Origin of the sequence: Citrobacter sp. CK180 (genome assembly GCF_030333655.1) — a bacterium.
Taxonomy (GTDB): domain Bacteria; phylum Pseudomonadota; class Gammaproteobacteria; order Enterobacterales; family Enterobacteriaceae; genus Citrobacter_B; species Citrobacter_B koseri.
On record NZ_JAOWFM010000032.1, the window covers coordinates 57,222 to 114,313 of the forward strand.

Annotated in this window: 55 protein-coding genes and 2 pseudogenes (2 of these 57 cut by a window edge); 20 read left to right on the plus strand and 37 right to left on the minus strand. The window is 54.4% G+C overall.

The genetic code is table 11. The annotated features are described in order from the left end of the window. A protein-coding gene (cfa, locus tag OGV50_RS03660; protein WP_012132548.1) for a cyclopropane fatty acyl phospholipid synthase crosses the window boundary here: on the minus strand, window positions 1–572 show its start. It extends 577 nt beyond the left edge of the window; the window shows 572 of its 1,149 coding nt (coding positions 1–572); the start codon lies at window positions 570–572; its stop codon lies off the left edge, out of view. Between the two features lie 290 nt (window positions 573–862). After that, window positions 863–2,068: a purine nucleoside transporter PunC gene (gene punC, locus OGV50_RS03665; protein ID WP_112002407.1), complete on the minus strand. Its 1,206-nt coding sequence runs from the start codon at window positions 2,066–2,068 to the stop codon at window positions 863–865. Between the two features lie 112 nt (window positions 2,069–2,180). Here punC and punR point away from each other — a divergent pair, with 112 nt between their 5' ends. Next, window positions 2,181–3,113: a DNA-binding transcriptional activator PunR gene (gene punR, locus OGV50_RS03670; RefSeq protein ID WP_012132545.1), complete on the plus strand. Its 933-nt coding sequence runs from the start codon at window positions 2,181–2,183 to the stop codon at window positions 3,111–3,113. Here punR and purR read toward each other — a convergent pair. Beyond that, window positions 3,110–4,135, minus strand: coding sequence for an HTH-type transcriptional repressor PurR (purR, locus tag OGV50_RS03675; RefSeq protein ID WP_012132544.1), 1,026 nt, complete (start codon window positions 4,133–4,135; stop codon window positions 3,110–3,112). The genes punR and purR overlap by 4 nt on opposite strands. Window positions 4,136–4,432: 297 nt before the next feature. Between purR and cydH the strand changes: the two genes are divergently transcribed. Both cydH and OGV50_RS03685 read left to right on the plus strand, forming a co-directional pair. Beyond that, complete coding sequence (gene cydH / locus OGV50_RS03680) at window positions 4,433–4,522, plus strand: cytochrome bd-I accessory subunit CydH (protein ID WP_096753851.1); 90 nt, start codon at window positions 4,433–4,435, stop codon at window positions 4,520–4,522. A gap of 174 nt (window positions 4,523–4,696) precedes the next feature. Continuing rightward, window positions 4,697–5,863, plus strand: coding sequence for an MFS transporter (locus tag OGV50_RS03685; protein WP_012132541.1), 1,167 nt, complete (start codon window positions 4,697–4,699; stop codon window positions 5,861–5,863). A 46-nt stretch (window positions 5,864–5,909) separates the two neighbouring features. Here the strand turns inward: OGV50_RS03685 and sodB are convergent, their stop codons facing one another. Then, on the minus strand, window positions 5,910–6,491 hold the full coding sequence (gene sodB, locus OGV50_RS03690) for a superoxide dismutase [Fe] (protein WP_047457276.1): 582 nt from the start codon (window positions 6,489–6,491) through the stop codon (window positions 5,910–5,912). 125 nt (window positions 6,492–6,616) lie between these two features. Continuing rightward, the gene (locus OGV50_RS03695; protein ID WP_049008644.1) at window positions 6,617–7,429 is read right to left on the minus strand and encodes a C40 family peptidase; all 813 of its coding nucleotides are present in this window, start codon (window positions 7,427–7,429) and stop codon (window positions 6,617–6,619) included. A 337-nt stretch (window positions 7,430–7,766) separates the two neighbouring features. Between OGV50_RS03695 and grxD the strand changes: the two genes are divergently transcribed. Beyond that, a complete protein-coding gene (gene grxD / locus OGV50_RS03700) occupies window positions 7,767–8,114 on the plus strand; it encodes a monothiol glutaredoxin 4 (protein WP_003832760.1) in 348 nt (115 codons plus the stop codon). A 109-nt stretch (window positions 8,115–8,223) separates the two neighbouring features. On the opposite strand, the gene rnt is transcribed toward grxD, so the two are convergent. The 4 genes from rnt to OGV50_RS03720 all read right to left on the minus strand — a co-directional run bounded on the left by rnt (window position 8,224) and on the right by OGV50_RS03720 (window position 11,224). After that, on the minus strand, window positions 8,224–8,871 hold the full coding sequence (gene rnt / locus OGV50_RS03705) for a ribonuclease T (RefSeq protein ID WP_012132536.1): 648 nt from the start codon (window positions 8,869–8,871) through the stop codon (window positions 8,224–8,226). A gap of 101 nt (window positions 8,872–8,972) precedes the next feature. Further along, window positions 8,973–9,380 carry a lactoylglutathione lyase gene (gloA, locus tag OGV50_RS03710; RefSeq protein WP_024130371.1) on the minus strand — a complete coding sequence of 136 codons (408 nt, stop codon included), beginning with the start codon at window positions 9,378–9,380 and terminating at the stop codon, window positions 8,973–8,975. 88 nt (window positions 9,381–9,468) lie between these two features. Then, the gene (locus tag OGV50_RS03715; protein WP_049008642.1) at window positions 9,469–10,566 is read right to left on the minus strand and encodes an alkene reductase; all 1,098 of its coding nucleotides are present in this window, start codon (window positions 10,564–10,566) and stop codon (window positions 9,469–9,471) included. Between the two features lie 58 nt (window positions 10,567–10,624). Beyond that, on the minus strand, window positions 10,625–11,224 hold the full coding sequence (locus OGV50_RS03720; protein WP_047457263.1) for a TetR/AcrR family transcriptional regulator: 600 nt from the start codon (window positions 11,222–11,224) through the stop codon (window positions 10,625–10,627). Window positions 11,225–11,325: 101 nt separating this feature from the next. Here OGV50_RS03720 and OGV50_RS03725 point away from each other — a divergent pair, with 101 nt between their 5' ends. From OGV50_RS03725 to sodC, 3 genes are all read left to right on the plus strand, one after another. Beyond that, a complete protein-coding gene (locus OGV50_RS03725; RefSeq protein ID WP_047457260.1) occupies window positions 11,326–11,565 on the plus strand; it encodes a DUF1289 domain-containing protein in 240 nt (79 codons plus the stop codon). A 49-nt stretch (window positions 11,566–11,614) separates the two neighbouring features. Further along, a complete protein-coding gene (locus tag OGV50_RS03730; RefSeq protein WP_012132531.1) occupies window positions 11,615–12,511 on the plus strand; it encodes an aldo/keto reductase in 897 nt (298 codons plus the stop codon). Window positions 12,512–12,590: 79 nt separating this feature from the next. Continuing rightward, complete coding sequence (gene sodC, locus OGV50_RS03735; RefSeq protein ID WP_012132530.1) at window positions 12,591–13,112, plus strand: superoxide dismutase [Cu-Zn] SodC; 522 nt, start codon at window positions 12,591–12,593, stop codon at window positions 13,110–13,112. Here the strand turns inward: sodC and OGV50_RS03740 are convergent. The 3 genes and pseudogenes from OGV50_RS03740 to OGV50_RS03750 all read right to left on the minus strand — a co-directional run bounded on the left by OGV50_RS03740 (window position 13,088) and on the right by OGV50_RS03750 (window position 16,227). Beyond that, a pseudogene (locus OGV50_RS03740) lies at window positions 13,088–15,128 on the minus strand (FUSC family protein). The gene sodC and the pseudogene OGV50_RS03740 sit on opposite strands and share 25 nt — an antisense overlap. Continuing rightward, window positions 15,128–15,988, minus strand: coding sequence for an efflux RND transporter periplasmic adaptor subunit (locus tag OGV50_RS03745; RefSeq protein ID WP_115609337.1), 861 nt, complete (start codon window positions 15,986–15,988; stop codon window positions 15,128–15,130). The pseudogene OGV50_RS03740 and the gene OGV50_RS03745 overlap by 1 nt, the downstream one beginning before the upstream one ends. 2 nt (window positions 15,989–15,990) lie before the next feature. Further along, on the minus strand, window positions 15,991–16,227 hold the full coding sequence (locus tag OGV50_RS03750; RefSeq protein WP_012132527.1) for a DUF1656 domain-containing protein: 237 nt from the start codon (window positions 16,225–16,227) through the stop codon (window positions 15,991–15,993). 194 nt (window positions 16,228–16,421) lie between these two features. On the opposite strand from OGV50_RS03750, the gene slyA reads away from it, so the two are divergent. After that, the gene (slyA, locus tag OGV50_RS03755) at window positions 16,422–16,862 is read left to right on the plus strand and encodes a transcriptional regulator SlyA (protein ID WP_012132526.1); all 441 of its coding nucleotides are present in this window, start codon (window positions 16,422–16,424) and stop codon (window positions 16,860–16,862) included. A gap of 48 nt (window positions 16,863–16,910) precedes the next feature. Here the strand turns inward: slyA and slyB are convergent, their stop codons facing one another. Further along, window positions 16,911–17,378 carry an outer membrane lipoprotein SlyB gene (gene slyB, locus OGV50_RS03760; protein ID WP_012132525.1) on the minus strand — a complete coding sequence of 156 codons (468 nt, stop codon included), beginning with the start codon at window positions 17,376–17,378 and terminating at the stop codon, window positions 16,911–16,913. Between the two features lie 283 nt (window positions 17,379–17,661). Between slyB and anmK the strand changes: the two genes are divergently transcribed. The 5 genes from anmK to pdxY all read left to right on the plus strand — a co-directional run bounded on the left by anmK (window position 17,662) and on the right by pdxY (window position 22,237). Then, on the plus strand, window positions 17,662–18,783 hold the full coding sequence (anmK, locus tag OGV50_RS03765) for an anhydro-N-acetylmuramic acid kinase (RefSeq protein WP_058669075.1): 1,122 nt from the start codon (window positions 17,662–17,664) through the stop codon (window positions 18,781–18,783). Between the two features lie 86 nt (window positions 18,784–18,869). Next, window positions 18,870–19,199 carry a C-type lysozyme inhibitor gene (mliC, locus tag OGV50_RS03770; RefSeq protein ID WP_012132523.1) on the plus strand — a complete coding sequence of 110 codons (330 nt, stop codon included), beginning with the start codon at window positions 18,870–18,872 and terminating at the stop codon, window positions 19,197–19,199. 58 nt (window positions 19,200–19,257) lie between these two features. Further along, entirely contained in the window at window positions 19,258–19,914 is a 657-nt protein-coding gene (gene pdxH, locus OGV50_RS03775; RefSeq protein WP_012132522.1) for a pyridoxamine 5'-phosphate oxidase, read from the plus strand. A 126-nt stretch (window positions 19,915–20,040) separates the two neighbouring features. Next, window positions 20,041–21,315 (plus strand): tyrosine--tRNA ligase, encoded by a 1,275-nt coding sequence (tyrS, locus tag OGV50_RS03780; RefSeq protein WP_047457251.1) that lies wholly within the window; start codon window positions 20,041–20,043, stop codon window positions 21,313–21,315. Window positions 21,316–21,376: 61 nt separating this feature from the next. Then, window positions 21,377–22,237 carry a pyridoxal kinase PdxY gene (gene pdxY, locus OGV50_RS03785; RefSeq protein WP_200092618.1) on the plus strand — a complete coding sequence of 287 codons (861 nt, stop codon included), beginning with the start codon at window positions 21,377–21,379 and terminating at the stop codon, window positions 22,235–22,237. Between the two features lie 330 nt (window positions 22,238–22,567). On the opposite strand, the gene gstA is transcribed toward pdxY, so the two are convergent. The 12 genes from gstA to blr all read right to left on the minus strand — a co-directional run bounded on the left by gstA (window position 22,568) and on the right by blr (window position 32,839). Next, on the minus strand, window positions 22,568–23,173 hold the full coding sequence (gstA, locus tag OGV50_RS03790) for a glutathione transferase GstA (protein WP_104868707.1): 606 nt from the start codon (window positions 23,171–23,173) through the stop codon (window positions 22,568–22,570). Window positions 23,174–23,277: 104 nt separating this feature from the next. Continuing rightward, on the minus strand, window positions 23,278–24,783 hold the full coding sequence (gene dtpA / locus OGV50_RS03795; RefSeq protein ID WP_024130362.1) for a dipeptide/tripeptide permease DtpA: 1,506 nt from the start codon (window positions 24,781–24,783) through the stop codon (window positions 23,278–23,280). 611 nt (window positions 24,784–25,394) lie between these two features. After that, window positions 25,395–26,030 carry an endonuclease III gene (gene nth / locus OGV50_RS03800; protein WP_049008478.1) on the minus strand — a complete coding sequence of 212 codons (636 nt, stop codon included), beginning with the start codon at window positions 26,028–26,030 and terminating at the stop codon, window positions 25,395–25,397. After that, window positions 26,030–26,722 carry an electron transport complex subunit E gene (locus OGV50_RS03805; protein WP_012132516.1) on the minus strand — a complete coding sequence of 231 codons (693 nt, stop codon included), beginning with the start codon at window positions 26,720–26,722 and terminating at the stop codon, window positions 26,030–26,032. Before OGV50_RS03805 ends, nth begins: the two co-directional genes overlap by 1 nt. 3 nt (window positions 26,723–26,725) lie before the next feature. Then, window positions 26,726–27,346: an electron transport complex subunit RsxG gene (gene rsxG / locus OGV50_RS03810; RefSeq protein ID WP_200092622.1), complete on the minus strand. Its 621-nt coding sequence runs from the start codon at window positions 27,344–27,346 to the stop codon at window positions 26,726–26,728. 9 nt (window positions 27,347–27,355) lie between these two features. Next, window positions 27,356–28,408 (minus strand): electron transport complex subunit RsxD, encoded by a 1,053-nt coding sequence (rsxD, locus tag OGV50_RS03815; RefSeq protein WP_012132514.1) that lies wholly within the window; start codon window positions 28,406–28,408, stop codon window positions 27,356–27,358. Then, entirely contained in the window at window positions 28,409–30,433 is a 2,025-nt protein-coding gene (gene rsxC / locus OGV50_RS03820) for an electron transport complex subunit RsxC (protein WP_286488319.1), read from the minus strand. After that, window positions 30,426–31,004, minus strand: coding sequence for an electron transport complex subunit RsxB (rsxB, locus tag OGV50_RS03825; RefSeq protein ID WP_012132512.1), 579 nt, complete (start codon window positions 31,002–31,004; stop codon window positions 30,426–30,428). Before rsxB ends, rsxC begins: the two co-directional genes overlap by 8 nt. Beyond that, window positions 31,004–31,585 (minus strand): electron transport complex subunit RsxA, encoded by a 582-nt coding sequence (rsxA, locus tag OGV50_RS03830; protein ID WP_005121199.1) that lies wholly within the window; start codon window positions 31,583–31,585, stop codon window positions 31,004–31,006. Before rsxA ends, rsxB begins: the two co-directional genes overlap by 1 nt. Before the next feature lie 76 nt (window positions 31,586–31,661). Beyond that, window positions 31,662–32,102 carry a DUF2569 domain-containing protein gene (locus tag OGV50_RS03835; RefSeq protein ID WP_200092627.1) on the minus strand — a complete coding sequence of 147 codons (441 nt, stop codon included), beginning with the start codon at window positions 32,100–32,102 and terminating at the stop codon, window positions 31,662–31,664. Window positions 32,103–32,191: 89 nt separating this feature from the next. Further along, on the minus strand, window positions 32,192–32,407 hold the full coding sequence (ydgT, locus tag OGV50_RS03840) for a transcription modulator YdgT (RefSeq protein WP_024130361.1): 216 nt from the start codon (window positions 32,405–32,407) through the stop codon (window positions 32,192–32,194). Between the two features lie 306 nt (window positions 32,408–32,713). Beyond that, window positions 32,714–32,839, minus strand: coding sequence for a division septum protein Blr (gene blr, locus OGV50_RS03845; protein WP_048902389.1), 126 nt, complete (start codon window positions 32,837–32,839; stop codon window positions 32,714–32,716). Between the two features lie 245 nt (window positions 32,840–33,084). Between blr and OGV50_RS03850 the strand changes: the two genes are divergently transcribed. Then, window positions 33,085–34,125 (plus strand): oxidoreductase, encoded by a 1,041-nt coding sequence (locus tag OGV50_RS03850; RefSeq protein ID WP_024130359.1) that lies wholly within the window; start codon window positions 33,085–33,087, stop codon window positions 34,123–34,125. Between the two features lie 116 nt (window positions 34,126–34,241). Here OGV50_RS03850 and add read toward each other — a convergent pair whose 3' ends face one another. The 3 genes and pseudogenes from add to malX form a co-directional block, all read right to left on the minus strand. Beyond that, window positions 34,242–35,243: an adenosine deaminase gene (add, locus tag OGV50_RS03855; RefSeq protein ID WP_115614819.1), complete on the minus strand. Its 1,002-nt coding sequence runs from the start codon at window positions 35,241–35,243 to the stop codon at window positions 34,242–34,244. Window positions 35,244–35,343: 100 nt separating this feature from the next. After that, a complete protein-coding gene (locus tag OGV50_RS03860; RefSeq protein ID WP_200092629.1) occupies window positions 35,344–36,516 on the minus strand; it encodes a MalY/PatB family protein in 1,173 nt (390 codons plus the stop codon). A gap of 10 nt (window positions 36,517–36,526) precedes the next feature. Next, window positions 36,527–38,118 (minus strand): annotated as a pseudogene (gene malX, locus OGV50_RS03865) (maltose/glucose-specific PTS transporter subunit IIBC). Between the two features lie 176 nt (window positions 38,119–38,294). Here malX and OGV50_RS03870 point away from each other — a divergent pair. Next, window positions 38,295–39,323: a Mal regulon transcriptional regulator MalI gene (locus tag OGV50_RS03870; RefSeq protein WP_200092631.1), complete on the plus strand. Its 1,029-nt coding sequence runs from the start codon at window positions 38,295–38,297 to the stop codon at window positions 39,321–39,323. 70 nt (window positions 39,324–39,393) lie between these two features. Here the strand turns inward: OGV50_RS03870 and OGV50_RS03875 are convergent, their stop codons facing one another. Both OGV50_RS03875 and manA read right to left on the minus strand, forming a co-directional pair. Then, a complete protein-coding gene (locus tag OGV50_RS03875) occupies window positions 39,394–40,902 on the minus strand; it encodes a YdgA family protein (protein ID WP_200092633.1) in 1,509 nt (502 codons plus the stop codon). A gap of 102 nt (window positions 40,903–41,004) precedes the next feature. Further along, window positions 41,005–42,180, minus strand: a complete 1,176-nt coding sequence (gene manA, locus OGV50_RS03880; RefSeq protein ID WP_200092635.1) for a mannose-6-phosphate isomerase — start codon at window positions 42,178–42,180, stop codon at window positions 41,005–41,007. 261 nt (window positions 42,181–42,441) lie between these two features. On the opposite strand from manA, the gene fumB reads away from it, so the two are divergent. Both fumB and fumC read left to right on the plus strand, forming a co-directional pair. Further along, complete coding sequence (gene fumB / locus OGV50_RS03885) at window positions 42,442–44,088, plus strand: class I fumarate hydratase (RefSeq protein WP_047457220.1); 1,647 nt, start codon at window positions 42,442–42,444, stop codon at window positions 44,086–44,088. A 159-nt stretch (window positions 44,089–44,247) separates the two neighbouring features. Then, on the plus strand, window positions 44,248–45,651 hold the full coding sequence (gene fumC / locus OGV50_RS03890; RefSeq protein WP_286488320.1) for a class II fumarate hydratase: 1,404 nt from the start codon (window positions 44,248–44,250) through the stop codon (window positions 45,649–45,651). Here fumC and tus read toward each other — a convergent pair. The 3 genes from tus to rstA all read right to left on the minus strand — a co-directional run bounded on the left by tus (window position 45,648) and on the right by rstA (window position 48,723). Then, complete coding sequence (gene tus / locus OGV50_RS03895) at window positions 45,648–46,577, minus strand: DNA replication terminus site-binding protein (protein WP_012132493.1); 930 nt, start codon at window positions 46,575–46,577, stop codon at window positions 45,648–45,650. The two genes, fumC and tus, sit on opposite strands and share 4 nt — an antisense overlap. Before the next feature lie 97 nt (window positions 46,578–46,674). Beyond that, window positions 46,675–47,976: a two-component system sensor histidine kinase RstB gene (gene rstB / locus OGV50_RS03900; RefSeq protein ID WP_200092640.1), complete on the minus strand. Its 1,302-nt coding sequence runs from the start codon at window positions 47,974–47,976 to the stop codon at window positions 46,675–46,677. A gap of 12 nt (window positions 47,977–47,988) precedes the next feature. After that, a complete protein-coding gene (rstA, locus tag OGV50_RS03905) occupies window positions 47,989–48,723 on the minus strand; it encodes a two-component system response regulator RstA (protein ID WP_200092643.1) in 735 nt (244 codons plus the stop codon). Between the two features lie 127 nt (window positions 48,724–48,850). On the opposite strand from rstA, the gene OGV50_RS03910 reads away from it, so the two are divergent. After that, window positions 48,851–49,186 carry a GlpM family protein gene (locus OGV50_RS03910; protein ID WP_012132490.1) on the plus strand — a complete coding sequence of 112 codons (336 nt, stop codon included), beginning with the start codon at window positions 48,851–48,853 and terminating at the stop codon, window positions 49,184–49,186. On the opposite strand, the gene folM is transcribed toward OGV50_RS03910, so the two are convergent. From folM to ydgH, 3 genes are all read right to left on the minus strand, one after another. Next, a complete protein-coding gene (folM, locus tag OGV50_RS03915; protein WP_199977068.1) occupies window positions 49,183–49,905 on the minus strand; it encodes a dihydromonapterin reductase in 723 nt (240 codons plus the stop codon). The two genes, OGV50_RS03910 and folM, sit on opposite strands and share 4 nt — an antisense overlap. A 36-nt stretch (window positions 49,906–49,941) precedes the next feature. Continuing rightward, entirely contained in the window at window positions 49,942–51,324 is a 1,383-nt protein-coding gene (locus OGV50_RS03920) for an amino acid permease (protein ID WP_012132487.1), read from the minus strand. 289 nt (window positions 51,325–51,613) lie between these two features. Next, the gene (ydgH, locus tag OGV50_RS03925; protein WP_200092648.1) at window positions 51,614–52,558 is read right to left on the minus strand and encodes a DUF1471 family protein YdgH; all 945 of its coding nucleotides are present in this window, start codon (window positions 52,556–52,558) and stop codon (window positions 51,614–51,616) included. 525 nt (window positions 52,559–53,083) lie between these two features. Between ydgH and pntA the strand changes: the two genes are divergently transcribed. Both pntA and pntB read left to right on the plus strand, forming a co-directional pair. Next, window positions 53,084–54,613, plus strand: coding sequence for a Re/Si-specific NAD(P)(+) transhydrogenase subunit alpha (pntA, locus tag OGV50_RS03930; RefSeq protein WP_200092651.1), 1,530 nt, complete (start codon window positions 53,084–53,086; stop codon window positions 54,611–54,613). A 10-nt stretch (window positions 54,614–54,623) separates the two neighbouring features. Then, on the plus strand, window positions 54,624–56,012 hold the full coding sequence (pntB, locus tag OGV50_RS03935) for a Re/Si-specific NAD(P)(+) transhydrogenase subunit beta (RefSeq protein WP_012132483.1): 1,389 nt from the start codon (window positions 54,624–54,626) through the stop codon (window positions 56,010–56,012). Between the two features lie 59 nt (window positions 56,013–56,071). Here the strand turns inward: pntB and OGV50_RS03940 are convergent, their stop codons facing one another. Continuing rightward, window positions 56,072–57,092, minus strand: partial view of an AI-2E family transporter gene (locus OGV50_RS03940; RefSeq protein WP_047457210.1) — the 3' portion only. It continues 14 nt past the right edge of the window; only the last 1,021 of its 1,035 coding nucleotides appear in the window; its start codon lies off the right edge, out of view; it ends in the stop codon at window positions 56,072–56,074.

The window sequence follows — 57,092 nt, forward strand, 5'->3', positions numbered from 1 at the left end:
ACGTCATAATTGGACGCCATAAACTGGGACAAGCCGCCCCAGCCGCATCCGATATCCAGCACGCGCATACCCGGCTGCAACTGTAATTTTTCACAAATGAGCTTCAGCTTCGCTTGCTGGGCGGATTCCAGTGTGTCGGCATCTTTCCAGTAAGCGCAGGAATATTGCATATACGGGTCGAGCATGCGGGAGAAAAGATCGTTGCCGAGATCGTAATGTTCTTTCCCGACTATCCAGGCGCGTTTTTTACTTTGTAAGTTGAACAGGCGTGCGCCCGCGATACGCAGCGTATCTTTGAAATGGTGGGGGAGTTGGTTTTCGAGCCCGGCTCGTAACACTTTACTAAAAAACATGTCCAGTCGGTCGCATTCCCACCAGCCATCCATATAACTTTCACCTAACCCCAGCGATCCTTCCTGTAATACACGTTTGAAAAAATCGGGGTTTTTAACACGAATATCCGCCGGGGCAGTGCCATTGATGGCGATACCCGCACGGCCCAGCAATTCGTTGGTGATACGATACCAGTCATCATCTGGTACGCTGACTTCTTCTATACACGATGAACTCATAGCTTCTCCATCACTTGGTCGGTGATCAGAACCTTAAAACAGCGTAGACGCTTTTTGGGCTTTGTGAGAAATCTCACGGAATAATTCCGCGAGTCTATTATCCGACGTAGAACAGAGGAAGGGAGGAACCCTTACCGAAAAGGCCATCCGTGGTGAAACGGGAACGCTCCGGTTCCCGTTAACGCATAATAATTATCGTAATATTAACAACCGAAATTTAGTATAGGCCTCAAAATTCGATGATACAACCGAAAATTGTTAGCGAGCTAATTACCTGTTGTTGAACATTTTTAGTGAGATTCGCTGTGCGCAACTTCGGTGTTTGCTGCGCGCGCGGCCGGTTCCTGCGCCTGAAGTTGCAGCCAGTATCCCAGCGCCGCCAGAGCCACCGTCGACAGCATTACGCTGGTGGTGGTAAGCAGCGGCGTGCTGATCAGCCACGAAACGACCAGGCTTGCCAGGAAACACAGACCCAGTTGCAGCGTGTTCTGTAAGGCTGCTGCGCGTCCGGTCGCTTGCGGGAAGGGGCGCAGCGCCTGGGCGACCACGATAGGGTAGATCGCGCCGTTCGCGATAGCCATCACACAGAATGGAATCAGGATCTCCGTCAGCGAAACATGGCTGATGAAGCTGGCGCCCCAGGTGGCGACCACGCTCAGCGCATAGAGAACCAGTAACCAGGGCAACAGCTGTTGGCCCTGCCATTTTTGCAGCGCCGCGCGGCAACCGTAACCGCCCACCAGGAACGCGATGGTCTGCGGTACATAGCTCAGGCCAATCACCGCCGGGCTATAGCCCATTTCGCTGAGGATAAACGGGGAACCCGTCAGCCAGGCAAAAAAGCTGGCGGAGCAGGCGGCGTAAATCAGGACGTTGCCGCGATAAGTTTGTGAACGTAGCAGGTTGGCGAAGGTCAGTTTTTCCTGGCTGTGGTCATGTGCTTTTGTTGTTGGCTTTAAGCGTAAGGCGGGCAGCATCAATATCAGCGTAATGATGAACAGCGTGGCAAAAATGGCCTGCCAGGAAAAATGCGTCAGGATCCAACTGCCGAGTAAAGGCGCAAGGGCGGGCGATAAACCGACCAGCGGCATAATGGTGGCGAAGATGCGATTAATTTTTTGCGTTGGATAATAATCCGTCACCAGCGCCTGCCAGATCACCGTAGCGGCACAAACTCCCACCGCCTGAATAAAACGCAGTACCAGTAGTCCGGTAGCGCTTTCGACCCACATCATCCCCAGACTGCCCAGCGCAAAGATGGAGAGACCCAGCAGCAAAATGGGTTTACGCCCGTAACGATCTGACAGCGGCCCCCACAGCAGTTGCGCGACGGCGAAACCGGCCAGGAACAGACTGAGGCTGGCGCTGACAGCCGCCGCCGGTGTTTGCAGGTCGGCCTGAATTGCCGCGAACGCAGGCAGATACATATCTGTTGCCAGAAAGCCCAGCACGCTGAGACCCGCCAGCCAGACTAAAAAACCTTTTCCGGGTTGCATAATTGTTTCTCTTTTCCAGAAGTAAGACATTGCCGCTGAGTGTAGGGAGTGAAATTCTGCTTGTGAAACGCTAATATTTGGCTACTGGATTCAAAATTTTTGCAGGCAGAATATGTGGTCAGAATATTCACTCGAAGTGGTTGATGCCGTTGCCCGTAATGGCAGCTTTAGTTCTGCGGCGCAGGAGTTGCACCGCGTGCCTTCTGCGGTGAGCTACACCGTCCGTCAACTGGAAGAGTGGCTGGCGGTGCCGCTTTTCGAACGACGCCATCGGGACGTTGAACTGACCCCCGCCGGGGCATGGTTTTTAAAGGAAGGGCGCTCTGTTATCAAAAAAATGCAGATCACCCGGCAGCAGTGCCAGCAGATAGCCAACGGCTGGCGGGGGCAACTGGCGATTGCGGTCGACAATATTGTTAAACCGGAGCGCACCCGGCAGATGATTGTTGATTTTTATCGTCATTTTGATGATGTGGAATTGCTGGTCTTTCAGGAAGTATTTAACGGCGTCTGGGATGCGCTGTCGGACGGTCGCGTGGAGCTGGCTATCGGCGCGACGCAGGCCATTCCGGTTGGAGGACGCTACACCTTTCGCGATATGGGGATGCTGAGCTGGAGCTGCGTGGTCGCCCGCCATCATCCGCTGGCGTCAATGGCTGGCCCGCTCAGTGACGACACGTTGCGCAACTGGCCGTCGCTGGTCCGGGAGGATACCTCGCGTACGCTTCCGAAGCGCATCACCTGGCTGCTGGATAACCAAAAACGCGTGGTGGTGCCGGACTGGGAATCTTCAGCGACCTGCCTTTCCGCGGGACTGTGTGTGGGAATGGTGCCGACCCACTTTGCTAAGCCGTGGATCGACAGCGGGAAATGGGTGGCGCTACAGCTTGAGAATCCGTTTCCTGATGCGGCGTGCTGTCTGACGTGGCAGCAGAACGACACGTCGCCCGCGCTGGCCTGGCTACTGGACTATCTGGGCGACAGCGAAACGCTGAATAAAGAGTGGTTACGGGAGCCGGAAGAGGCTCCCGCAGAAGGGGATTAACGGCGATAGTCGCGGAACGGGCCATCGGCGACAGAGCGCCGCTCAATCAGACGCGGATGCACCTCAATGGACTGCGACTCTTCGCGTTTATTGACGATACGGTCAAGCAGCATATTGAAGGCCGTTTCACCCAGAGAATCTTTCGGCTGGTGAATCGTCGTCAGCGCAGGCGTAAAGTAACGCGCGTTGCGCACGTTGTCGTAGCCGATGACCGAGATATCCTGCGGTACGCGCAGCCCCATCTCGTCAGCGGCGCACAACGCGCCCATCGCCATAATGTCGCCACCGCAGAATACGGCCGTCGGGCGGTGAGACTGGGAGATCATTTGCTGCATCGCGCGGTAGCCTGATTCCGGCTCGAAATCACCCTGAACGATCCAGTTTTCCGGCACGTTTATCAACGCTTCTTCCATCGCTTTCATAAAGCCAGCCAGACGACCTGCGCCGGTGTTGCGTTCCATCGGGCCGGGAATCACGCCAATTTCACGGTGGCCGCGTTCAACCAGATAACGACCGGCCATATAGCCGCCTGCAAAGGCGTTATCAATGACCGTGTCGGTAAAGTCCGCTTTGGCTTCGCCCCAGTCCATCACCACCATCGGGATATGGCGATACTCTTCAAGCATAGAGAGCAGGGACTCAGGGTATTCGGAACACATGACCAGCAGGCCATCCACGCGCTTTTGCGCCATCATAGAGAGGTACGCGCGCTGTTTTTCCAGGTTGTTCCAGGCGTTGCCCAGAATCAGCGTATATCCTTTCTGGAAGCAGTTCTTTTCAACGGCTTCGATAATTTCAGCAAAATAGGCGGCTTCGCTGCTGGTCGCCAGCAAACCAATCGATTTGGTGTGGTTAACCTTCAGGCTGCGGGCAACCGCGCTGGGAGAGTAGTGCAACTCTTTAATGGCTGCCCATACCGCGTTGCGCGTCTCTTCCGCAACGAAGCGCGTTTTGTTAATTACGTGTGATACGGTTGTAGTGGAAACGTTTGCTCGCTTCGCCACATCTTTAATTGTTGCCATTACATCTCACTCCAGACCATATCCTGAACTCCTGAAAATACTGTAAGTAAACGTTTGCCTTTACACACCTTGATCGCAACGTCAGGGTTGCGGCACGCCGGGAAAACGACACGGAACATCAGGAAGGGGGCAATGGCCGGTACGCTAATCAAGTAAGCGTGGAATTTTGTCTGATCTTGACGAAAAGGGGAAGAGTTAAAAGCGCTTATCAATATAAATCATGGGAGATTTTTGCATTCAAGTGTGTAAAAATGCGCAATATCACTTTTTGTGTGGGAATAAAAAGGAGAAAACTTGATGAGCACCGATCTGAAATTTTCGTTAGTGACCACCATTATTGTGCTGGGCCTGATTGTCGCAGGCGGTCTGACTGCCGCACTGAACTGATTTACCTCTGAGGGAGAGCATTCTCCCTCTGTCTTTCCTCTCTCTTCTTCCTCATTTTTAACCAAATCGTAAAAGTCTTTTGCTATTTTGCTTACTTTATTAGTTTTGTGATTGATGTCATGCTTTTGACTCTTTTGCGTGCCCCGTGACGGCACGAAGCTGCGGAGTCGATGTATGAAAATAAATTATCCCTTACTGGCGCTGGCAATTGGCGCATTTGGTATTGGAACCACCGAGTTCTCTCCTATGGGCTTGTTGCCCGTTATCGCTCGCGGCGTGGATGTCTCGATTCCTGCGGCCGGAATGCTAATCAGCGCGTATGCCGTTGGTGTGATGGTCGGCGCGCCGTTGATGACGCTGCTGCTTTCCCATCGCGCACGTCGTAATGCGCTTATTTTTTTGATGGCGATTTTTACTCTCGGAAATGTGCTGTCGGCCATCTCGCCGGATTACACTACGTTGATGCTGTCGCGGATTCTGACCAGCCTGAATCACGGCGCTTTCTTCGGTCTGGGGTCGGTGGTGGCGGCCAGCGTCGTCCCCAAACATAAACAGGCCAGCGCGGTCGCCACCATGTTTATGGGGCTGACGATCGCTAATATTGGCGGTGTTCCTGCGGCGACCTGGCTGGGGGAAACCATTGGCTGGCGTATGTCCTTCATGGCGACGGCAGGGCTGGGCGTAATTTCAATGATTAGCCTCTTTTTCTCGTTGCCGAAAGGCGGTGCGGGAGAGCGCCCTGAGGTGCGCAAAGAGTTGGCGGTGCTGTTGCGACCACAGGTGTTATCGGCATTACTGACCACCGTTCTGGGCGCAGGCGCGATGTTTACGCTCTATACCTATATCGCCCCGGTGCTGCACAGCATTACGCATGCAACGCCTGCTTTCGTTACCGGTATGCTGGTACTGATTGGCGTTGGCTTTTCTATCGGCAACTACCTGGGGGGAAAACTGGCGGATCGTTCGGTTAACGGCACCCTGAAAGGATTTTTGCTGCTGCTGATGGTGATTATGCTGGCGATCCCGTTCCTGGCGCGCAATGAAGTGGGCGCCGCTATCAGCATGGTGGTATGGGGGGCGGCGACATTCGCGGTGGTTCCGCCTTTACAAATGCGCGTTATGCGGGTTGCCAGCGAAGCGCCAGGCCTCTCTTCATCGGTCAATATCGGTGCCTTTAATCTCGGTAATGCGCTTGGCGCAGCGGCGGGGGGCGCAGTGATTTCCGGTGGTTTGGGCTACAGCTTCGTACCGGTGATGGGGGCGATTGTGGCAGGGCTTGCGCTGTTGCTGGTCTTTGTCTCTGCGCGCAGACAGCCTGAAGACGTTTGCGTGGCGAACTAAGCGCAGCATTAAAACGCAGAAGGGACTCCCTTCTGCGTTATTCTCTTTATGCCGCGAAGTTTTTCGCCACAAACTCCCAGTTTACCAGCGCCCAGAAGTGCTCCAGGTAGCCAGGACGGGCATTGCGGTAGTCGATATAGTAGGCATGTTCCCACACATCCACGGTCATCAACGGCGTGGCGTCGGTGGTCAGCGGCGTACCGGCATTCGACGTAGAGACGATAGCCAGTTTCCCATCCGTCCCTTTCACCAGCCAGGTCCAGCCGGAACCGAAGTTCTTAATTGCGGCGTCGGTGAACTGCGCTTTGAAATCGGCAACGCTGCCGAAGGACGCGACAATGGCGTCAGCCAGTTTACCCGTTGGTTCGCCGCCAGCATCAGGCGCCAGGCAGTTCCAGTAGAAGGTGTGGTTCCAGACCTGGGCCGCGTTATTGAAGACGCCGCCTTCAGCGCTGCGAACGATCTCTTCCAGTGATTTCCCCTCAAACGGCGTGCCTTTGATCAGGTTGTTAAGGTTGGTCACATAGGTCTGATGATGTTTGCCGTAATGATATTCCAGCGTCTCAGCAGAAATGTGCGGTGCAAGAGCATCTTTGGCATACGGTAATGCAGGTAATTCAAACGACATTGCTTCTCTCCTTATATTTATATTAGGTGCGCACAATAACCTTATTGTACGTAAGGATAGGGTAGCAAATTGAAAGGTGATACAAAAGAAGAACTTACCCTGTAGTCATACTACAGGGTAACGTTTTATCGAATGGTTTTCGGCGTCATGACCCGGCGTGCGCCCACGTAATGGCGCTGCCAGTAATCTTCGCTAAGAGAGGTAATCTGTATTTCCTGACCGCTGCGCGGAGACTGAATAAATTTGCCGTTGCCAACGTAAACGCCAACGTGATCGGCGGTACCGCGACCCTGAGTACGGAAGAACACGAGATCGCCATTTTTCAGTTCGCCACGTTCAATCGGCGCGGCATCGCGCAAATGGTACATTTCATTTGCAGTACGCGGGATGCGGAATTTCACCAGATCCTTATACGCGTAATAAACCAGACCGCTGCAATCAAAACCGGTTCGTGGAGACGTTCCGCCCCAACGATATGGTTTGCCAATCTGATTCATTAATTTATTCATCGCCGTGTTGGTGGCTTTCTGCATTTTCGCTTTATGCGCATCGGCAATGGCAAGCGGGGCGCCTTTTACTTTGACACAATGCGGCTTACGACCCTTGCGCGGCGTACATTTTTCCGTCCAGGTTACGGCGGCGGTTTGTGTGGTGGCGGGTTTGCTACGACGGCTTGCGGTTTTGGTGGTTTTCGCAGGGGAGGCAATGCGTTTTTTCGATGTGGAGGCCGTTTTACTTTGGGTTTTACTCACGGCTTTTTTTGCAGTCTTCGTTTTTTTCTTGCTGGTCGCGGTGTTCTTCTGCTTATCTGCCGTTTTCGTGACATGCGCGGCAGGCGTCGCCCTGGCTTGCCGGGAGGCATGCGCCATTGACGTAAAAGGGAGCGTGGTAAAAAGCAAAGCACAGAGCGTGATCGAGATCCGGTTTATCCGCGCCACTGAGCAATCCTCTGGTTAAGGGCAGGTCGAATTCATGCCTGCGTATGATTTACAAAACGCATCGATTCTAATCTATAAAATCCCCGGAAGTTAATAGCTTTTGTCATCTAAAATCGCGTTTCGTTATTGAGTGCAAAAAAAAGCAGCAACAAAAGCGGAAACGGGTCAACAGATAAACAATTCCATACTGTTTAAGTGGATAAGAGATATTTAGAATGCAACTTCAGGCTTCAGACGATAAAATAGTAAAGCGTGATGAAAATGTTATTTTCCGTTGCCAGCCTGACCCGCTACAATGTCAGACTACTGCCGTAAAGAAGTTTAAGGAAGCAAGACAATGAGCACCACTATCGAAAAAATCCAGCGCCAGATCGCTGAAAACCCGATTCTCCTGTACATGAAAGGCTCTCCAAAACTGCCAAGCTGTGGTTTTTCCGCGCAGGCTGTTCAGGCGCTTTCTGCCTGTGGTGAACGTTTTGCCTATGTCGATATTCTGCAAAACCCGGACATCCGCGCCGAGCTGCCGAAATATGCAAACTGGCCGACCTTCCCGCAACTGTGGGTGGACGGTGAGCTGGTTGGCGGCTGCGATATCTTAATTGAAATGTACCAGCGCGGTGAGTTGCAGCAGTTGATCAAAGAGACTGCGGCAAAATACAAAACCGAAGAGCCTGACGCTGAGTAATTCAGCTGAAATAAAAAAGCGACCATCTGGTCGCTTTTTTTTGCTGAAAACGCGGTTGCCTGATGGCGCGTCGCTTATCAGGACGCGCGGGCACCGCCACCCGACACGATTATGCCTCTTCTGGTACCGGCAACGGCCAGCCGCCAAGACGCTTCCAGCGGTTAACGATTTCGCAAAACAGAACGGCCGTTCGTTCGGTGTCGTATAGCGCAGAGTGCGCCTGCGTTCCATCAAACTCCATTCCCGCCGCCAGACACGCTTTTGACAGTACGGTCTGTCCCAGCGCCAGGCCGCTCAGGGCCGCAGTGTCAAAGGTCACGAAGGGGTGGAAGGGGTTACGTTTCAGCGAAGCGCGCTCAGCGGCGGCCATCATAAAACTGTGATCGAACGTGGCGTTATGGGCCACCATGATCGCACGATTGCAACCGCTGTCTTTAATTCCCTTGCGCACCATTTTGAAAATAGCATGCAGCGCATCGTACTCGCTGACCGCGCCGCGCAGCGGGTTAGAAGGATCGATTCCGTTAAAGGCAAGCGCTTCAGGCTGTAAGTTTGCGCCTTCGAACGGCTCAACATGGAAATGCAGCGTCGTGTCCGGCATCAGCCAGCCTTGTTCATCCATTTTCAGCGTGATGGCGGCAACCTCAAGCAGCGCATCGGTTTTGGCATTGAATCCCGCCGTTTCGACATCAATGACGACAGGATAAAAACCACGAAAACGGTCGCACAGACCGGAAAGTTGAGCGTTATCGGACATCTGGATCTCTTAATACGGAAAATTGCAGCGCGCATTATGGCAAATTTTACGCTGAGATGCAGTAAAACAACGGGCACAGAGAGTCTGCGCCCGGCGGGAGATTAGTTGCCCAGACCGCGACCGGCGTCTTTGGCTTCAATCAGCTCAATTTTGTAGCCATCAGGATCTTCAACAAACGCGATGACGGTGGAGCCGCCTTTTACCGGACCCGCTTCACGCGTGACGTTACCGCCGTTCTGGCGAATGCGCTCGCAGGCTTCGGCAGCATTGTCGACGCTCAGGGCGATATGGCCATAGGCCGTACCCAGCTCGTACTTATCAACGCCCCAGTTGTAAGTTAACTCGATCACCGCTTCTTCGCTTTCCGGGCCGTAACCCACGAATGCCAGAGAGTATTTGTATTCCGGGTTTTCGCTGGTGCGCAGCAGCTTCATGCCCAGTACGTTGGTGTAGAATTCGATGGAACGCTGCAAGTCGCCAACACGCAGCATGGTATGAAGTAAACGCATCTTTTTCCCCTCAAAAGTGCTGAATGGTCAATACATTCAAAATGTTGTTCTAGTATAGCGGCGTTTTTACGCCGCTACCAACGCAGGATTACAGGGTAGGATAGTCTGTGTAACCTTCCGCGCCGCCGCCGTAGAAGCTTTCTGCGCGTTGTGGGTTCAGTTCTGCTTTGCGTTGCAGACGAGCCACCAGGTCCGGGTTAGCAATATACGCCCGGCCAAACGCGACGGCGTCGATCAGGCCCTTATTGAGCAGGTCTTCCGCTTTTTCCGGCGTATAGGCGCCCGCGCCAATGATTGGGCCGTGGAAGCGGGCGCGAACTTTCTCACGGAAGGCGTCAGTATACGGTTCGCCGCCAGCCCAGTCAGGTTCGGACATGTGCAGATAGGCAATGCCGCGTTTACCCAGTTCCTCAATCAGATAGAGCGCATCGGCTTCTTCATTCGGGCCATTGTCGACATTCTGGAATGTGCCGATAGGGGAAACACGAATACCAATTCGATCTGCCCCCCATTCCTGAATACCGGCATCGACGACTTCCAGCACCAGACGCGCGCGGTTCTCAACGCTACCGCCGTACTGGTCAGTACGATGGTTTGACGTCGGGGAAAGGAACTGGTGCAGCAGATAGCCGTGGGCGGAATGCAGTTCTACCAGGTCGAAACCGGCTTCACGCGCATTGGCGATAGCCTGACGGAAATCGTTGACGATGCCTGGGATCTCGTCGGTTTCCAGCGCGCGCGGCATTGAGGTGTCGACACGAATGGCCTGGCCGTTTTCATCGCGCAGCGAGGTTCGGGTGCCAGCGCCGATCGCAGACGCGGAGACAGGGGGTTGGCCGCCGGGTTGCAGGCTGGAATGAGAAATTCGACCGGTATGCCAGAGTTGAACAGCAATGTGCCCCTGTTCGGCATGAACGCCAGCGGTAATTTTTTTCCATGCCTCGATCTGCTCCGCGCTGTGCAGACCCGGCGCGCCCGCATATCCTTTCGCCTGTGCGGAGATCTGCGTCGCTTCACTGATGATTAGCCCGGCGCTGGCGCGTTGACGATAATACTCGGCCATTAACGGGGTGGGGATATCGCCCGGTTCAATGCTGCGCAAACGCGTCAGAGGGGCCATGAACACACGGTTTGCTGCCGTAATTGCGCCCACTTTCAGCGGGGTAAACAGTTTCTCAGATGACATAATGGCTCCTGGTATAAGTAGACCGGTCGTCTAGTGATAAGGAAAATAAAAACGCCCGTTAAGCCGCAGGCGTTGCGATAATCGTTTTTACATGTGCCAGCGCGCTTTCAAGCGGGGCGGCACTGCGAGAAATTTTGGCGTGCAGATTCGCGCCTAACCACAGCGCATACAGGATCTGCGCCTGTTGCAGCGGCTCGCCAGCAAAAGAGAGACAGCGGGCTTCGCGTCCTTTTTCCAGCGCTTGCGCTAACAGCGTAATAATATGCCGCGCGCCTTTGTCCATCGCAGTGCGCATATCTTCTGAGAGATCGCACACTTCGGCGGACAGCTTTACGGTCAAACAGCCGCTGATAGTGCCTTGCTGGCAAAACTGATTCAGGGTTTCCTGATAGTAAGCCAGAATGCGGTCACGGTAGTTTCCCGCACCGGCGTCAAAATGCGTTGCCAGCCGCTGATGATATCCGGCGTAATGCCGTTCCAGCATGGCGACGCCAAACGCTTCTTTGGAACGAAAATAGTGATAAAACGACCCCTTCGGCACTTCGGCGGTTTTGAGCAGCTCGCTCAATCCCATTCCGGTGAAGCCACGCTGCATACAAAGCTGCTCGCCGGTAGCCAGAAGATGTTCGCGGGTATCATGTTCAGTCTGTTTGTTCATGCCGCTGAGTGTAATAGACCAATCGGTCTAATGCAAGTCAGGTTGCCAGAAAGCCAGTTAGCGTCTTCAATAAGCATAAGTGCTTTCGTTGAGGAGAGAGTGTGGCTGAGCAGTTAGAGTTTTTTCCCGTCCCAAGCCCGTGCCGGGGGATCTGTCAGTCGGATGAGCGCGGATTTTGTCGCGGCTGTCTGCGCAGTCGGGATGAACGTTTCAACTGGCAAAAAATGAGCGACGCCGAGAAGCAGAACGTGTTGCGGCTTTGTCGTCAGCGTCTTATGCGCAAATTACGCGCAAACAAACCGAACCCGCAGGAAGAACCTCAACAACCCTCACTCTTTTGAAACCGTAATTGCGTATACTCGCTAAACATCTATATATGAGGAAGCGGTTATGGTTCAGCGTATCACTATTGCCCCGCAAGGCCCGGAATTTTCGCGCTTCGTGATGGGTTACTGGCGTCTGATGGACTGGAATATGTCTGCGCGTCAGCTGGTCAGCTTTATTGAAGAGCATCTTGATCTGGGCGTCACGACCGTTGACCATGCGGATATCTACGGCGGTTATCAATGTGAGGCCGCGTTTGGCGAAGCGTTGAAACTGGCGCCGCACCTGCGTGAGCGGATGCAGATCGTAACGAAGTGTGGTATCGCCACGACCGCCCGGGCTGAAAATGTACTCGGCCATTACATCACTGACCGCGACCACATTGTTGCCAGCGCTGAGCAGTCCCTGAAAAATCTGGCGACCGACCGCCTTGATCTGCTGCTCATCCATCGTCCCGACCCGCTAATGGATGCGGACGACGTAGCGGAAGCATTCCAGCATCTCCACCAGAGCGGAAAAGTGCGCCATTTTGGCGTCTCTAACTTTACCCCGGCCCAGTTTACGCTGCTGCAATCGCGTCTGCCGTTTACCCTTGCCACGAACCAGGTTGAGATTTCACCGGTTCATCAGCCGCTGCTACTGGACGGCACGTTGGATCAGCTACAGCAACTGCGTATTCGACCGATGGCGTGGTCCTGTCTTGGCGGCGGTCGTCTGTTTAATGATGATGAATTCGCGCCGCTGCGCAACGAACTCGCCGCGATTGCGGAAGAGCTGAACGCGACCACGATTGAGCAGGTGGTATATGCGTGGATTTTACGCCTGCCGTCTCAGCCGTTGCCGATTATCGGCTCCGGTAAAATTGAGCGCGTACGCGCAGCGATTGAGGCAGAGTCTCTGACGATGTCGCGTCAGCAATGGTTCCGTATCCGCAAGGCGGCGCTAGGTTACGACGTGCCGTAATGCTCCGTTTTCGGCTTTCCGTTCAAAATTGTGTCACTGGTTTACACTTAACCGGGTAAACACATTTGACGGAGGTCTTATGAAGCGTTTGAGTCTGGCAATGTTAACCCTGCTGGCCTGTGCGGGCGCACAGGCCGCCAGTGAAGAAGTGACGATGAATCTGGTGACTTCGCAAGGCGTCGGGCAGTCGATTGGCAGCGTAACTATTGCCGAAACGGATAAAGGGCTGGAGTTTACTCCCGATCTGAAAGCGCTGCCGCCGGGTGAACATGGTTTTCATATCCATGCTAACGGCAGTTGCCAGCCTGCGATTAAAGAGGGTAAAGCCTCGGCGGCAGAAGCGGCGGGCGGGCATTTCGACCCGCACAATACCGGGAAGCACGAGGGGCCGGAAGGCGCCGGGCATATGGGCGATCTTCCCGTGCTGGTGGTCAATAATGACGGGATAGCCACCACGCCTGTTACTGCGCCGCGCCTGAAATCTCTTGATGAAATCAAAGATAAAGCGCTGATGATCCACGTCGGCGGCGATAACATGTCCGATCAGCCGAAACCGCTTGGCGGTGGTGGCGAGCGTTACGCCTGCGGCGTCATCAAATAGTCAGGATGTCAGTGAACCCTGCGGCGGCGCTTGCTCAAGCTGCGACAGCGAGCAGTGTAATCGCCAGATGAGCGCCGCCAGTTCCTGAGCCGCAGGTTGATGATGATGCGACAGCGTGTTGCAAATACGCTGTAGCTCCTGGAGCGTGGTCGCCAGCGGCCGTTGCTGCACGCCGCGCTCGCTCATCACGTCGCGTAACAAGGCAATACAGATATCCCGGACGCGCGAAAGCGGGTCGGAACGGGTTTCCCAGGCACGCAGTTGCCACACCACATGTGAACAATTCAGCAGTACCACTCCCCAGCGTAACAGCCAGCGTCGCGCCAGCGCATCCTGGCTATTGCTGAGTTGACTGACGTGATGATAGGTCAGCGATTCAAACTCATTCTCGCTGTGTGATGGATGACGACTGAGCTGATCGACAAAATCTCTGCGCAATGCGCGGATATGGCGACGGCTTTTGCGGGCATCCGAACCCGGACGCAGGATCGCAAAGGCCAGCCACGACAGCGCGACCCCGGCAATTTTAGCCGTATTGTCATTAAGAAAATCAGCAAAGTCATACACGGGGGGATTGGTGACGGCGATAAACGATCCCATAAAAACGATCAACTGCCCCCAAAGCCCGGCGAGTTTCGGCATTTGCAGCTTCAGCAGTTGCATCGTGGCCAGCAAAGGAAACAGAAACAGCAAAAACTGCCAGAGATCGGTTATCTGCACCATCAAACCGAATTTGACGACGAAGCTGAACAACGAGAGCAGAATCAGCGTGCGCATCAATAAAGAGAGTGATTTAAACGGCGTGGCGACGGCGGAATAGAGCACGCAACTGATGGCCGCCAGCGTTAACGCCCCTGAACCGGATTCCCATTGTGAACCGATACTCCACGCGCCAATCACCATGAGGGTGGCAAATGTGCGCAATCCGCTCCATATCGCTTCGGCGTTGTCCGTATGGCGGGCCAGACCGGGGCTGTGCGTTACTTTGATCTCATCGACTGCGGCGCCGTTTTCCAGCAACCGTAGCTGATGGCTGCTGTGTAAGTAGAGCTGGCAGAAATAGCGCAATCGCTGCCAGAAGGCGACGTGGCGGTAATCCTGTCGGTTTTTCGGATGTAGCGGGGCAATAATGCGCGCGACGGTATAACTGTCGGTACGCGGATTAGCCAGCGCGGCCAGCAGTTGTTCAATCACATCGCGGGTCTGCTCCGGCGGGTTGGGCCAGTTCAGCAACATCCTGCGGAGGCTGGAAATGACGCTGGTCAGGCGAAGCTGCTGATGCAGCAGAGCGTTAAGCAGCGCGTTCTGGCGACGAAAACGGTAGTGACTCCAGAATGCCTGAATGCGCAGCAGGTTCATCGTCAGAATTTGGCCGATAACCCCTTCATGGGCAGAACGTATCGCATCGGTGGTTTCCGGCTGCCAGAGCAGGCTGGCGTGCTCCAGCAACCGTGCGTGCATATTTTTCAGCGCGGTCAACAGCGCCGTGCCGTCAGAGGTGCTGGGCAGGATCATCATCATCATGCCGCCGCAAAGAATACCGACGATCACCTCGCAGACCCTGGCCTGGGCGATATCCCACAACTGTGTGACCTCGATGATGTTGACCATGGGAAAGGCGATGATGGCGGCCGTGTAACCCGCCAGCTGGAAGGCGTAGGCGACGTTATTGGTGAAATGGGCGCAGGCCCAGGTGCAAAAGCCAATCCAGGCCGCCATGCTTAATAAAAAGAGCCAGGGTTCGTTTAGCGTGTGACCTGCGATGATGAGCGCGGCGGTGGCGCCAAGTAAACTCCCGGCAATACGCCCCAGACTTTTACTGATCACGCCGCCTACCGTCGGAAAACTTACCACGGCGGCAGAGGTCATCGCCCAGTATGGCTCATCCAGGTTGATGTAGTAGGCGAACGTCAGCGCCAGGCACATGGCGAGGGTATTGCGCAATGCATAGCGCCATTGCCCAGAGTTTGCTTTGAACCAGGGCGTATCGCGCCAGGTCAGGTGAGGGAGCTTCATTAGCGCTGACCGATAGCCACGCTGCATGTTGTGCCCGAAACCAGCGTGACATCATGGGGTAACGCATCAAATTCGATACGCACCGGTACGCGCTGCGCCAGACGAACCCAGGGAACGTTAGGTTTAATGTCAGGGACCAGGCCGGAATCGCTCTCCACGCTTTGATCATAAATCGCCCGGCCAATACTGGATACGTGACCCTGTAACTTTACGTTGCCGCTGTAGAGGGTGATCTGCGCCGGAGCGCCTTCGCGAATATGGCGCAGTTTCGTCTCTTCGAAATATCCCATGACGTAGAACGAGTGGCTGTCGACCAGCGCAAACAGCGGTTGGCCGGTAGAGGCGTAATCCCCCGTGCGCGTTGAGAGGTTTGTCACCCAGCCCGCGACCGGCGCGCGAACGTCGGTCTGGGCTAATTGCCATTGCGCCTGTTTTAATGACGCTTCCGCCGCTTCGACGCTGGCCTGCATCGCTTTAACGTTCAGGTTTGCGGTGTCCATATCTTCGGCAGAGATGTAATTTTGTGATAAATGGCGACGCCGGTTGGCTTCATTATTGGCTTTCGCTAAATCGGAGCGGGCTTTAGCCAGTTCTGCCTGCGCATTAAGCTCGGCGATGTGAAAAGGGGTCTTATCGATAGAAAAGAGCAGATCGCCTGCATTCACGAACTGGTTATCTTTTATATTGAGTTTGGTGATGCTGCCGGAGACCTGAGGCGTAATGCTCACCTGTTCCGCCCGTACTTTACCGTCGCGCGTCCACGGAGACTGCATGTAGTAATTCCATAGCCACCAACCGGCCAGAACCGCGATGGCCGCAACCACAATCGTTGAAAAGTATTTCATTGTTTTAAGCGACATAATCACCACGCAATCAGCAAAATAAGGCTCAGGCACACGCAAAGTGCAAATATCGACAGATCCATCAGCAGGGGATGCCAGATTTCACCCGAGTAAATCCAGTCGCGTAGCAGGCGATGCGCCAGCAGCCAGATAACAAATCCAAGCGCGAATGCTTTGAAAAGCGGAGGGAAATAGACAGATGCGCCGATCACCAGATCTTGTAGGGGCAATCCTGTTGCAGTGGGTATAAACGTCACAAGCAAGAATCCTTTGCGTTAAACAGCGTTGCTATAGGTTTAGTAAAAACCGAGGTACAGCACGTCTTTTCCGCATAATGTCTGAAAAAATGTCTACCTGTAAGCAAATTTAGCAATACATTTGTTTTGAGCATATAAATGCTGCACACTATTCTAAAATCAGTATAATATCTTAGCAAGCTAATTATAAGGAGATGAAATTGGAATCGCCACTAGGTTCTGATCTGGCACGGTTGGTGCGCATTTGGCGTGCTCTGATTGACCATCGCCTGAAACCTCTGGAGTTGACGCAGACACACTGGGTAACGCTGCATAATATTCACCAACTTCCGCCGGATCAGTCGCAAATACAGTTAGCCAAAGCGATTGGCATTGAACAACCGTCTCTGGTGCGTACGTTGGATCAGCTTGAAGACAAAGGGCTTATCTCACGACAAACCTGCGCCAGCGATCGTCGCGCCAAGCGAATTAAGCTGACGGAGAAGGCGGAACCGCTCATCACAGAGATGGAAGCCGTGATCAATAAAACGCGTGGAGAGATTCTGGAAGGGATTTCGCCGCAGGAACTTGAGCTGTTAATTAAGCTGATTGCGAAACTTGAGCACAATATTATTGAGTTGCAGTCTCAGAACTAAGACCAGAAGAAAGGCGTGTGGCCAGAGGCTGACCACACGTCTGTTGGATTAGCGCGGAGAAACAGTAACCTGGCTGCCGTTGCTGGCCAGAACAACACGCTGACCTGCGGAGAAACGGGTATCGCCCTGTTTCTGTACCACCATAATGGTGTTGCCGTCATCCTTACGGATTTCCAGTTCCACACCCTGAGTTTTGTTCATCGCGCCCTGGACGCCTTGTCCCGCTACGCCGCCAGCGACTGCGCCAGCGGCCGTCGCCAGTGAACGACCCGTCCCGCCACCGATGGTATTACCGAGGAAACCACCGAGCACTGCACCACCGATAGCGCCGATCACGTTGGAGTCATCACCGCCCTGGATTTGCACCGGACGGACGTTAACGACAGTGCCGTATGTGACATTCTGCACTTGTTTCGCCTCGGACGCGGTATAGACATCACCGGACAGGCTATCGTTATTCACACAACCCGCTAAAGATAAGCCCATCAGTGAAACGATCAGCACACGTTTAATCATCTATAAATCTCCTGTTCACCATGAAACGCCACAAAGCATCCCTCATGGTTAAATTATATGGCATATACGACCGTAAAGGCACATGTTCTGCTGGAACAATGTGAAAATCATAATCAGATTTGGGTTAACCAAGTATAAACGAATCATCCATGAGATTTATCAGAACAGAGTGTCAGCGTCTGCATCGAAGGGTAAAAATGCTTAATGAAGCATGGTATTAGCGGAAACTTTGTGGTTGAGTGGTAACGCTAAAATCATGCTTAACACGCTAAAAGGAAGATGTATGAAATCGGGCCGTTTTATCGGCGTTATGTCTGGAACCAGCCTTGATGGCGTCGATGTTGTGCTGGCGGCAATTGATGAAACGATGGTCGCACAGCAGGCGAGCCTGACCTGGCCCATCCCCGTTCATCTTAAACAAGCCATTCTGGATATTTGCCAGGGGCAACAACTCACGCTTTCCCAGTTTGGCCAGTTGGATACGCAGCTCGGGCAGCTTTTTGCCGACGCGGTGAACGCGCTGCTGGCGCAGGAAAAACTGCGGCCGAGGGATATTGTCGCCATCGGCTGTCATGGTCAGACGGTCTGGCATGAACCTACCGGCGCTGCGCCGCATACCTTACAAATCGGTGATAACAACCAAATTGTCGCGCGAACCGGGATAACGGTTGTCGGTGATTTTCGTCGTCGCGATATTGCGCTGGGCGGGCAAGGCGCGCCGCTGGTTCCCGCGTTTCACCAGGCGTTGCTGGCGCACCCGACAGAGCGTCGGATGGTGCTGAACATTGGCGGTATCGCCAACCTGTCTTTGCTCATACCGGGTCAACCGGTAAGAGGGTACGATACCGGGCCAGGCAATATGCTCATGGATGCCTGGATCTGGCGGCAGTGCGCTAAGCCTTATGATAAAGACGCGCAATGGGCCAGCGAAGGGAAAGTGATAATTCCGCTGCTGCAAAATATGTTGAGCGATCCCTATTTTTCAGCGCCCGCGCCGAAAAGCACCGGGCGTGAGTATTTCAACTATGGCTGGATAGAACGCCACCTTTCGGCCTTTCCTGGCCTCGCTCCCCGCGATATTCAGGCAACGCTGGCTGAGCTGACCGCGGTGACAATTTCTGAACAGGTTCTGTTAAGCGGCGGCTGCGAGCGGCTGATGGTGTGCGGCGGCGGGAGTCGTAACCCTTTGCTGATGGCGCGTCTGGCCGGGTTGCTGCCGGGTACGGAAGTTACCAGCACGGATGAAGCCGGGATCAGTGGCGATGATATGGAAGCGCTGGCGTTTGCCTGGCTGGCGTGGCGCACGCTCGCCGGGTTGCCGGGGAACCTCCCTTCGGTGACGGGGGCCACAGAATCCAGCATTCTGGGGGCCATTTTCCCGGCGAACCCACGAACTCAGAGTTAACTGAATTTTTCCGGGCCTGTCTGCCGTTAAACTGAAAGGGTTAGGAAGGGCGTATTTGCCCTTCGGACCAGGAAAGTCTTCGGGATATGTCTATGAAAAAACTGCTCATTGTATGTCTGCCTGTGCTCCTGAGCGGTTGTAGCGTCTACAACCAATTGCTTGAGCGTATGCAAACGGACACGCTGGAATATCAGTGTGATGAAAAACCGCTTACCGTAAAAATGAACAATACCCGGCAAGAGGTGAATTTTGTTTACGACAATAAACTGCTGAACCTCAAACAGGGCATGTCTGCGTCGGGAGCACGTTACACGGACGGCATCTACGTCTTTTGGTCAAAAGGCGATGGCGCAACGGTCTATAAACGCGACAGAATTGTGCTGAATAACTGCCAGTTACAAAACCCGAAGCGTTGAGATTTTCACCTGGGCGGCGCACAATAGCGCCACCCACTGACAATCCGTAGCGAACACCATGTCTGATAACGACGAATTGCAGCAAATCGCGCATCTGCGCCGTGAATACACCAGAGGCGGCCTGCGTCGCAACGATCTTCCCGCTGAACCGTTAACCCTTTTCGAACGCTGGCTGGGTCAGGCATGTGATGCCAGACTGGCGGACCCGACCGCGATGGTGGTCGCCACCGTCGATGAAAACGGCCAGCCTTATCAACGCATTGTGCTGCTTAAACATTACGATGAAAAAGGGATGGTGTTTTACACCAACCTGGGCAGCCGTAAGGCGCATCACCTCGAAAATAATCCGCGTATCAGTCTGTTGTTCCCGTGGCATATGCTGGAACGGCAGGTGATGGTGACTGGCAAAGCGGAACGCCTTTCCACGCTTGAAGTGGTGAAATACTTCCACAGCCGCCCGCGCGACAGCCAGATTGGCGCCTGGGTGTCTAAACAATCCAGCCGAATCTCTGCGCGCGGCATTCTGGAAAGCAAGTTCCTTGAGCTGAAGCAGAAGTTCCAGCAAGGGGAAGTCCCGTTGCCCAGCTTCTGGGGCGGATTCCGCGTCAATATTGAACAGATGGAGTTCTGGCAGGGCGGCGAACACCGTTTACACGACCGCTTTTTATACCAGCGCGAAAACAACGCGTGGAAAATTGACCGGCTTGCTCCTTAAACCCCGAAATTTGTTGTGTTAAGCGCTAGCGCTGCGTGCGTCAGCGCTTTATTCTATATACCTTTCGCGTCTGGCGAAAAGTCGTGTACCGGCAAAGGTGCAGTCGTTTTATACATGGAGATTTTGATGGCAAGCAGTAACTTGATTAAACAATTGCAAGAGCGGGGGCTGGTGGCCCAGGTAACGGACGAGGAAGCGTTAGCAGAGCGACTGGCGCAAGGCCCGATCGCGCTCTATTGCGGCTTCGACCCTACCGCTGACAGCTTGCATTTGGGGCATCTTGTTCCATTGTTATGCCTGAAACGCTTCCAGCAGGCAGGTCACAAGCCTGTTGCGCTGGTAGGCGGCGCGACTGGTCTGATTGGCGACCCGAGCTTTAAAGCCGCTGAGCGTAAACTGAACACCGAAGATACTGTGCAGGAGTGGGTGGATAAAATCCGCAAGCAGGTTGCACCGTTCCTCGATTTTGACTGTGGTGACAATTCCGCCATTGCCGCGAATAACTACGACTGGTTTGGCGGCATGAATGTGCTGACCTTCCTGCGCGACATCGGCAAGCACTTCTCCGTCAATCAGATGATCAACAAAGAAGCGGTGAAGCAACGTCTGAACCGTGACGATCAGGGTATCTCCTTTACCGAGTTCTCCTATAACCTGTTGCAGGGTTATGACTTTGCCTGCCTGAATAAACTGCACGGCGTTACGCTGCAAATCGGCGGCTCTGACCAGTGGGGCAACATCACCTCCGGTATCGATCTGACCCGTCGTCTGCATCAGAACCAGGTGTTCGGTCTGACCGTACCGCTGATCACCAAAGCGGATGGCACCAAGTTCGGTAAAACCGAAGGCGGCGCGGTATGGCTGGATCCGAAAAAGACCAGTCCGTACAAGTTCTACCAGTTCTGGATCAACACCGCAGATGCTGACGTGTACCGCTTCCTGAAATTCTTCACCTTCATGGACATTGCCGAGATCAATGCGCTGGAAGAAGAAGATAAGCACAGCGGTAAAGCGCCGCGTGCCCAGTATGTGCTGGCAGAGCAGGTCACGCGCCTGGTGCATGGCGAAGAAGGTCTGGTTGCGGCGAAACGTATCACTGAAAGCCTGTTCAACGGTAATCTGAGCGATCTCAGCGAAGCCGATTTCGAACAACTGGCTCAGGATGGCGTGCCGATGATCGAGATGGAAAAAGGCGCCGATCTGATGCAGGCGCTGGTGGATTCCGAACTGCAACCGTCTCGTGGTCAGGCGCGTAAAACCATCGCCTCTAATGCGGTGACCATCAACGGTGAAAAACAGTCAGACCCGGAATATTTCTTCCAGGACAGCGACATTTTATTCGGGCGCTACACGCTGTTGCGCCGCGGTAAAAAGAATTACTGTCTGATTTGCTGGAAATAATAAAAAGTCAGCAGGGGCGTGGGAAACCACGCCCCTTTATTATTTTAGGGTTATGGTAAATATGAAGAATATCCTCGCCATCCAGTCGCATGTTGTGTTCGGCCATGCGGGCAACAGTGCTGCTGAATTTCCGATGCGCCGTCTTGGCGCGAATGTCTGGCCGCTCAACACCGTTCAGTTTTCTAACCACACGCAGTATGGCAAATGGACAGGGTGTGTTATGCCGCCCGAACATTTGACTGAAATTGTTCAGGGTATTGCGGATATCGATAAACTTCAGACGTGCGATGCGGTTCTTAGCGGCTATCTGGGTTCCGCAGAGCAGGGTGAGCATATTCTGGGGATTGTTCGTAAAGTAAAAGCGGCGAATCCACAGGCGAAATATTTCTGCGATCCGGTTATGGGTCATCCTGAAAAAGGGTGCATCGTGGCGCTTGGCGTCGCTGAGTTCCACGTTCGCCATGCGCTCCCGGCCAGCGACATTATCACGCCCAATCTGGTGGAGCTGGAAATTCTCTGTGAACATGCGGTCAATAATGTTAATGAAGCCGTACTGGCTGCCAGGGAACTGATCGCTGAAGGGCCGCAAGTCGTGCTGGTTAAACATCTTGCCCGGGCAGGATACAGCCCCGACCGCTTTGAGATGTTGCTGGTGACGGCGGATGAAGCCTGGCATATTAGCCGTCCGCTTGTTGATTTCGGGATGCGTCAGCCGGTGGGTGTCGGGGATGTGACCAGCGGTTTGTTGCTGGTAAAACTGTTGCAGGGCGCAACGTTGCAGCAAGCGCTTGAACACGTTACTGCGGCGGTATATGAAATTATGATCGCCACGAAAAATATGCAGGAATACGAGTTGCAGGTGGTGGCCGCGCAGGATCGCATTGCTAAACCTGAACACTATTTCAGCGCGACGCAGCTGTGAGTTTTACCGAAGCGCCCGGTGGCGCTAACGCTTACCGGGCCTACGGGCTGTTTTACAGGCCGGATAAGGCGCAGCCGCCATCCGGCAAAGTGCCCGGAGGCGCTAACGCTTACCGGGTCTACGGGGTGTTCTGTAGGCCGGATAAGGCGCAGCCGTCATCCGGCAAAGCGCCAGGTGGTGCTAACGTTTACCGGGCCTACGGGCTGTTTTGTAGGCCGGATAAGGCGCAGCCGTCATCCGGCAAAGCGCCCGGTGGCGCTAATGCTTACCGGGCCTACGGGTTGTTTTACAGGCCGGATAAGGCGTATCCGCCATCCGGCGCAACAACCATTAGTTCAAACCTTCCGCCTTCAGCGCCGCCGCCACGCAGGGGCGTTCAGCGACCCGCGCCATATAAACGTCGATATGGCTTAATCCTTCCATATTCAGCTTCACTGCTTTCGCCCAACGCAACACGGTAAAAAGGTAGGCATCTGCGATCGTGAAACGCTGGCCGCAAAGACACTGGCCTTCCTGGAGCGCGTCATTCACGTAGCGCAATTTTTTCTCCAGCTGCGCACGGACAATCGGTTTATATTCCTCTGGCGTATCCGGGCGGAAGAGTGGCGTAAAACCTTTGTGCAACTCCGTGGCAATATAGTTGAGCCATTCCAGCGTTTTGTAGCGGGAGATGGTGCCTGTCGGTGCCAACAGCTGACGATCGGGCACGCTATCTGCCAGATATTGCATAATCGCAACGCCTTCGGTCAGTAAGGTGCCATCGTCCAGCAGCAGAGCCGGAACCTGTCCTTTTGGGTTTACCGCGAAATAATCATCGCCGTTTTCCAGACGCTTTTTCGCCAGATCAACGCCATCCAGCGTGAAATCAATACCGCTTTCCCGCAGGGTGATGTGAGAAGCAAGAGAACAGGCGCCCGGTTTGTAGAACAGTTTCATCGGTAACTCCTTTTTGCTGAGGTTTAACGTATGGTAGTGCGGCATCAGGCAAAAAAAAAGCCGCTAACGCACGTTAGCGGCCTGAATATCAGTTTCCCTGAAAATTACGCGGTAGCGGTTTTGGCTGCCTTCGCGTTTTCTTCATCATCCTGAGTCATGCGATTCAGTTTCGGCGCGGTGATGAGCATCAGCGCGGCGATAACCGCAGTGGCGACACCGATTTGCAGGAATACGCGACCGTAGACTTCCAGAGACATCAGCGGATCGGTAACGTTTTCCGGCACCGCCATCATGCCAGCCACGTAGCCACCAATCAGGTTGGCGCCCGCCGTAGTCAGGAACCAGCTACCCATGATGAAGCCCATCAGACGCTGTGGAACCAGTTGGGCAACCATTGCCAGACCCAGGCCGGAGATCATCAGTTCACCGATACTTTGCAGACCGTAGCTGAGGATGAGCCAGTTAACAGACACAATGCCTGCATCTGTAGCGAATTTCGCGCCCAGCGGCAGAACGAGGAACGCGCCAGAGCACAGAACCATACCGATAGCGAATTTGGTCGGCATCGGCAGCGTATCACCCATCTTGTTATAGATGGCCGCCAGAATCGGGCTGCCAATGATGATCCAGAACGGGTTCAGCGCCTGATACTGCTCCGGTTCAACCGCGATACCGAGGATAGTGTGTTCAACGTTACGGATTGCGAAGAAGTTCAGTGACGTCGGCATCTGGCTGTACAGCACAAAGAAGATAATCGCTTCCAGCATCAGGATGAATGCGACGATCATTTTACGACGTGCCGCGCCCTGCATCGCGAACGCTTCTTTACCAAAGATAATCACGATACCCAGAGCGATCACGCCCAGAACCATACGTGCAATGCCCTGGTTGTGCAGCAGCCAGGTCGCGATAGCGATCAGCACGATAACGCCTGCGATAGTCGCCAGCAATTTACCGAAATGTACCGCTTCGAAGTCTGGTTTTGAGCCGTAATCTTTAACCCAACTGCGGCAGAACAGGAAGTTAACCACCGTGATGAGCATACCGACGAAGCTCAGGGCAAACGCCACGCTCCAGCCGAATTTTGCGGCAAGCCACGGCGTCGCCAGCATAGAGAAGAAGGAACCGATGTTGATGGACATGTAGTACATGGTGAATGCACCGTCCAGACGCGGGTCATCTTTGGCATAGCAGGTCGACAGCAGAGAAGACGGGTTCGCTTTGAACAGACCGTTACCTACGGCGATGGTCGCCATCCCCATATAGACGATCGCAACGTCATGACCGGACCAGGCGACCAGGCCATAACCAATCGCCAGTACGATAGCACCCAGCATAATGACGCGTTTGGTGCCCAGAACTTTATCCCCTAACCAGCCGCCAATGGCGACCAGACCATACACCAGGGCGCTAAAGGAAGAGAAAAGGGTGATGGAATCCGCTTCTGACATACCCAGTTGTTTAACCAGGTAGACGGCCATAATTCCTTGCAGGCCGTAATAACCAAAACGCTCCCATAACTCAATAGAGAAAATGAGATAGAACGATTTCGGTTGTTTGAAAGCGTTCAAACTGACGCTTTCAGTTGGTTTATTGTTTGCAGTAGACACTTTTACCTCTTTTTTTACATCCCATATTAACGGGGGTGTTCTGGCGCGTGATGAGTCAAGTTCATCCGTCCGATTGTTATAGTGGGAGGGGAAACGGCAAGTAATGTTCACTATCTTTCCCTTCCATACAAGGGGTTTGTAATACTCTGTTACATATATCTTGCATGGTGGAATCATCGGGACTGAGAAATGTTATGTAGCGTTAAATTTCTTCATTTGTAAAATGGCAGTTTTTTACACTACAGGGAGGGGCGAAAAAGCGGATGGTGGCGATATGTTCTGCTATTTAAGGTTTAAAGTAGTGATATAGGCCATTATCTTAAAAATAGCCAGTGTAATGTTTTGTATTGAAAAGGCATCATCAGGTCATCTGGTTGTAATTTTAACCGTATTTGATAAAAAATTTTACACGAAGTTATCAATGTGGTCTGGATCACGTATGGATAGAAATTTCAGTTTCTAAAAAAACGATTAACCTGGTGAAGTGTTAAATCAAAAGAACATTGCATTAAGAAAGCGAAGCGGGCCGGTATCATAGTCGGGTAAACAGGTGAGCCGAAGTGGATAACAAATTGTTATGCGTCGGGGCGTACGGCGTCGCCCCTGGCGCATCAGATATCGACTTTCTCTTTGTATTCGCAAAGATCTTCAATAATGCAGGAGCCGCAGCGCGGTTTACGGGCAATGCAGGTGTAGCGGCCATGCAGAATTAACCAGTGGTGGCAATCAACTTTAAATTCCGCTGGAACGACCTTGAGCAGTTTTTCTTCCACCTGCTCGACGTTTTTACCGGGGGCGAACTGTGTCCGGTTACAGACGCGGAAAATATGCGTATCGACGGCGATAGTTGGCCAGCCAAATGCGGTATTGAGCACCACGTTGGCTGTTTTACGCCCGACGCCGGGCAGCGCTTCCAGAGCCGCCCGATCCTCTGGAACCTCGCCATTGTGCAGTTCAAGCAACATCCGGCAGGTCTTAATCACATTCTCCGCTTTGCTGTTGAACAGGCCGATAGTCTTGATATACGACTTTACACCCTCGACGCCAAGCTCCAGCATGGCCGCCGGGGTATTGGCGACGGGATAAAGCTTTGCGGTCGCTTTATTCACGCTGACGTCCGTGGCCTGTGCTGACAGCAATACGGCGATGAGTAACTCAAACGGCGAGGTGAAATTTAACTCCGTTGTGGGGTGCGGATTGTTGTCACGCAGGCGTGTTAATATTTCCAGTCGTTTTGTTTTGTTCATTACACATTCCCTGTTTCACCTGACGGAAGCTCAGCGGCAACGGCTTCGGCGCGGCGTTTTTTCATTTTCTCGTCAATAAGGTACTTCACGGCCAGCATCAGCCCCAGGCCAATAAAAGCGCCGGGCGGCAGCATCGCCAGCAGGAAAGGCGAGTCGGTATGAAAAATCTCCACGCGCAGCACTTTCGCCCAGTCGCCCAGCAGACCGTCAGCGCCATCAAACAACGTGCCATTGCCGATGATTTCACGCATGGAGCCGAGGACAAACATGGCACCGGTCGCCCCCATGCCAATGGAGAAACCGTCCAGCGCGGACAGCGCCGGGCCTTTTTTCGCGGCAAAAGCCTCTGCGCGCCCCACAACGATGCAGTTGGTCACAATCAGCGGAATGAAGATCCCCAGCGACTGATACAAACCGAAGGCATAAGCGTTGATCAGCATCTGTACTGCACTGACCACGGACGCGATGATCATTACGTAGATTGGGATGCGGATTTCCGCTGGCGTCCAGCGGCGCAGGGCGGAAATTGTCAGGTTGGTCAGCGTCAACACCAGCGTGGTAGCGAGGCCGAGGCCTAATGCATTCGTGGCGGTGGAGGTCACTGCCAGTAGCGGGCACATGCCAAGCAGCTGTACAAGCGCTGAGTTGTTTTTCCACAAGCCCTGAACGATAACGTCTTTAATTTCGCTCATGGTTTATTCTCCACAGGCGGTAAGTTGAGGAAGTTGCGCCGGTAAGGTCTGCGCGTACAGGCCCGCACGTTTCACCGCGTTGACCACAGCCCGGGGGGTAATGGTTGCGCCGGTAAACTGGTCAAAATCACCGCCGTCTTTTTTCACGGCCCAATGAGCATCGTTCTCAGCGCCGATGGTCTTCCCGCTGAAGTGGGTGATCCAGTTGGATACGCGCAGCTCAATTTTATCGCCCAGGCCAGGCGTCTCATGATGTTCTGTCACGCGTGTACCCAACACTGTGCCGCTGAAATCAGCGCCAACCAGGAGCTGTATGGCGCCAGAATAGCCGTCCGGCGCCGTGGCTTCAAGAATGGCGGCGACGGGCTTATCGTCCTGACGGGCGATATAGATGCGGTGCGTACCTTTGCCCAGCGCCGGAGCATTCACCAGAAAGCAGCTGTTCTGCAAGGTATTATTGTAGCGATCGGCAGGCAGAACCTGATCAAATAACGCTTTTTGCTGGAGAACCGCCTGCTCGGCAATCGTCGATTTAGTGACCAGGTTAATGGCCGCCGTCAGCCCCGTCGAGCCTGCGGCAAACAGAGCCAGCGTGATACCGTGTTTACGAATCGTTTTCAGCATGGGGTGTCCTTAGCGATGCCCGTAGACGCGAGGTCGGGTGTAGTAATCAATCAAAGGCACCGTGATATTCGCCAACAGTACGGCGAACGCCACACCGTCCGGGTATCCCCCGAAACTGCGAATCAACCACACTAACAACCCCGCCAGCGCGCCAAAAATCAGACGACCACGATTGGTTGTCGAGGCGGTGACGGGATCGGTCAGAATAAAGAACGCGCCCAGCATTGTCGCGCCAGAAAGCAGATGCAACTGCGGAGACGCCAGTGAATCCCCGGCGAATGCCCATCCCAGAGTGGAGCAGACAGCCAGCGTCACTAAAAAGCTGACCGGAATGTGCCAGCGGATCGCTTTTTGCCAGAGCAGCCACACGCCGCCAATAAGCCAGGCGATGTTTACCCACTGCCAGCCCGCACCGGCTAGCATGCCGCTGTAGATGGGGTACTGCATAATCTGTTCAACAGCGTGCCCGGCATGTAACGAGGTTTTGAACGTATCGAGCGGCGTAGCCTGGCTGATGCCGTCAATGCCCATGCGTAACGTATTCATGTCGCCGCCGCTGGCGGTGTGTCCGGTGAAGATGACCTGCAACGCATCCAGAAGGCCTGGCGCCGTTGCGGCGATGTCATGCGGCGGGAGCCAGCTTGTCATCTGTACCGGGAATGAAATCAACAGAACGACATAACCAATCATCGCTGGGTTGAATGGGTTTTGCCCCAGACCGCCGTAAAGCTGCTTGGCGATAATGACGGCAAATACGGTGCCCAATACCACCATCCACCACGGGGCGAGAGGCGGTATGCTCACAGCGAGCAGCAAACCGGTCAGCAATGCTGAGTTGTCTTTTAAGATAGCGGCGATCGGCTGTTTACGCAGTTGAAGCACGGCGGCTTCTGCGGCCAGCGCGCTGACTGCGGCCAGTATAATCTGGAACAATGTGCCCCAACCGAAAAACCATAGCTGAGTGGCAATCCCCGGCAGCGCAGCGATTAACACCAGCATCATGATACGCGATGTCTGGCGCTGGTTATGGGTATAAGGCGAGCTTGCGATTCTGAATACCATTTATTCCTCGTTAACAACCTGCTGCTGTGCTGCTTTTTTTGCCTGAACGCGGGCGATCGCCGCTGCGACGGCGGCTTTGCGCGGGTCTACCGGTTCAGCAGGTTCCGCAGCGGCCTGCTGTTCCTGCTTGCGCGCTTTGGCGCGGGCAATTGCTGCTTCGACAGCGGCTTTACGCGGATCGACCGGTTCGGCGGGTTCCGCAGCGGCCTGCTGTTCCTGCTTACGCGCTTTGGCGCGGGCAATTGCCGCTTCGACGGCGGCTTTGCGCGGGTCGACCGGTTCGGTAGGTTCCGCAGCGGCCTGCTGTTCCTGCTTGCGCGCTTTGGCGCGGGCGATTGCCGCTTCGACAGCGGCTTTGCGCGGGTCGACCGGCTCGGCGGGTTCCGCAGCGGCCGGTATGTTCTCCGCCTGTCTGGCGCGCGCCTGCGCTTTACGCGCTTCACGGGCAGCAATAACCGCGCTGTTATCCGGCTTCTCTCCCGCGTTGATGACAACAGGCTGAGTCGCCTGTACCTGTTTCTCTTTTACGCGCGCCAGCGCGGCGGCGATGGCATCCTGATCTTTTGCCGCAGTTTGTGCGGCCGCATTTTTATGGCGCTCAAGGCGTGCGGCTTTCTCACGCTCCAGTCGCGCCTGTCTGGCCTCAAAACGCGCTTTCGCTTCAGCCGCGCGTTTTTCTTCTTGCGCGATCGCGTAAATCTCCGCTTTTTCCTGACGGAAATACTGCACAAGCGGAATGCTGCTGGGGCATACCCAGGCGCAAGCGCCGCACTCAATGCAGTCGGCAATGTTATGCGCGGTGGCTTTATCGTGCTGTTGGCCTTTGCTGAACCAGTACAACTGTTGGGGCAACAAATCGGCGGGACAGGCATCGGCACAGGCGCTACAGCGGATACAACCTTGCTCTTCCGGTGTTTCGCCCATTTCCGTAGCGGAAGGCGCGAGAAGGCAGTTAGTGATCTTCACAACGGGAACATCAAGCCAGGGCAGGGTAAAGCCCATCAGCGGGCCGCCCATAATCACCATTTGATCGGCTGAAGAACAGAAGCCTGCATCATTAAGCAGGTGGCTGACAGGCGTCCCCAGCCTGGCCCAGACGTTACCGGGACGGCTGACGGACTCTCCGGTCAAGGTCACAACGCGCTCGGTGATCGGTTCACCGTCAATCACTGCGCGTTTGACGGCATAAGCCGTACCAACGTTTTGCATCAGCACGCCGATATCAGAAGAGCGGCCGCCGTGCGGAACCTGTTTCCCGGTCAGGATCTGGGTAAGTTGTTTTGCGCCGCCGGAAGGGTATTTCGTTGGGATAACGCGTAACGCGATATCATGCGCATCGGCCAGAACGGCACGCAGCATTGAAATGGCCTGCGGCTTGTTATCTTCGATGCCTATCAGGACCTCACGCGGTTGCAGAATATGGGCAAGGATACGGATGCCTTCCACCACCTGCGCGGCGCAATCCTGCATTAAGCGGTCATCAGCGGTGATATAGGGTTCACACTCTGCCGCGTTGATGATCAGCGTTTCAATCTTATCGCCGCCGCCCTGTAATTTGACGCCGGTCGGGAACCCCGCGCCGCCGAGTCCGGCAACGCCGAACTGGTGAATCCGGGTAATTAGCTCTTCGCGGCTGCGGCGCTGATAATCCGCCCAGCCGTCGCGTTCGATCCAGCGATCTTCGCCATCGGCATCAATCATCACGCTAAGCTCAGCCAGGGCCGACGGGTGCGCGGTAGAGTGGGGGGCAATTGCGATAACCTTCCCGGACGTCGGCGCATGGACGGGCAGCATGCGGCCGCGACCACGGGTCAGCGGCTGGCCTCGCAGGACGCGATCGCCCACGTTAACGCACAGCTCGCCCTCAGCGCCAATATGCTGCTTAAGAGGAATGATAAAGCGCGGCGCCAGTGGAACCTGTCGCAGAGGCGTACCGTTTGACTGGGTTTTCATTTCCGGCGGATGAATGCCGCCATCGAAATCCCAGATTTTATCTTTTCTGAATGCAGAGAATAACTTAAGCATGTTGTTCCACGGGAATGATACGAACGGGGATGGTGTTCAAATCCCACTTCCAACTGTCAGGTGTTTCCGCGACCGGGCGTAATTCAATGCATTGCGTCGGGCACGGGTCAACGCACAGGTTACAGCCGGTGCAGAGATCGCTCATGACCGTATGCATCGCGCGCGTGGCGCCCACAATGGCATCCACCGGGCATGCCTGAATACATTTAGTGCAGCCGATGCAATTGTTTTCATCGATGACCGCCAGCATACGCACTGGCGCAACTTCTTGTTCATCACCATCGATAGGTTGCGGATCGACGTTCAGTAACGTTGCGATTTTCAACATCACCGCTTCGCCGCCCGGCGCACAGCGGTTAATTTTTTCACCCTGACTACCGATGGCTTCAGCATAAGGGCGGCAGCCAGGATAGCCGCACTGCCCACACTGGCTCTGCGGTAAAATTTCGTCGATTTTTTCGACAACGGGATCGTCTTCCACGGCAAACCGGCGGGAGGCATACCCCAGGATGGCGCCGAATGCCAGGCCCAGCAGGCTCACGGCGACTACGGCAATCCAGATAGCATTCATTACAACTTCACCAAACCACTAAAGCCCATAAAGGCCAGAGACATTAAACCTGCGGTAATCAGCGCAATCGCGTTACCGCGAAAAGGGGCAGGGACGTCTGCCACAGCGAGGCGCTCGCGAATCGCCGCGAACAGCACCATCACCAGAGAGAAGCCGACGGCGGCGGAGAAACCGTACAACGCCGACTGCAAAAAATTATGACCGAGGTTAATGTTCAACAGCGCCACGCCGAGCACCGCGCAGTTGGTGGTGATGAGTGGCAGGAAGATCCCCAACAGACGGTACAATGCCGGACTGGTTTTACGCACCACCATCTCAGTAAATTGCACTACCACCGCGATGACCAGAATAAACGCCAGCGTCCGCAGGTAGATGAGATCGAGCGGAATCAAAATCCAGGTGTCAATCAGCCAGGCGCAGATAGACGCCAGCGTCATCACAAACGTGGTGGCGAGCCCCATACCCATTGCGGTTTCCAGCTTTTTGGAAACCCCCATAAACGGGCAGAGACCCAGAAACTTGACCAGTACAAAGTTATTGACCAGTACAGTTCCGACAAAGAGCAGTAGGTAATCAGTCATTTTTCGGCCTGAAATAAAAAAGCCGCCTATTATCTGTCAATCTACAGCAGGCGACAACAGGTTAACTGTAAGGGTATTACGGGTTCACAAACGTTGCTTTAACACGCGCCGAGCGTTTGAAATAGGGTACGATCAGCGCGGCCGCCAGTAACGGGAACAACAGCTGGCGAACCGCAAACGCGTCTGAGACTGGCGAAAAGGCAAAGGCTTTAATTGCCAGCAAGACCGACACCAGTAGCCAGATAGTATAATGTTTAGGCACGCAGTGGCGGCGCTTGAAGAAGGCGATGGTCAACCATAAGGTGTAATACCACATTGCGATGGCGGTAATAAACGAAACGCCCCACAACAACAGGTTGCCGGTACTTTGCTCACTGAGCATATGGAATGTCTGCGGCGTAGCCAGCGCAGTAGCATAGAGCAATAACGCGAGCGAGGCGCTCAGTAACGCAACTAACAGCCAGGCCAGTGGGCCAAGCAACCAGCCCCCGATGCGTTGTGCCGGTGTTGTGGTCATATCTTCTCCAGATTTGCCAGCGCGAACAGGCAGACTATTTCATTTTGGGGCCAGTATTATAAAGCTTTTAATGCCGATCGCTACTTTCTTTATTGTACGTAATGCCAGACTGATTTTGGCACCTGACCGACATCATACAGACGACCGCCCGAGACCAGTTCCGCGCGACGATGATCTGCGGCGCGATACATATTGATGATCTCCCGATCGTCAGAGAGGGTGTAGTTAAGGTGATCAAACAGTTTTTCCAGGCTCTCAAGCGAACTGATTTTGCGGAATTTTAATAAATAATCCTGAACTGTCATAAATAGCAATCCATATTAAACAAATAACACCAACGGAGTAGTGAATATAAAAATAAACAAAACGACACCGAAAAGAATAATCGGCGCGCAAGGGTAAATAAGCGTATTCTTACGTGTCATGAATCAGGTGAGCAGAGCACCTGCCGGAAGGGTAACGCGCTTCATGACAACTGGCAATAAGCGTGCGGCCAGCAGACGGCATATTTCGCTTTTTTTGCCGCTTTTCATCTTTTCCTGATTTTTCTGGCTGTAAACCGAAACCATTTCTGACGATATGCCGCTATGCCGCAACTGGCCAGAACACGCTTATTTTTTCTGAACGGAGGCCGTCGGTTCAGGGGGCTGGTAATTATCGATATGGCTGGCGACGCCTAAGAGGATCACTGAGACAACGAGAACAATCCAACCGGTTAATTCAATAAGGCGATTCATTACTGACGACATTTTTTTGCTTTGATTTATCCATAAACACAGGATGCAAATGTTACTCATCAATAAATAAGACGGCAAGGGTGTCGGGAACGATTTCAGCGACTTTTTCGCCGCAGGAGAGCCCAAAGTCACTGATGTTTGACTTAAGTTAAGCAACAACCTTTATAACCTGGCGGTTATTAAACTATTGTGAGTGGTTAAGGGATAGTGTGAAATGACCCCGTTCTGACATGAGAGGCAAAGACATGAGTGACAACATCCGGGTAGGGCTAATTGGTTATGGTTATGCCAGCAAGACTTTCCATGCGCCCTTAATCGTGGGGACGCCGGGTCTGGAACTGGCGGCGGTTTCCAGTAGTGATGAAACAAAAGTGAAGGCGGACTGGCCTTCTGTGGCGGTTGTCTCAGAGCCTAAGCATCTTTTTAACGATCCGAATATCGACCTTATCGTCATTCCTACGCCCAACGACACCCATTTTCCGCTGGCGAAAGCCGCGCTTGAAGCGGGAAAACATGTGGTTGTGGATAAACCCTTTACCGTGACACTGTCACAAGCCCGTGAACTCGACGCCCTGGCGCGCAGCCTGGGGCGCGTGCTTTCTGTGTTCCATAACCGCCGTTGGGACAGTGATTTCCTGACGCTGAAAGGATTGCTGGCCGATGGCGTTCTGGGGGAAGTGGCTTACTTTGAATCCCATTTCGACCGTTTCCGCCCGCAGGTACGCGATCGCTGGCGCGAACAGGGCGGCCCTGGCAGCGGTATCTGGTACGATCTGGCGCCGCATCTGCTGGATCAGGCGATCAATCTGTTCGGTTTGCCGGTCAGCATGACGGTGGATCTGGCGCAACTTCGTCCTGGCGCGCAGTCGACGGATTATTTCCACGCGATATTATCCTACCCGCAGCGTCGGGTGATTCTGCACGGTACGATGCTGGCAGCGGCAGAATCAGCACGTTATATCGTGCATGGCTCACGCGGCAGTTACGTGAAATATGGCCTCGATCCACAAGAGGAACGGTTGAAAAACGGTGAGCGACTGCCGCAGGAAGACTGGGGTTACGACATGCGTGACGGCGTGTTGACGCGCGTGGAAGGCGAAGACCGTGTGGAAGAGACCTGGCTGACGGTGCCGGGTAATTATCCGGCTTATTATGCGGGCATCCGTGACGCGCTGAATGGCAACGGTGAAAACCCGGTTCCGGCGAGCCAGGCGATCCAGATTATGGAGTTGATTGAGCTGGGGATTGAATCAGCGAAGCATCGCTCTACGCTGTGCCTCGCGTGATGACGGTGTACTCTTCTGGCGCCGGGTGTTGCCGGATGGCGGCGTAAACGCCTTATCCGGCCTACGGTTGTGTCGTTACAGGACTGATAAGCGCAGCGCCATCAGGCGTTGCGTGCTTAAACCGCAGCGACTTTCTCACGCAATGTGCGTTTTTCCGCTTCGCTTAAAAACGCCATTTCCAGACCATTGATCTGCGCCTGACGAATCTGCTCGCGGGTTAATCCTGCCGCCGGCGCCGCTACCGTGTATTCGTGAATAATATCCACACCCTGTACCGCGGGATCATCCGTATTCAAACTTGCCTGCACGCCATGCTCAAGGAACGTTTTCAGCGGATGTGCAGCCAGCGAGGCAACGGTGCTGGTCTGGATATTAGACGTCAGACAGGATTCGATACCGATTCGCTGCTCGACCAGAAAATCCATCAGCGCGCGATCTTCCACGGCCTTCACGCCATGACCGATACGCTCGGCGCCCAGTTCGCGAATGGCCTGCCAGATGCTCTCCGGTCCCGCCGCTTCGCCAGCATGTACGGTAATATGCCAGCCCGCATCACGCGCGCGGTTAAAGTGAGAGAGGAACAGACTGCCCGGGAAGCCAAGTTCATCGCCCGCTAAGTCAAGCGCGGTAATGTGATCGCGGTGCGCCAGCAGCGCTTCCAGTTCCTGCTGACAGGCCGCCTCGCCGAAAGTACGGCTCATGATGCCGATCAGACGAGCTTCAACGCCAAAAGTCTGGCACCCTTCACGTACGCCAGCGATGACCGCTTCGACCACACCTGCAACAGGCAACTGGTGCGTCATCGCCATATAACCCGGAGAAAAACGCAGTTCGACATAATGCAGGCCGTTGCGGGCGGCATCTTCAATATTTTCAAAGGCCACGCGACGACAGGCATCCAGCGACGCCAGAACTTTAACGCCCCAGTCGAGCTTTGCCAGAAAACTGACCAGGTCAGGCTCCGTTGAAGTGATCTGCACATGCGGAATGAGCGCGTCAAGCGTTTGTGCCGGAAGGGCTAAATTGAACTGGCGGCCAAGATCAAGAATAGTTTGGGCACGAATGTTGCCATCAAGGTGGCGATGAACGTCAGTTAACGGAAGGGAAGTATCAATCATGGTCGCACTCTTTTTTAATATAAAAGTGCTCGCCATTATAAAAATAAAACGGGCGTAAAATCTATGTTGCGCAATAAATAATTTTATTGCGCAATCATTGTCAGCGTATAGCGTGGATCGCGTTGATCAGCCCGTTAACGCCTTTTTCGAGCTTCGAACGTGGACAACCGGCATTAAGACGAACAAACCCGCGACCTTCTTCGCCATAAGTATACCCAGGCATGATGGCCACTTTCTGCTGATGAATCAGCGCATCCTGTAAGGCGTGGTCGTCAATATTCAGCGCGCGCAGATCAATCCAGGCCAGATAGGTCGATTGCGGAACCTGCCAGTTTAGCGTCGGGAACGCGGTGTTTAACGCATGCGCGATATAATTCAGGTTATCAGCAAGATACTCGCGCAGGGTATCCAGCCACGGCGCGCCCTGTTGATAAGCGGCAATGTGCGCGCTAAGCGCCAGAACGGCGGGTGACGACAGCCCGTCACGCCCCTTCAATACGCTGAGGTAACGATTGCGGCTTTCCTCATCGCCGATGAGCCCGTAGGCGCCGGTCAGCGCCGGAATGTTGAAGCTTTTTGACCCGGAGGTCAGCAGCGCCCAACTATCACGCGCCACATTGCTCCAGGGGATATGCGGCTGCGCGCCCCATACCATATCCATGTGGATTTCATCGGAGATGACCCGCACGCCGTGACGATGGCATAGCTCAGCCATCGTCTCCAGTTCATCGCGCGTCCATACCTTTCCGGTAGGGTTCTGCGGGCTGCACAGCAGGAGAATTTTACTCTCTGGCCGGGCGAGCACCGCTTCCAGCGCGGCCATATCGCAGTGCCAGCCGTCCGCATTTTTCTGTAGCGTAACCGCCATAACGGTACGCTGGTTGCCTTCGATGGCGTTATAGAACGCATCGTAAGCGGGGGTGTGAATCACCACCCCTTCACCGACGGATGACCACTGGCGGATCAGCTCCGACACTATGTAGATCACGGAGGGGCCGTACACGATCGACTGCGGGTCGACCGTGGTGTGGTGACGGGTTGCGAACCAGTGGGCGATCGCCCCTAAAAACTCATCGTTTTTCCAGCGGCTGTAACCCAGCACGCCGTGCGCCAGACGTTGGTTGATGGCCTCCAGGATGCACGGCGCGGTAGCGAAATCCATATCCGAGATCGTAAACGGGAGCAGGTCAGGGGCGCCAAAGCGATCGGCGACATAATCCCACTGCGTGCACCACGTACCGTGACGATCCACCACCTTTGAAAAATCGAACATATCGTTGTCCTTATGCCTCAACCGTGTTCATCAGACCCGCCATTTCATCCTTAACGGACTGTACCTGAGGGCCAATAACCACCTGTAAGTTATGTTGATTCAGCTGTACTACGCCGATAGCGCGATTGTCCTTCAGCGCCTGTACATTCACAAGCGACATATCCTTCACTGACAGACGCAGACGGGTAATGCAGTTATCCAGGCTGACGATATTTTCACTGCCGCCAAGCGCGGCCAGAATCGCCGGGACGTTATAGCCTGATTTCCCTGGCGCGCCCGCCATGACTTTTTCAATATTGCTGGCGATTTCGGTATCGCGGCCCGGCGTTTTCAGATTAAAGCGCGTAATGGCGAAACGGAAGATGACGTAGTACACCGCGAACCAGATGGCGGCGACCACCGGAACCAGATACCACTTGGTCGACAGACCGTGCAGGATCCCGAATACCACAAAGTCGATGATGTTGCCGTCGGTGTTGCCGATGGTGACGCCGAGGATCGCCATGATGGTGAATCCCAGACCTGTCAGCAGGGCGTGAATCACATACAGCACAGGCGCGACGAACAGGAACAGGAATTCCAGCGGCTCTGTGGTACCGCCAACGACACAGGCGATAAGGCCAGAAATCAGCAGCCCCTTAATTTTGTGACGATTTTCAGGACGCGCGCAGTGGTACATCGCCAACGCGGCGCCCGGCAAGCCGCCGAGGAAGGCAGGCATTTTCCCCTGAGACAGGAAGCGGGTCGCACTTTCAGAGAAGCCGTGCGTTGTCGGGCAGCTCAGCTGCGCCTGGAAAATGGTCAACGCGCCGCTCACGCTATGGCCGCAGACTTCCTGAGTACCGCCCGCTTCGGTAAAGCGAATCAGCGCGACAAGAATGTGGTGCAGGCCGAACGGCAGCAGCAGGCGCTCACCCGTACCAAAGATCATCGGGCCGAAATCACCCGCGCTATTGATAATGTGGCCCAGACCGCTGATGCCATTGCAAAAACAGGCCATACCAGCGGAATGACCAGCCCGACCAGTCCCATCACCACGGAAGAGACGATCGGCACGAAACGCGTACCGCCAAAGAAAGCCAGCGCATCGGGCAGACGAATATTGTGGAAACGCTCATGCAGCATCCAGACAACGATACCGGCGATCACCGCCCCCAGAATCCCCGTGTCGATAGACTGAATCCCGAGGATATTCTGTACGTTATTGGCTTTCAGAATGGCGGCGTCAGTCGTCGGCAGAATGCCTTTCGCCGTTAACCAGAAGTTCACGGCAAGGTTCATTACGGCGTAACCGACGAAACCGGCAAACGCGGCGACACCTTTGTTTTCACGCGCCAGACCGAGCGGAATTGCGATACAAAACATCACCGGGAGGAAGCTAAAAGCGAACGAGCCGACTTTACTCATCCAGGTAAAGATGGCCTGTAGCACCGGGTTGCCCAGCGCCGGGAGCAGGGTGACGACATCGTGGCTGCTTAACGAGCTGCCGATCCCCAGCATGATCCCGCAGAAAGAGAGCAGCGCCACGGGCAGCATAAACGTTTTACCCAACTGCTGGAAAAATTCCCATAATGTTATTTTTGGTGTTGTCTTCGTCGTCATCTAACGACTCCTCGTGAAAAAGAAGGCTGTGGTCAATTATTTGAGCGAGAAGATAAAACGTTTTACCTAATTTTAGTGCGGCGCAAATCACATTATCGAACGATAATAAAGCGTATAAATATAAGTGATTGATAAAACGTTTTATCTGTCACGTTATCAGGGAGCTTTCTTTTTTCATGGCTATAGCCAAAAAAACCACCATCCATGATGTCGCGTTGGCGGCTGGCGTTTCCGTCAGTACCGTCTCATTAGTGCTCAGTGGCAAAGGGCGGATTTCGTCAGCCACCGGCGAGCGGGTTAACGCGGCGATTGAACAGTTGGGCTTTGTGCGTAACCGCCAGGCATCGGCGCTTCGCGGTGGGCAGAGCGGCGTCATTGGGCTGATTGTGCGCGATCTGTCTGCGCCTTTTTATGCGGAACTCACGGCCGGGTTGACAGAGGCGCTGGAAGCGCAGGGGCGCATGGTCTTTTTGTTGCACGGCGGTCAGGATGGCGAACAACTGAGTCAGCGTTTCGCTATGCTCCTTAATCAGGGGGTGGATGGCGTGGTGATCGCCGGAGCGGCGGGTAACAGCGATGCGCTCCGGGAACGGGCAGAAGAAAAAGGGATTCCGGTGGTGTTTGCCTCGCGCGCCAGTTATCTGGAAGAGGTGGATACTGTCCGGCCGGATAACATGCAGGCGGCGCAGCTACTGACGGAACATCTGATTCGCCTTGGGCATCAGCGGATCGCGTGGCTGGGAGGGCAAAGCTCCTCATTAACGCGCGCGGAGCGCGTCGGCGGCTATTGCGCGACGCTGCTGAAGTTTGGGTTGCCTTTTCACAGCGACTGGGTGCTGGAGTGCGCATCCAGCCAGAAGCAGGCCGCCGAAGCCATTACCGCATTACTGCGGCATAACCCGACCATCAGCGCAGTGGTGTGCTACAACGAAACTATTGCGATGGGAGCATGGTTTGGCCTGATGAAAGCGGGGCGGCAGAGTGGTGAAATTGGCGTTGATCGCTATTTTGAGCAACAGATCTCGCTGGCGGCGTTTGCTGATGTGGCGGAAAACGCGCTGGACGATCTGCCGATCATCTGGGCCAGCACGCCAGCCCGCGAAATTGGCTATTCCCTTGCGGAGCGCATCCTGCAACGGATTGGTCATGAAGAGAGCCATTCGCGCAGCCAGACCATTTCCGCTCGTCTGGTGACGCAAAAATAGCGTGGCGGGACAGGTGTTTGAATGGCGGCCCGACGGGAAAATCCCGCCGGGCGCGGGACGTACAGAAAACTTACTGCTGAGGAATCGCCGGAGCGTCCGGCACGGAGAGCGCAGGCATACCAAACATGCCGACAAACTCTTCCAGCGTCATTTTTTGCCCGTTGAGCGTTACCTGACCATTGGCATACTGTAGGTTGGTGGCGATGGTATTATCCTGCAACGTGGTGATGCGGAACATTTGCCCCATCGCGGCTAACCCTTTGACTTGTTGATTCGCCAGCTTATCGGCATCTTCCTGCTGATAACCTTCCAGTCTGGCGACCTGAGTCATAAACTCAACGGCCATATCCATCGGGATCGTCAGCTTCGCGTCAAGAGATTTAACGGAACGATCCACTTCCTGAGTCAGCGTTTGCGGTTCTTCAGTGGTCGCGGTCGGATCTTTCAGGAACAAGGAGAGGTTCAGCGCGGTCTCGCCTTTAGCGTTTTTCCAGCTTAACGGCGCGACGGTAATCACCGGTTCGCCCTTCATCAGCAGCGGCAGGGCGCCAAAGAACGCTTCGGTCACTTTCTCCTGATAAAGTTCAGGATTTTGCACCACCTCGGGTTGCGTCATCAGCGCCTGAGTCTGAGCGTTATACTGGCGGCTAAACTGGTGCCAGGCTTCACCATCGATCTGTCCCACTTTCAGCGTCAGCTTGCCGCTACCCAGATCCTGATTCTGCACTTTAAGGCTGTTCAGCGAGTAATCCAGCTGGCTATTGATGGTTTTGCCGTCGTTGACGAGATCGGACTTACCGTCGATCACCATGCCTTCCAGCACGGCCATCTCTTTACCTTCTACCGATACCGTCATTTTTTCCAGCGACAGCGTCTGGTTGCCAATACGCTCGCCGAAGCTGGCCAGGGTGCTGGAACCGTCGGTTTTCAGGTTATTAAAAGTAATCTGGACTTTCTGGTTATATTCGTTGACGGCATCCACCAGGCCGCTTTGCGCTTCGCCTGACAGTGAAACAACATTGCCGTCTTTATCGGCATTCAGCTGAAATTCCCCGCCGCTAAAGGCGACTTTTTCACCGTTATTTTCATAATTCAACGGCTTGAGGGAGATATCTGAGCGGGTATCGCCGCCATAACCAATCCGGGAATTAATCTCGACCGGCGTCTCGCCCTTTGCGATATCAAACAACGGTCTGGTGATGTCGTTGTTGACCAGGGTCGTCTTCACTGAGGCCATCGCAGGGATAAGGTTAAACGATTTCAACTGTGTGAACGGGAAAGGGCCATGATCCACCGCTTCGTTCAGTACGACGTTTTGTCCTGGTTTCAGCCAGGGGTTTTCCTTGCCTTCGACAGGCTTCGCCACCAGCTGTAACTGGCTGCTGAAAATGCCGCGCTGGTAGTTTTGATAGCTCAGCTCAATGGCGGCTTCAGGCGCCGTGCGTTTAAGCTGCTCATTTGCCTGATTCACCATCTGTGCGAGATGCGTTTCCAGTTTTTTCCCGGTGTACCAGGCCCCGCCTGTCCAGACTACGCCCAGGGCGACGATCACACCTGTAGCTACCAGCGATTTTTTCATATCGATTATCCATAAAAATGAAACCTGGCGGATTAAACCGCCTGGAGAAGTTGTGAGCCTTTAACTAGCTTAGCAAGAGTTGTTAAAAAATTCAGTATGTTGCTACTGCTTGTTGTAAACCCTGGCTAAACGGCCCACGCCGCTGGCGTTAACCGGAGACTCATCAGCGCCGATAAACGCGGATTCGCCGGGTTTCAACACCAGACGCTGCTCGCCCTTGCTCAGCACCGCTTCGCCTTCCACGCAGAACAGAATGGCGGCGCTCTGCTGGCTGATGGCCGTTTCCTGAGCGGAGAGGTCATGCAGCGAAAACGCGAAATCTTCCACCGGAATCGGGAAGTCCAGTTCCGCACCGTGTTTTACCGGCGTTGTCAGCAGCTGATCGGCTGGTTTGGCAACGAATTTGACGTTCGCGACCAGCTCAGGAATGTCGATATATTTCGGCGTCAGCCCGGCGCGCAGGACGTTATCGGAGTTCGCCATCACTTCCAGCGCCACACCCTGCAAATAGGCATGAGGCGTTTCGGCAAACAGGAACATGGCTTCGCCAGGGTTCAGCTTGACCACGTTCAGCAGCAGTGGAGAGAAGAGGCCGCTGTCATCCGGGTAAAATTCGGATATGACGCGGATCGTCTGCCACGGTTCACCCTGTTGGTTGTTCAGCGCCGCTTTCAGCACCGCCAGCGCGCGGGATTTTTCATCGCCCTGCATATTGAGCAGGCTGGCGAACAGCTGACTCAGGCGTTCGGCATTCGGCTCTTGCAGGAAGTGGGCAATGGCGGTATGCGCGCCGGAAACAGGTTGCAGCAGGGAGACAATCTCAGAGAACTCGCGGAATGCGTTCATCGCCAGGAACGGCGTCAGGGCAAAGACCAGTTCAGGCTTGTGGTTCGGATCTTTATAGTTACGCTCGGCGGCATCCATCGGAATACCGGCCGCATTCTCTTTCGCGAAACCCATTTCTGAGTTGTGTTTATTCGGATGAACCTGGATGGAAAGCGGCTGCGCGGCACACAGCACTTTAAACAGGAAGGGCAGCTCGCCAAAACGTTTTGCGACAGACTCGCCCAGCAGTGTGGCTTTATCGTGCTCAATCACGTCGCGTAACGAGACGGCTTTCCCGTCAGCGCCTTCAATTCGGGAGCTGCTCTTGGGATGGGCGCCCATCCAGAGCTCTGCCATTGGCTGCTGAGACGGATTCGCAATGCCGTAGAGTTCCGTTAACGCAGTTTTACTACCCCATGCATAGTTTTGCACTGAGTTGATGAGTTTTTGCATTATCAAGCCCTGTTTCAATATGGAAATTAATTCGCGTATTAAACCAAGAAACCCGCGGGAAGTAACCTCTGCGCGCAAAAAGTCGTACTTGTCTCAGTTTTTGTTAAAAAATTGTGTAGGATAGTGTAACTCGCTTTTTACACCCTGACGCATTCGGGTTGCAGGACAATAACATGTCTGCCGCTGGAGGCGTGACGGGTAAGCAGGGCAATGGAACATCTGCCCAGAGAATAACCAGACCGAGCAGTAAGTGAGAGAACAATGTCGAACAAACCCTTCCATTATCAGGCTCTTTTTCCCCTCAAAAAGGACGATACCGAATATTACCTGCTGACCAGTGAACACGTTTCCATTGCCGAATTTGAAGGGCAGGAAGTGCTTAAGGTCGCTCCTGAAGCGCTGACGCTGATGGCGCGTCAGGCATTCCACGATGCTTCGTTTATGCTGCGCCCTGCGCATCAACAGCAGGTCGCTGATATCCTGCGCGACCCGGACGCCAGCGAAAACGATAAATATGTCGCGCTGCAATTCCTGCGCAACTCGGACATTGCCGCAAAAGGGATTTTACCAACCTGCCAGGACACCGGTACGGCCATTATCGTTGGCAAAAAAGGCCAGCGCGTCTGGACCGGCGGCGGTGATGAGGCTGCGCTGGCGCGCGGCGTTTATAACACTTACATCGAAGATAACCTGCGCTATTCGCAAAATGCCCCGCTGGATATGTATAAAGAGGTCAATACCGGCACCAACCTGCCCGCGCAGATTGATCTCTACAGCGTTGATGGCGATGAATACAAATTCCTGTGTATCGCCAAAGGCGGCGGTTCCGCCAACAAAACCTATCTGTATCAGGAAACCAAAGCGCTGCTGACGCCGGGCAAACTGAAAAATTACCTGGTCGATAAAATGCGCACTCTGGGGACGGCGGCCTGTCCTCCGTATCACATCGCCTTCGTGATCGGCGGGACGTCGGCGGAAGCAACGCTGAAAACGGTTAAGCTGGCCTCCGCAAAATACTATGACGAACTGCCGACGGAAGGGAACGAACACGGTCAGGCATTCCGCGACGTGGAGCTGGAAAAAGAGTTGCTGACGGAAGCGCAGAATCTCGGGTTAGGCGCCCAGTTCGGCGGTAAATATTTTGCCCATGATATCCGCGTCATTCGTTTACCGCGTCACGGCGCGTCCTGTCCGGTCGGGATGGGCGTCTCCTGCTCTGCGGATCGCAATATTAAAGCGAAGATCAACCGCAAAGGTATCTGGATCGAGAAACTGGAACATAATCCGGGTAAATATATTCCTGAAGAATTGCGCCAGGCAGGCGAAGGCGAGGCGGTTCGCGTTGACCTCAATCAGCCAATGAAAGCGATCCTGCAACAGTTGTCGCAGTATCCGGTTTCAACTCGTCTGTCGCTGAACGGGACGATTATTGTGGGGCGTGATATCGCGCACGCCAAACTGAAAGAACGGATGGACCGTGGCGAAGGGTTGCCGCAGTATGTTAAAGATCATCCGATCTACTACGCGGGGCCGGCAAAAACGCCTGAAGGATACGCGTCCGGTTCGCTGGGGCCAACGACCGCAGGACGTATGGACTCTTACGTCGATCAGCTTCAGTCGCAGGGCGGCAGTATGATTATGCTGGCCAAAGGCAACCGTAGCCAACAGGTGACCGATGCCTGCCATAAACACGGCGGCTTCTATCTGGGCAGCATTGGCGGGCCTGCCGCCGTGCTGGCGCAGGGCAGCATCAGGAGTCTGGAATGCGTGGAATACCCTGAACTGGGGATGGAAGCGATCTGGAAAATTGAAGTGGAAGATTTTCCGGCCTTTATCCTGGTGGATGACAAAGGCAATGATTTCTTCCAGCAAATTCAGACTTCGCAGTGCACGCGCTGCGTGAAGTAAGACAATAAGAAGGTACATTTGCAGGCCGGGTAAGGCGCTGTGCCGCCCGGCATTTCAGAAGCGCACAAAGCGCCATGCAGTATTTATGAAGCAATCAATACTTAATCCTGACAGGTGTGTGAGCATGTCCTCAACTTCATTGTTAACAAGGAGAAAGTAATGACGACGGTACGCTGCGAGAAAGATTCGATGGGCGGGATTGATGTTCCGGCAGATAAACTTTGGGGAGCGCAAACCCAACGATCGCTGGAGCATTTTCGTATCTCCACGGAGAAAATGCCCGTCTCGCTGATCCATGCGCTGGCGCTGACCAAGCGTGCGGCAGCCAAAGTTAACGAGGACTTAGGGCTGCTGTCGGCGGAAAAAGCCTCCGCCATTATGCAGGCGGCTGATGAAGTGCTGGCCGATAAACATCCCGACGAATTTCCGCTGGCGATCTGGCAGACCGGGTCGGGCACGCAAAGCAACATGAACATGAACGAAGTGCTGGCGAACCGCGCGAGCGAACTGCTGGGCGGCGTTCGCGGCATGGAGCGCAAAGTTCACCCGAACGATGACGTCAATAAAAGCCAAAGTTCGAACGACGTCTTCCCGACCGCAATGCACGTTGCGGCGCTGCTGGCGCTACGCAAGCATCTCATCCCGCAGCTTAATGTCCTGACTGATACGCTGCGCAAAAAGTCCCATGCGTTTGCCGATATTGTGAAAATTGGCCGCACGCACTTGCAGGATGCGACGCCGCTGACGCTCGGTCAGGAAATTTCCGGCTGGGTGGCGATGCTGGAGCACAATCTCAAACATATTGAAAATAGCCTGCCGCATGTGGCGGAGCTGGCGTTGGGCGGCACGGCGGTGGGCACAGGGTTGAATACCCATCCTGAATATGCCCGCCGCGTGGCGGATGAGCTGGCGGTGATCACCTGCGCGCCATTTGTGACGGCGCCGAACAAGTTTGAAGCGCTGGCGGCCTGTGATGCGCTGGTTCATGCGCACGGCGCGCTAAAAGGGCTGGCGGCGTCGCTGATGAAAATCGCCAATGACGTTCGCTGGCTGGCTTCTGGCCCTCGATGCGGCATTGGTGAAATTGCCATTCCTGAGAACGAGCCGGGCAGTTCGATTATGCCAGGTAAAGTGAACCCGACCCAGTGCGAGGCGCTGACCATGCTCTGCTGTCAGGTGATGGGCAACGATGTGGCTATCAATATGGGCGGGGCGTCGGGAAATTTCGAGCTTAACGTCTATCGCCCGATGGTTATCCATAATTTCCTGCAATCGGTACGCCTGCTGGCGGATGGGATGGAAAGCTTTAATGCGCACTGTGCGGTCGGTATTGAGCCAAACCGTGAGCGTATTAATCAACTGCTCAATGAATCGCTGATGCTGGTTACCGCGCTCAATACGCACATCGGCTATGACAAAGCGGCGGAGATCGCCAAAAAAGCGCACAAGGAAGGGCTGACCTTAAAAGCCTCCGTCCTGGCGCTGGGGTATCTCACTGAAGCCGAGTTTGATAGCTGGGTGCGCCCGGAACTGATGGTGGGCAGCATGAAGCCAGGCCGTTAATCCGCCACATACAGGTGCAACCGGGGGATGATAAGTCGCAACGGTTGCGCCTGAGGCTTAAAGCGGTGCTGAACATTGTCCGCATCGTAATTCAGTAGTTCGCCGATATCCGGCACGGTCATGCCTTTATCGGTATTGATCAGCGCGATAAGCGGCGTCGGACAGGCGTGCTGAACCTGTTTCTGCTGCCCTTTGTACCAGACGCGGGCAATCGGCTGTACCTTCACCGGTCTTTTAATCTTCAGCCGTGCCTGTTGCGGCAGGGCGGCGATATCCTGATATTCGCGCTCCAGCCTGGCCTGCCACTCTTCGCGCGTCCAGGGATGCACGCTGCGCGGCGTGTTCAGGCTTTTCTCCAGTTGCGCCAGCACCTCATCCCGGCGCAAATTCTTAATAATGTGCTTGTTGGCCCAGCCAAAACGGAGGGTAGCGGGATTCTTGATCACCGTTAACGCGCGGTAGGCATTCAACGTGATAAGACCGGGCAGATGGCGATGCACCCACTCAAAACGCGCCGCTGACGGCAATCCTGATTCCACCGTCACAATACGCTCAAATGTCGTTTTTAACTGATTGATGTGCTGGATCTGGTTTTCCAGCGCGGCCTGCGTGGCATCATCAACCTGATAGCACAATACGCCGGGCAGGCGAACCGCCGCTTTGCTGCTGCGATTTTCAGACTGTTGCTGAATAAACAGGTGGCGATAGTGGCGCAGCGCCAGCGATTCGGCCTCTTTTCCCAGATGCTGCTCCACCGCAATGGTCGCCAGAGGGTTGTGCTCCGCCTCTTTGGTCACTTCGGGGAGGGAGAAGACGCGGGCAATCAGCAGCGGTTGCTGTTCGAGATTTTCTGTCAGGGTTGCCAGGGCGTGTTCTGTCTGGCGAAAAGTACCATTCAGGCGTTCGACAAGATCGTAACGGGCCATATCACCACCATTTCAGTGTCGCAGAAAGAAGGATATTAGTTACAACATACTTACTGTATATCACATCATACCCAGCCTGACCATCGTGCGCTATGCGTCAGGCAGGGGGAAATTCGGGGATGTTGTGCCAGACGGGCCAGCTGAAGGTGAATCTGGCGCCGCCCAGTTCACTTTCGCGACAGTTTACCGTTCCGCCCATCGCCAGAGCGATGGAGCGCACGATGGCTAACCCCAGCCCGCAGCCTCCGGTAGCGCGGTCGCGGCTGGGATCGAGGCGCACAAAGGGTTCGAACACATGTTCGCGCGCGTCTGGCGCGATGCCGGGGCCGTCGTCTTCAACAATCAGGGTCGCCTGATTGCCGCTTAATAACAGGCTGGCCTGAACGGTGGAATGGGAATAACGCAGCGCGTTATTGAGCAGATTATCCAGCACACGCTCCATTAGCCGCATATCCAGCGCGCCGTAATCGCCAGGCGTAAGCTGGCTGAGCCGCACCGTGCGTCCGGGGTTGACGCTCTGTACGTCTTCCAGGTGGCTCGCCAGCCACACGGGGAGGTCGGGAACGGTGAGCGTTAACGCAGTCTGCGGCCTGTCCAGCCGCGCATAGGTCAGTAGCTCTTCGATTAACGCTTCCAGTTGGCCGATATCGCGATTCAGCGCCTGCGACTCCTGTGCGCTGAGATTTTCACTCATCTCCAGCCGGTAACGCAGACGCACCAGCGGCGTACGCAGTTCGTGGGCAATGCCGTCAATAAGCTGTTTTTTACTGGCGATCAGCGCGTTGATGTTATCCGCCATCTGGTTAAAGGCGATGCCGAGACGTTCAAAACTGGAACCGTTGTCGAAGTGAAGGCGCTCTGCGAGGTGCCCTTCGCCAAAACGCTGAGCGGCGGCCTCCAGGCGCAGCATCTCCTGCCAGTGCGGGCGCATCCAGATAAACACCGGGAAGGCGAGGGAGATGGCGATAAAGGCCATCAGCGCGATATCCAGTAGCCGCATCTGGTGAAGAAAATAGAGATAAGGAACCGGCCCGACGGCCAGCACGTAATGGCTGCGGGGGATGCGCTGAATAAACGTATACTGATCGTCCAGCGCGACAATGTCGCCTTCGCGCAGCCGCTGTGTGGTAAGCGCGTCGAGTTTGTATTTATTGAGCGGCTCTACGCGCAAATCGAAAGAGAGATTAAGATCCATCTCTTTGAGGGTTTTCCCCCAGTCGCGCGGAGGGATCTCCCGCAATTCGCTGCGCATTAAGTACAGCGAGCTTTTCATCAAATCATCCAGCGACTGTCTGCCTGCGCGTTCTGCGGTGAACTTATACACCAGCCCGACCAACAGGGTCATGACCAGAAAGCAGACAAACAGCAGCAGATAAAACTGAACGAACAGTTTTTTCATTGATGCACCCGGTTAATCACGCTGACTCTCTTCCCACGCATGGGGGGCAAACAGATACCCTTTGTTGCGAACCGTTTTGATTCGATAGGGCTCGGTGGCGTTATCCTGCAATTTCTTACGCAGCCTTGAGATAGCGACATCCACGCTGCGGTCCATGCCGTCGTAGCTGACGCCGCGCAAGTTTTTTAGCAGCGCGTCGCGATCCATAATCTGCCCGGCATGGGTTGCCAGTTCCCAGAGTAATTCGAAATCGGCGGTGGAAAGCGAAACCGGTTCGCCGGAGAGTGCGACTGAACGATTGACCGGGTCAATAATCAACGCGCCAAAACGCAGCGTTTTATGCGGGGTCATTGCCGTATCCTGAATGCCTTTTGCCTGCGCGGTGAGTTCATTCTGCCGTAAATGCAGGCGCAGACGGGCGAGGAGCACGGCAGGGGGCGTGGTTTTCAGGATGTAGTCACAGGCGCCCATTTCCAGCGCCAGGATGTGGTTCATGTCGCTGTCCAGCGAGGTCAGCAGGACAATCGGCCCTTGCCAGCGGCCTCGCAAATCGCGGCAAATGGTCATGCCGTCTTTGCCCGGCAGCATGATATCCAGTAACACCAGGTCGGGTTGCGTGCGAAGGATCGTCTCTTCAGCCAGATCGCCGTGAGGTTCAATCAGCACCTCAATATCGTGTTTCGCCAGATAAGCAGCAATCAGCGAGCCAACTTCAGGGTCATCCTCAACAAATACGATGGTGTTCATAACGTTCATTACGCGGAGAAAACGCCAACATACACCGCCTCCGTTTTCCCTTCCATTAATCTTTTCTAAACGAGAGCGCTTCCGTTATGCTACAGCCTCAATGTTATTGATGTGTTAAGGCATCGAAATGGGACTCGTGATAAAAGCCGCGCTGGGTGCGCTGGTGGTGGTATTGATTGGTTTGCTGGCAAAAACAAAAAATTACTATATCGCCGGATTAATTCCGCTTTTTCCGACATTTGCACTGATTGCCCACTATATTGTCGCCAGTGAGCGCGGAATTGACGCGTTACGCACGACCATTGTATTCAGTATGTGGTCGATCATCCCTTATTTTGTCTACCTCGCCACGCTTTGGTATTTCACCGGTTTTCTGCGTTTGCCCGTTGCGCTCGGTGGGGCGGTGGTATGCTGGGGCCTGAGCGCATGGCTGCTGATATTTTGCTGGATCAAACTGCATTAACGCAGGTGCCGGCCGCCATCCACGGCGAAACTGCGGCCGGTAACGAAGCAGCTGGTGAGAAGGTAATCCACCAGGTCGATTACTTCTTTCTCGCCGGGCGCTGTCTTCATCAGGGATTTATTGAGCGCCTGCTGACGGTACTCGGCACCGTCGTTTTCGTTAAACAGGATCAGCGACGGGGCGATGGCGTTGACTTTCACTTCCGGGGCCAGTTTGCGGGCAAAGGAGCGGGTCATATTATCCAGCGCCGCTTTACTGGCGGCATAGGCGATGTGTTTGTCGCTGCCGCGTTCCACAACATAGTCCGTAAAATGGATGATATCGGTGGCCGCATGTCCGTGGCCGCGCAACAGTCTTTCCAGCGCATGGTTTAACAGATAGGGCGTATTGACGTGAATCTGCATCATGCATGCCAGCACGTCAGAGAGCGGGGTGCCAGGCGCCTCGGCCATCCAGGCACTGGCGTTATGCAAAATAGCCCGCAGGCCTGGCGTATGGGTTTTTATCTTCTCAGCAAATGCCAGGACGCCGTCATCGGTGGAAAAATCGGCCTGAATGCACAGCGCGCCCGCTTGCGTCAGGCCGTCGATGGCCGGATAGTGCGTCCGGTAGCTGACAATCACCGGCTGTTTTTGATTGAGAAAGTGCCACGCGAGCGCGAGACCGATGCGGCGGCCTCCTCCCGTGATAAGGATGGGCAAGGGCTGGTTTTTACCCATTGTAGTCTCCTTTGGCATCAAACAATGGGGCGACGATTACCCCACCAACATCCACGTAGCCGGAACAGCGGCGATGAGTAGCAGACCGATCAACATCACTTCCTGACGATTCAGGACATTATCGTGCGTATGCGTCTTGCGTGCGTAGAGGAAAACTAACAATCCCGGCGCATACAGTACCACCGACAGCAACAGGTGCATCGGGCCGGACGCATACAATAACCATAAGCCATAAATGCAGGCCCCGACACCTACCGCCTGATGAAGAGGGCGCGCGGCGATTTTCAGCAGGAACGCGCCGACCAGGAAATAGGGTACCAGAATCATCTCTGAAGCAATCGTCAACAGCGTGTTGTAGTCCGAACCTGTGAGCCAGATCAGCACCAGGCAGATCTGAACGCACGCGTTGGTGAGCCACAGCGAAGCCGATGGCGCGCCTTGCGCATTCTGGCGGGCGAAAATGCGCGGGAAGGCTTTATGCGTTGAGGCCAGAAACGGCACTTCCGCCGCCATAATGGTCCAGCTCAGATAAGCGCCGCAGACTGAAACGATAAGACCCGCCGCGATAATGATTTCGCCCCACGGCCCCATCATTTTCACCATCAAACCCGCCATTGACGGATTGCGAATCTCCGCCAGTTCCGGGCGGGCGACGACGCCTAAAGAGAGCAGCGTCACCAGCAGGTAGACGCCCAATGCGGCGAGAACCGCCAGCAGCGTCGCACGTCCGACATCACGCTTATTTCTCGCCCGGGCGGAGACGACAACCGCGCCTTCCACGCCGATAAACACCCACAGCGTGATGAGCATCGTGTTTTTAACCTGCTCCCAGACGGGAACGCCCAGCGCCAGACCGGTGAAATCCAGGCTGAACGTATCGAGCTTAAACATGATGATAGCCAGGACGATGAACAACCCCAGCGGCAACAGCTTCGCCAGCGTCGCGACCAGGTTGATGCTGGCGGCGGTTTGCACACCGCGCAGCACCAGAAAATGCACCACCCAAAGCAGCACTGACGCGCCGATGATGGACTGCCAGGTATTGCCGTCGCCAAACAGGCGGAGTTCCGGCGTATCGGTAAAGAAGCTCAGGGCAGAAAAAACGATAACCAGATAAGAGACGTTGGCGATAACGGCACAGAGCCAGTATCCCCAGGCGGAGCAGAAACCGATCAGTTCGCCGAAACCTTCGCGCGCGTAGGTGAAAATTCCGCCATCCAGTTCCGGGCGAACGCGCGTCAGGATCAGCATAGCGAAAGCCAGCAGCAGTATCCCGACGCCCGTAATCGCCCAGCCAATCAGCAGCGCTGCCGGGCTGGCCACCGCTGCCATGTTCTGTGGCAGACTAAACACACCTGCGCCAAGCATTGAGCTTAAAACCAGCGCAGTCAGCGCGCTCAGTCCCAGTTTCTTTTCCATCGGTATCCAGTTATAAAAACGAGAGTGGGAGAATAATTATTTTGGCAAAACGCATAAAAATGGTGAAAGCCACTAAGGCGCGGGATTTTACGGAGAGAAGAGACCGCATGCAATGATCTCTGAAACATTTGTGACTAAAAATGCTAAAGGCGGGTAGATTTCACATAGGGCAGCATCGTATTGGCGCCTGATGGCGCTACGCTCATCAGGCCTACTAACACGTAGGCCGGATAAGATGCCTGGTCTCGCCATCAGGCGTTATGACAACACCGGATGGCGGGAGCGTACTTTACTTATACAGGTCGGCGCTGATCGTCATGTTGTTACCACGTTCCTGCCACTGGCGGGTAATGTGATAATATTTCGCGCCTTTCTTCGCCGCACGCTTGGCAACCTGGTAGGAGACTTCCGTCATGTTGCCGTAGTTGCCGGTGAATTTGATGCTGTCAAACGGCACCATCATCGCAGCGGTCGCTTTGTTCAGCTCTTCGACTTTCGTTCCGTCAGGAAGAGTGACAGTGTAACGTCCACCTTTTGAGGATTGCGTTTCGAAGAAGCGTCCGACTTCAGCGCTTGGAGAAGCGGTCGTCGCGACGCCCGGAATCTCCACTTTCTTCGCCGCTTCACCGCCGGCGGCCAGCGCTGCGCGACCCGCATCGGAATCAGCAGGAATAACGTCCGGGCTCTGGACGACGCGTTTCTTCGCATCTTCTTTATAGATAAACGCGGTAATACGCTGGTTGCCGCCCTGGTTGGCATCGACCTGACGCACAATGTAGAACGAGTAGGCGCCTTTCGCTTTTGCTGCTTTGGTGATGGCGTCATTCACTTCCGGCTGGCTACGGTAGAAACCCTGCACCGTTACGGTGTCGTAAGGTTCCAGCAGCACGGCCTGATCTTTCGGTAATTCGACGATACCGTTAATTACACGGTTTTGAGGCGCGTCGGATTTTGGCGCGTCTGATTTATAAACGTCAGCCACGACACGCCAGTTACCGCTGTTGCCAAAATCGGACGTATCAACAATATAAAAAGAGGCTGCACCTTCTTTATCTGCGCGGCGGGATACGGCATTTACCGCATCGCCAATGGCATTAAAACGCCCGGTGACCACAATGCGGTCATAAGGTTTTAGTGCTGCCGCTTGCTCCGGCGTCAGTTCTGTCGCTGCATTTACGGAAAAAGCAGTCGCAGAAAGCAGTGCGGACGCCAGGAGAGTGTTCTTAAGCTTCATAAAAATAATCCTTCGCCTTGCGCAAACCAGGTACTGGTATTGTTATTGACTAGAAACGTGGCTGATTATTGCATTTAAACCCTGCAAATGTCTGCGTCATTTTTCACTCATCGTACCGCCTGAAGTGACAAGAATGATAACATTTGGTGATATGTCTAAAAAACAGGCGCTTGACCGGCAAAACTGATAAAGCATACGCATTTTATAAGTTAATTTAATGTTAAACGATTGAATGTCGATGGCGCTAAATCATGTTTTGCCGCTTCGCTTGAGCGAATTATCGGTCACTGAAGGTGATTTCAAGGTCATTATTCCTGTTTGTGGGCTGAATCGTTCATATTTTGCAAATTTCATAATAAATACTGTTTTTTGGCGCTAGATCACAGGCGCTATTTTCAGTAGGTTATAGAGAGTTTGTTACTGTTTTATTTTTCCGGGGTAGCACTTACCTCTTACGCAGGCGTGCGTATGCATCCTGCGATCACTGACAAACCATCATCAAAAAAACCGATGGAAGGGAACATTATGCGAATTGGCATACCAAAAGAGCGGTTAACCAATGAAACCCGAGTCGCAGCAACGCCAAAAACGGTTGAGCAACTGCTGAAACTGGGTTTTACCGTCGCGGTTGAAAGCGGCGCGGGTCAACTGGCAAGTTTTGACGATAAGGCATTTACAGAAGCGGGCGCAGAAATTGTAGAGGGAAATGCGGTCTGGCAGTCAGAGATCATCCTGAAGGTCAATGCGCCGGAAGACGATGAAATTCCTTTACTGAATGCGGGTACGACGCTGGTGAGTTTCCTCTGGCCGGCGCAGAATCCTGAGCTATTGCAAAAACTCGCGGAACGCAATGTAACCGTGATGGCGATGGACTCCGTGCCGCGTATTTCGCGCGCGCAGTCGCTGGATGCTCTGAGCTCAATGGCCAACATCGCCGGTTATCGCGCGATTGTGGAAGCCGCACATGAATTTGGTCGTTTCTTTACCGGGCAAATTACCGCTGCGGGCAAAGTGCCGCCAGCGAAAGTGATGGTGATTGGCGCGGGCGTCGCAGGTCTGGCGGCCATTGGCGCGGCAAACAGCCTTGGCGCCATTGTACGTGCGTTTGATACCCGTCCAGAGGTAAAAGAACAGGTTCAGAGTATGGGCGCTGAATTCCTCGAACTGGATTTTAAAGAGGAAGCGGGCAGCGGCGATGGCTATGCCAAAGTGATGTCCGAAGCGTTTATTAAAGCGGAAATGGAACTCTTTGCCGCGCAGGCGAAAGAGGTCGATATTATCGTCACGACCGCGCTAATCCCGGGTAAACCTGCGCCGACGCTGATCACGCGCGAGATGGTTGATTCCATGAAGTCCGGCAGCGTGATTGTCGATCTGGCCGCGCAAAACGGCGGTAACTGTGAATACACCATCGCCGGTCAGGTGACCACGACCGACAATGGCGTGAAGGTTATCGGTTACACCGATCTGCCGGGTCGTCTGCCGACGCAATCCTCCCAGCTTTACGGCACCAACCTGGTCAACTTGCTCAAACTGCTGTGCAAAGAGAAAGACGGCAATATCGACGTCGACTTTGACGACGTGGTTGTGCGCGGCGTAACGGTCGTGCGTGACGGTGAAATTACCTGGCCCGCGCCGCCGATTCAGGTGTCTGCTCAGCCGCAGGCTGCGCCGCAAGCGGCTCCCGCGCCGAAAGAAGCGGAAAAACCGGCTTCACCGTGGCGTAAATATGCGCTGATGGCGCTGGCGATCATTCTGTTTGGTTGGCTGGCTGACGTGGCGCCGAAAGAGTTCCTCGGCCACTTCACCGTTTTCGCACTTGCTTGCGTGGTGGGTTACTACGTGGTGTGGAACGTTTCGCACGCGCTGCATACGCCGTTGATGTCTGTGACTAACGCCATCTCAGGGATTATCGTTGTCGGGGCATTGTTACAGATTGGCCAGGGAGGCTGGGTGAGTTTCCTGAGCTTTATCGCGGTGCTTATCGCCAGCATTAATATTTTCGGTGGCTTCACCGTGACTCAGCGTATGCTGAAAATGTTCAGGAAAAACTAAGGGGTAACACATGTCTGGAGGATTAGTTACAGCTGCATACATTGTTGCCGCGATCCTGTTTATCTTCAGTCTGGCCGGGCTCTCTAAGCATGAGACGTCCCGACAGGGTAACAACTTTGGTATCGCCGGGATGGCGATTGCGCTGGTGGCGACGATCTTCGGCCCGGATACCGGCAACGTTGCCTGGATTCTGGTGGCGATGATTATCGGTGGGGCGATCGGTATCCGTCTGGCGAAACGCGTTGAAATGACCGAAATGCCGGAGCTGGTGGCGATTCTGCACAGCTTTGTCGGCCTGGCGGCGGTACTGGTGGGCTTTAACAGCTACCTGTACCACGAGGCGGGTCTGGAACCGATTCTGGTGAATATTCACCTGACGGAAGTGTTCCTCGGCATCTTCATTGGCGCGGTTACCTTCACCGGTTCCGTGGTGGCGTTTGGCAAGCTGTGCGGTAAGATTTCGTCCAAACCGCTGATGCTGCCGAATCGTCACAAAATGAACCTGGCGGCGCTGGTGGTTTCTTTCCTGCTGTTGGTGGTGTTTGTACGTACCGAAAGCGTTGGCTTGCAGGTTCTGGCGCTGCTGGTGATGACCATTATTGCGCTGGCTTTCGGCTGGCACCTGGTGGCGTCCATTGGCGGGGCGGATATGCCGGTTGTGGTATCCATGCTGAACTCCTATTCCGGTTGGGCAGCGGCGGCGGCAGGCTTTATGCTGGGCAACGACCTGCTGATCGTCACCGGCGCGCTGGTCGGTTCTTCGGGTGCGATTCTGTCTTACATCATGTGTAAGGCGATGAACCGCTCTTTCATCAGCGTTATCGCGGGTGGTTTCGGCAGCGATGGATCTTCTACTGGCGACGATCAGGTCGCGGGCGAACACCGTGAGATCACGGCGGAAGATACGGCTGACATGCTGAAAAATTCGCACTCGGTCATCATTACCCCTGGCTATGGCATGGCGGTTGCGCAGGCGCAGTACCCGGTGGCGGAAATCACCGAGAAACTGCGCGCGCGCGGTATCAAGGTGCGTTTTGGCATCCACCCGGTTGCGGGGCGCTTGCCTGGTCACATGAACGTACTGCTGGCGGAAGCGAAAGTGCCGTATGACATCGTGCTGGAAATGGACGAAATCAACGACGACTTCGCTGACACCGATACGGTGCTGGTTATCGGCGCGAACGACACGGTGAACCCGGCGGCGCAGGACGATCCGCGTAGCCCGATTGCCGGTATGCCGGTTCTGGAAGTCTGGAAAGCGCAAAACGTTATCGTGTTTAAACGCTCGATGAATACCGGCTATGCCGGGGTGCAGAACCCGCTGTTCTTTAAAGACAACACGCATATGCTGTTTGGCGATGCGAAAGCCAGCGTGGATGCGATTCTGAAAGCGCTTTAATCTTTACCGGCGCAAGTCTAAAACGGCCTCTCAGGAGGCCGTTTTTGCATCTGAAGAGATCAGGTTTTATTCAAGTCACTGAGCAGGACGGCAATGCTTTGCCCGCCGGAGGTTTGCTCCAGCGCGATTTTAACGATGATCGTCAACGGCACGGAAAGCAGCATGCCGACAGGGCCTAATAACCACCCCCAGAAGATCAGGGAGAGAAAAACCACCAGCGTGGAAAGGCCCAATCCACGCCCCATGATTCGGGGCTCAAGGATGTTCCCGAACACCAGATTGATAATCAGATACCCCGTCAGCACCACCAGCGCGTCATAAAGACCGCTGAACACCAGAACCTGCGCAATAGGCGGGATTGCGGCCAGAACCGAGCCAATATTGGGGATATAGTTAAGTGCGAAGGCCAGCAGTCCCCAGACGAATGCGAAACGAACTTCCAGCAGCGCCAGCATTCCCCAGACCACAACGCCCGTGATAATGCTGATCGCCGTTTTCAGCACCAGATAATGCGACACGCTGTCGATTGCGCGCTGAATCGCGGCCATACCTTCAACCGGCCTGGCCATCATCTGCTGGAGTTTACCGGGCAACTGCGGAACTTCCAGTAGCATAAAGACCACGGTTAACAAGAGCAGGAAAATGGATGACATGGCGTTAGACAGCTGCGCCAGCAAATTCGTCACCAGCGTCATGGCAGCATTAGGGTCGATATATTTCACCAGTTCATCCACCGAGACGCCGATGCCCAGGCGCTGTAGCCACGGTTCAATGTTTTTCAGCGGCACAACCAATGATGAGCGGTATTGTGGCAGCGTGCGGGCTAACTCATTTAGCGATGTGCCGAGATAGGCCAGCAGCAACACCATGCCCATCACGATAATCCCGATCAGTATCGATACGGCTAAAACCCGCGGGATGCGGAGCCTGACCATGCGCTGCACCAGCGGACTCAGTACCACCGCAATAAATAACGCCAGAATAAACGGCACAATAATATCGGCAGCGAAGCGAATACCGGTGAGAATGATGACCAGCATTCCCAGCATGATTACGAGTTTCAGGCCGTTAAGCGTGATG

Bases quoted from the DNA above. Each gene is read 5' to 3' on its own strand.
- punC (WP_112002407.1), bottom strand. From the start codon at position 2,068: ATGCAACCCGGAAAAGGTTTTTTAGTCTGGCTGGCGGGTCTCAGCGTG.
- punR (WP_012132545.1), top strand. From the start codon at position 2,181: ATGTGGTCAGAATATTCACTCGAAGTGGTTGATGCCGTTGCCCGTAAT.
- purR (WP_012132544.1), bottom strand. From the start codon at position 4,135: ATGGCAACAATTAAAGATGTGGCGAAGCGAGCAAACGTTTCCACTACA.
- cydH (WP_096753851.1), top strand. From the start codon at position 4,433: ATGAGCACCGATCTGAAATTTTCGTTAGTGACCACCATTATTGTGCTG.
- OGV50_RS03685 (WP_012132541.1), top strand. From the start codon at position 4,697: ATGAAAATAAATTATCCCTTACTGGCGCTGGCAATTGGCGCATTTGGT.
- sodB (WP_047457276.1), bottom strand. From the start codon at position 6,491: ATGTCGTTTGAATTACCTGCATTACCGTATGCCAAAGATGCTCTTGCA.
- grxD (WP_003832760.1), top strand. From the start codon at position 7,767: ATGAGCACCACTATCGAAAAAATCCAGCGCCAGATCGCTGAAAACCCG.
- rnt (WP_012132536.1), bottom strand. From the start codon at position 8,871: ATGTCCGATAACGCTCAACTTTCCGGTCTGTGCGACCGTTTTCGTGGT.
- gloA (WP_024130371.1), bottom strand. From the start codon at position 9,380: ATGCGTTTACTTCATACCATGCTGCGTGTTGGCGACTTGCAGCGTTCC.
- OGV50_RS03715 (WP_049008642.1), bottom strand. From the start codon at position 10,566: ATGTCATCTGAGAAACTGTTTACCCCGCTGAAAGTGGGCGCAATTACG.
- OGV50_RS03720 (WP_047457263.1), bottom strand. From the start codon at position 11,224: ATGAACAAACAGACTGAACATGATACCCGCGAACATCTTCTGGCTACC.
- OGV50_RS03730 (WP_012132531.1), top strand. From the start codon at position 11,615: ATGGTTCAGCGTATCACTATTGCCCCGCAAGGCCCGGAATTTTCGCGC.
- sodC (WP_012132530.1), top strand. From the start codon at position 12,591: ATGAAGCGTTTGAGTCTGGCAATGTTAACCCTGCTGGCCTGTGCGGGC.
- OGV50_RS03745 (WP_115609337.1), bottom strand. From the start codon at position 15,988: ATGTCGCTTAAAACAATGAAATACTTTTCAACGATTGTGGTTGCGGCC.
- slyA (WP_012132526.1), top strand. From the start codon at position 16,422: ATGAAATTGGAATCGCCACTAGGTTCTGATCTGGCACGGTTGGTGCGC.
- slyB (WP_012132525.1), bottom strand. From the start codon at position 17,378: ATGATTAAACGTGTGCTGATCGTTTCACTGATGGGCTTATCTTTAGCG.
- anmK (WP_058669075.1), top strand. From the start codon at position 17,662: ATGAAATCGGGCCGTTTTATCGGCGTTATGTCTGGAACCAGCCTTGAT.
- mliC (WP_012132523.1), top strand. From the start codon at position 18,870: ATGTCTATGAAAAAACTGCTCATTGTATGTCTGCCTGTGCTCCTGAGC.
- pdxH (WP_012132522.1), top strand. From the start codon at position 19,258: ATGTCTGATAACGACGAATTGCAGCAAATCGCGCATCTGCGCCGTGAA.
- tyrS (WP_047457251.1), top strand. From the start codon at position 20,041: ATGGCAAGCAGTAACTTGATTAAACAATTGCAAGAGCGGGGGCTGGTG.
- pdxY (WP_200092618.1), top strand. From the start codon at position 21,377: ATGAAGAATATCCTCGCCATCCAGTCGCATGTTGTGTTCGGCCATGCG.
- gstA (WP_104868707.1), bottom strand. From the start codon at position 23,173: ATGAAACTGTTCTACAAACCGGGCGCCTGTTCTCTTGCTTCTCACATC.
- nth (WP_049008478.1), bottom strand. From the start codon at position 26,030: ATGAACAAAACAAAACGACTGGAAATATTAACACGCCTGCGTGACAAC.
- OGV50_RS03805 (WP_012132516.1), bottom strand. From the start codon at position 26,722: ATGAGCGAAATTAAAGACGTTATCGTTCAGGGCTTGTGGAAAAACAAC.
- rsxG (WP_200092622.1), bottom strand. From the start codon at position 27,346: ATGCTGAAAACGATTCGTAAACACGGTATCACGCTGGCTCTGTTTGCC.
- rsxD (WP_012132514.1), bottom strand. From the start codon at position 28,408: ATGGTATTCAGAATCGCAAGCTCGCCTTATACCCATAACCAGCGCCAG.
- rsxC (WP_286488319.1), bottom strand. From the start codon at position 30,433: ATGCTTAAGTTATTCTCTGCATTCAGAAAAGATAAAATCTGGGATTTC.
- rsxB (WP_012132512.1), bottom strand. From the start codon at position 31,004: ATGAATGCTATCTGGATTGCCGTAGTCGCCGTGAGCCTGCTGGGCCTG.
- rsxA (WP_005121199.1), bottom strand. From the start codon at position 31,585: ATGACTGATTACCTACTGCTCTTTGTCGGAACTGTACTGGTCAATAAC.
- OGV50_RS03835 (WP_200092627.1), bottom strand. From the start codon at position 32,102: ATGACCACAACACCGGCACAACGCATCGGGGGCTGGTTGCTTGGCCCA.
- ydgT (WP_024130361.1), bottom strand. From the start codon at position 32,407: ATGACAGTTCAGGATTATTTATTAAAATTCCGCAAAATCAGTTCGCTT.
- blr (WP_048902389.1), bottom strand. From the start codon at position 32,839: ATGAATCGCCTTATTGAATTAACCGGTTGGATTGTTCTCGTTGTCTCA.
- OGV50_RS03850 (WP_024130359.1), top strand. From the start codon at position 33,085: ATGAGTGACAACATCCGGGTAGGGCTAATTGGTTATGGTTATGCCAGC.
- add (WP_115614819.1), bottom strand. From the start codon at position 35,243: ATGATTGATACTTCCCTTCCGTTAACTGACGTTCATCGCCACCTTGAT.
- OGV50_RS03860 (WP_200092629.1), bottom strand. From the start codon at position 36,516: ATGTTCGATTTTTCAAAGGTGGTGGATCGTCACGGTACGTGGTGCACG.
- OGV50_RS03870 (WP_200092631.1), top strand. From the start codon at position 38,295: ATGGCTATAGCCAAAAAAACCACCATCCATGATGTCGCGTTGGCGGCT.
- OGV50_RS03875 (WP_200092633.1), bottom strand. From the start codon at position 40,902: ATGAAAAAATCGCTGGTAGCTACAGGTGTGATCGTCGCCCTGGGCGTA.
- manA (WP_200092635.1), bottom strand. From the start codon at position 42,180: ATGCAAAAACTCATCAACTCAGTGCAAAACTATGCATGGGGTAGTAAA.
- fumB (WP_047457220.1), top strand. From the start codon at position 42,442: ATGTCGAACAAACCCTTCCATTATCAGGCTCTTTTTCCCCTCAAAAAG.
- fumC (WP_286488320.1), top strand. From the start codon at position 44,248: ATGACGACGGTACGCTGCGAGAAAGATTCGATGGGCGGGATTGATGTT.
- tus (WP_012132493.1), bottom strand. From the start codon at position 46,577: ATGGCCCGTTACGATCTTGTCGAACGCCTGAATGGTACTTTTCGCCAG.
- rstB (WP_200092640.1), bottom strand. From the start codon at position 47,976: ATGAAAAAACTGTTCGTTCAGTTTTATCTGCTGCTGTTTGTCTGCTTT.
- rstA (WP_200092643.1), bottom strand. From the start codon at position 48,723: ATGAACACCATCGTATTTGTTGAGGATGACCCTGAAGTTGGCTCGCTG.
- OGV50_RS03910 (WP_012132490.1), top strand. From the start codon at position 48,851: ATGGGACTCGTGATAAAAGCCGCGCTGGGTGCGCTGGTGGTGGTATTG.
- folM (WP_199977068.1), bottom strand. From the start codon at position 49,905: ATGGGTAAAAACCAGCCCTTGCCCATCCTTATCACGGGAGGAGGCCGC.
- OGV50_RS03920 (WP_012132487.1), bottom strand. From the start codon at position 51,324: ATGGAAAAGAAACTGGGACTGAGCGCGCTGACTGCGCTGGTTTTAAGC.
- ydgH (WP_200092648.1), bottom strand. From the start codon at position 52,558: ATGAAGCTTAAGAACACTCTCCTGGCGTCCGCACTGCTTTCTGCGACT.
- pntA (WP_200092651.1), top strand. From the start codon at position 53,084: ATGCGAATTGGCATACCAAAAGAGCGGTTAACCAATGAAACCCGAGTC.
- pntB (WP_012132483.1), top strand. From the start codon at position 54,624: ATGTCTGGAGGATTAGTTACAGCTGCATACATTGTTGCCGCGATCCTG.